Source organism: Pseudomonas sp. DC3200b2 (assembly GCF_049895785.1).
In the GTDB taxonomy this organism is placed as follows: domain Bacteria; phylum Pseudomonadota; class Gammaproteobacteria; order Pseudomonadales; family Pseudomonadaceae; genus Aquipseudomonas; species Aquipseudomonas massiliensis.
On the sequence record NZ_JAFCTA010000011.1, the window covers coordinates 1 to 52,421 of the forward strand.

General features: G+C 57.1%; 55 protein-coding genes and 3 pseudogenes. 50 read left to right on the top strand and 8 right to left on the bottom strand.

The window, feature by feature from the left end:
- Positions 1-213 precede the first annotated feature (213 nt).
- From ACP691_RS20880 to ACP691_RS20915, 8 genes are all read left to right on the top strand, one after another.
- Positions 214-597, top strand: a complete 384-nt coding sequence (locus ACP691_RS20880; protein WP_426154168.1) for a DUF2513 domain-containing protein — start codon at positions 214-216, stop codon at positions 595-597.
- Positions 594-1,556 carry a tyrosine-type recombinase/integrase gene (locus ACP691_RS20885; protein WP_426154166.1) on the top strand — a complete coding sequence of 321 codons (963 nt, stop codon included), beginning with the start codon at positions 594-596 and terminating at the stop codon, positions 1,554-1,556. The genes ACP691_RS20880 and ACP691_RS20885 overlap by 4 nt, the downstream gene beginning before the upstream one ends.
- Positions 1,557-1,736: 180 nt before the next feature.
- The gene (locus ACP691_RS20890) at positions 1,737-2,390 is read left to right on the top strand and encodes an AAA family ATPase (protein WP_426154164.1); all 654 of its coding nucleotides are present in this window, start codon (positions 1,737-1,739) and stop codon (positions 2,388-2,390) included.
- Positions 2,391-2,466: 76 nt separating this feature from the next.
- Positions 2,467-2,718 carry a ribbon-helix-helix protein, CopG family gene (locus ACP691_RS20895; RefSeq protein WP_426154162.1) on the top strand — a complete coding sequence of 84 codons (252 nt, stop codon included), beginning with the start codon at positions 2,467-2,469 and terminating at the stop codon, positions 2,716-2,718.
- Between the two features lie 216 nt (positions 2,719-2,934).
- Positions 2,935-3,402 carry a TrfB-related DNA-binding protein gene (locus ACP691_RS20900; protein ID WP_426154160.1) on the top strand — a complete coding sequence of 156 codons (468 nt, stop codon included), beginning with the start codon at positions 2,935-2,937 and terminating at the stop codon, positions 3,400-3,402.
- A gap of 923 nt (positions 3,403-4,325) precedes the next feature.
- Positions 4,326-4,493 carry a hypothetical protein gene (locus ACP691_RS20905; protein WP_426154158.1) on the top strand — a complete coding sequence of 56 codons (168 nt, stop codon included), beginning with the start codon at positions 4,326-4,328 and terminating at the stop codon, positions 4,491-4,493.
- A 50-nt stretch (positions 4,494-4,543) separates the two neighbouring features.
- Positions 4,544-5,368 carry a DUF932 domain-containing protein gene (locus ACP691_RS20910; RefSeq protein WP_426154156.1) on the top strand — a complete coding sequence of 275 codons (825 nt, stop codon included), beginning with the start codon at positions 4,544-4,546 and terminating at the stop codon, positions 5,366-5,368.
- 80 nt (positions 5,369-5,448) lie between these two features.
- A complete protein-coding gene (locus ACP691_RS20915; RefSeq protein WP_426154154.1) occupies positions 5,449-5,649 on the top strand; it encodes a hypothetical protein in 201 nt (66 codons plus the stop codon).
- A gap of 66 nt (positions 5,650-5,715) precedes the next feature.
- On the opposite strand, the gene ACP691_RS20920 is transcribed toward ACP691_RS20915, so the two are convergent.
- Positions 5,716-6,012 (bottom strand): mobilization protein, encoded by a 297-nt coding sequence (locus ACP691_RS20920; RefSeq protein ID WP_426154152.1) that lies wholly within the window; start codon positions 6,010-6,012, stop codon positions 5,716-5,718.
- A gap of 413 nt (positions 6,013-6,425) precedes the next feature.
- On the opposite strand from ACP691_RS20920, the gene mobA reads away from it, so the two are divergent.
- The 3 genes from mobA to ACP691_RS20935 are packed head-to-tail and all read left to right on the top strand — an operon-like array spanning position 6,426 to position 8,961.
- Entirely contained in the window at positions 6,426-6,755 is a 330-nt protein-coding gene (mobA, locus tag ACP691_RS20925; RefSeq protein ID WP_426154150.1) for a plasmid mobilization protein MobA, read from the top strand.
- Between the two features lie 10 nt (positions 6,756-6,765).
- Entirely contained in the window at positions 6,766-8,715 is a 1,950-nt protein-coding gene (traI, locus tag ACP691_RS20930; RefSeq protein ID WP_426154148.1) for a TraI/MobA(P) family conjugative relaxase, read from the top strand.
- Between the two features lie 60 nt (positions 8,716-8,775).
- On the top strand, positions 8,776-8,961 hold the full coding sequence (locus ACP691_RS20935) for a hypothetical protein (RefSeq protein WP_426154146.1): 186 nt from the start codon (positions 8,776-8,778) through the stop codon (positions 8,959-8,961).
- On the opposite strand, the gene ACP691_RS20940 is transcribed toward ACP691_RS20935, so the two are convergent.
- Positions 8,958-9,320: a helix-turn-helix domain-containing protein gene (locus ACP691_RS20940; RefSeq protein ID WP_426154144.1), complete on the bottom strand. Its 363-nt coding sequence runs from the start codon at positions 9,318-9,320 to the stop codon at positions 8,958-8,960. The genes ACP691_RS20935 and ACP691_RS20940 overlap by 4 nt on opposite strands.
- A 245-nt stretch (positions 9,321-9,565) precedes the next feature.
- Here ACP691_RS20940 and ACP691_RS20945 point away from each other — a divergent pair, with 245 nt between their 5' ends.
- From ACP691_RS20945 to ACP691_RS21095, 31 genes and pseudogenes are all read left to right on the top strand, one after another.
- Entirely contained in the window at positions 9,566-10,081 is a 516-nt protein-coding gene (locus tag ACP691_RS20945; protein ID WP_426154142.1) for a transcription termination/antitermination NusG family protein, read from the top strand.
- A gap of 85 nt (positions 10,082-10,166) precedes the next feature.
- Positions 10,167-10,376: a hypothetical protein gene (locus ACP691_RS20950; protein ID WP_426154140.1), complete on the top strand. Its 210-nt coding sequence runs from the start codon at positions 10,167-10,169 to the stop codon at positions 10,374-10,376.
- 274 nt (positions 10,377-10,650) lie between these two features.
- A complete protein-coding gene (locus tag ACP691_RS20955) occupies positions 10,651-11,142 on the top strand; it encodes a lytic transglycosylase domain-containing protein (protein ID WP_426154138.1) in 492 nt (163 codons plus the stop codon).
- A gap of 37 nt (positions 11,143-11,179) precedes the next feature.
- Entirely contained in the window at positions 11,180-11,653 is a 474-nt protein-coding gene (locus ACP691_RS20960; RefSeq protein WP_426154136.1) for a DotD/TraH family lipoprotein, read from the top strand.
- Complete coding sequence (locus ACP691_RS20965) at positions 11,650-12,450, top strand: type IV secretion system DotC family protein (RefSeq protein WP_426154135.1); 801 nt, start codon at positions 11,650-11,652, stop codon at positions 12,448-12,450. Before ACP691_RS20960 ends, ACP691_RS20965 begins: the two co-directional genes overlap by 4 nt.
- A complete protein-coding gene (traJ, locus tag ACP691_RS20970; protein ID WP_426154133.1) occupies positions 12,447-13,628 on the top strand; it encodes a plasmid transfer ATPase TraJ in 1,182 nt (393 codons plus the stop codon). The genes ACP691_RS20965 and traJ overlap by 4 nt, the downstream gene beginning before the upstream one ends.
- Positions 13,621-13,902 carry an IcmT/TraK family protein gene (gene icmT / locus ACP691_RS20975; protein WP_426154131.1) on the top strand — a complete coding sequence of 94 codons (282 nt, stop codon included), beginning with the start codon at positions 13,621-13,623 and terminating at the stop codon, positions 13,900-13,902. The genes traJ and icmT overlap by 8 nt, the downstream gene beginning before the upstream one ends.
- A gap of 45 nt (positions 13,903-13,947) precedes the next feature.
- Positions 13,948-17,397, top strand: coding sequence for an LPD7 domain-containing protein (locus tag ACP691_RS20980; RefSeq protein WP_426154129.1), 3,450 nt, complete (start codon positions 13,948-13,950; stop codon positions 17,395-17,397).
- 25 nt (positions 17,398-17,422) lie between these two features.
- Complete coding sequence (locus tag ACP691_RS20985; RefSeq protein WP_426154127.1) at positions 17,423-17,773, top strand: conjugal transfer protein; 351 nt, start codon at positions 17,423-17,425, stop codon at positions 17,771-17,773.
- Between the two features lie 6 nt (positions 17,774-17,779).
- Positions 17,780-18,505: a DotI/IcmL/TraM family protein gene (locus ACP691_RS20990; protein ID WP_426154125.1), complete on the top strand. Its 726-nt coding sequence runs from the start codon at positions 17,780-17,782 to the stop codon at positions 18,503-18,505.
- Positions 18,506-18,710: 205 nt separating this feature from the next.
- On the top strand, positions 18,711-19,622 hold the full coding sequence (locus ACP691_RS20995; protein WP_426154123.1) for a DotH/IcmK family type IV secretion protein: 912 nt from the start codon (positions 18,711-18,713) through the stop codon (positions 19,620-19,622).
- Between the two features lie 5 nt (positions 19,623-19,627).
- Positions 19,628-20,992, top strand: a complete 1,365-nt coding sequence (traO, locus tag ACP691_RS21000; protein ID WP_426154121.1) for a conjugal transfer protein TraO — start codon at positions 19,628-19,630, stop codon at positions 20,990-20,992.
- Positions 20,989-21,702: a conjugal transfer protein TraP gene (traP, locus tag ACP691_RS21005; RefSeq protein WP_426154119.1), complete on the top strand. Its 714-nt coding sequence runs from the start codon at positions 20,989-20,991 to the stop codon at positions 21,700-21,702. The genes traO and traP overlap by 4 nt, the downstream gene beginning before the upstream one ends.
- Positions 21,703-21,710: 8 nt before the next feature.
- Complete coding sequence (traQ, locus tag ACP691_RS21010; RefSeq protein ID WP_426154117.1) at positions 21,711-22,250, top strand: conjugal transfer protein TraQ; 540 nt, start codon at positions 21,711-21,713, stop codon at positions 22,248-22,250.
- Between the two features lie 74 nt (positions 22,251-22,324).
- Complete coding sequence (locus ACP691_RS21015; protein WP_426154115.1) at positions 22,325-22,714, top strand: DUF6750 family protein; 390 nt, start codon at positions 22,325-22,327, stop codon at positions 22,712-22,714.
- 349 nt (positions 22,715-23,063) lie between these two features.
- Positions 23,064-23,429 (top strand): hypothetical protein, encoded by a 366-nt coding sequence (locus ACP691_RS21020; RefSeq protein WP_426154113.1) that lies wholly within the window; start codon positions 23,064-23,066, stop codon positions 23,427-23,429.
- On the top strand, positions 23,404-26,457 hold the full coding sequence (locus ACP691_RS21025; RefSeq protein WP_426154111.1) for an ATP-binding protein: 3,054 nt from the start codon (positions 23,404-23,406) through the stop codon (positions 26,455-26,457). Before ACP691_RS21020 ends, ACP691_RS21025 begins: the two co-directional genes overlap by 26 nt.
- Positions 26,458-26,467: 10 nt before the next feature.
- Entirely contained in the window at positions 26,468-27,682 is a 1,215-nt protein-coding gene (gene traW / locus ACP691_RS21030) for a conjugal transfer protein TraW (RefSeq protein ID WP_426154109.1), read from the top strand.
- A complete protein-coding gene (gene traX / locus ACP691_RS21035) occupies positions 27,672-28,250 on the top strand; it encodes a conjugal transfer protein TraX (protein WP_426154107.1) in 579 nt (192 codons plus the stop codon). The genes traW and traX overlap by 11 nt, the downstream gene beginning before the upstream one ends.
- A gap of 129 nt (positions 28,251-28,379) precedes the next feature.
- Positions 28,380-30,524 carry a DotA/TraY family protein gene (locus ACP691_RS21040; protein WP_426154105.1) on the top strand — a complete coding sequence of 715 codons (2,145 nt, stop codon included), beginning with the start codon at positions 28,380-28,382 and terminating at the stop codon, positions 30,522-30,524.
- On the top strand, positions 30,511-31,167 hold the full coding sequence (gene excA, locus ACP691_RS21045; protein WP_426154103.1) for a plasmid IncI1-type surface exclusion protein ExcA: 657 nt from the start codon (positions 30,511-30,513) through the stop codon (positions 31,165-31,167). Before ACP691_RS21040 ends, excA begins: the two co-directional genes overlap by 14 nt.
- 146 nt (positions 31,168-31,313) lie before the next feature.
- The gene (locus ACP691_RS21050) at positions 31,314-32,477 is read left to right on the top strand and encodes a conjugal transfer protein (RefSeq protein WP_426154101.1); all 1,164 of its coding nucleotides are present in this window, start codon (positions 31,314-31,316) and stop codon (positions 32,475-32,477) included.
- 107 nt (positions 32,478-32,584) lie between these two features.
- Entirely contained in the window at positions 32,585-33,661 is a 1,077-nt protein-coding gene (locus ACP691_RS21055) for a thioredoxin fold domain-containing protein (protein WP_426199769.1), read from the top strand.
- Positions 33,648-35,966 (top strand): F-type conjugative transfer protein TrbC, encoded by a 2,319-nt coding sequence (gene trbC / locus ACP691_RS21060; protein WP_426154097.1) that lies wholly within the window; start codon positions 33,648-33,650, stop codon positions 35,964-35,966. Before ACP691_RS21055 ends, trbC begins: the two co-directional genes overlap by 14 nt.
- 71 nt (positions 35,967-36,037) lie before the next feature.
- Positions 36,038-36,199: a hypothetical protein gene (locus ACP691_RS21065; protein ID WP_426154095.1), complete on the top strand. Its 162-nt coding sequence runs from the start codon at positions 36,038-36,040 to the stop codon at positions 36,197-36,199.
- A 137-nt stretch (positions 36,200-36,336) separates the two neighbouring features.
- Positions 36,337-36,484, top strand: a pseudogene (locus tag ACP691_RS21070) (GntR family transcriptional regulator); the annotation flags it as partial.
- Between the two features lie 301 nt (positions 36,485-36,785).
- Positions 36,786-36,977, top strand: coding sequence for a hypothetical protein (locus tag ACP691_RS21075; protein ID WP_426154093.1), 192 nt, complete (start codon positions 36,786-36,788; stop codon positions 36,975-36,977).
- Between the two features lie 298 nt (positions 36,978-37,275).
- Complete coding sequence (locus tag ACP691_RS21080) at positions 37,276-38,106, top strand: hypothetical protein (protein ID WP_426154091.1); 831 nt, start codon at positions 37,276-37,278, stop codon at positions 38,104-38,106.
- A gap of 699 nt (positions 38,107-38,805) precedes the next feature.
- A complete protein-coding gene (locus ACP691_RS21085) occupies positions 38,806-39,054 on the top strand; it encodes a DUF1654 domain-containing protein (protein WP_426154089.1) in 249 nt (82 codons plus the stop codon).
- A 2-nt stretch (positions 39,055-39,056) separates the two neighbouring features.
- On the top strand, positions 39,057-39,488 hold the full coding sequence (locus ACP691_RS21090; RefSeq protein ID WP_426154087.1) for a LexA family protein: 432 nt from the start codon (positions 39,057-39,059) through the stop codon (positions 39,486-39,488).
- A pseudogene (locus ACP691_RS21095) lies at positions 39,475-40,371 on the top strand (Y-family DNA polymerase); the annotation flags it as partial. The gene ACP691_RS21090 and the pseudogene ACP691_RS21095, both read left to right, overlap by 14 nt.
- Before the next feature lie 84 nt (positions 40,372-40,455).
- Here the strand turns inward: ACP691_RS21095 and ACP691_RS21100 are convergent.
- From ACP691_RS21100 to ACP691_RS21115, 4 genes are read right to left on the bottom strand one after another with little or no spacing between them, the layout of a single operon-like run.
- A complete protein-coding gene (locus ACP691_RS21100) occupies positions 40,456-41,418 on the bottom strand; it encodes an SdiA-regulated domain-containing protein (RefSeq protein ID WP_021264366.1) in 963 nt (320 codons plus the stop codon).
- A gap of 45 nt (positions 41,419-41,463) precedes the next feature.
- Positions 41,464-41,823: a TraR/DksA family transcriptional regulator gene (locus ACP691_RS21105; RefSeq protein ID WP_021264365.1), complete on the bottom strand. Its 360-nt coding sequence runs from the start codon at positions 41,821-41,823 to the stop codon at positions 41,464-41,466.
- Complete coding sequence (locus ACP691_RS21110; RefSeq protein ID WP_042909925.1) at positions 41,823-42,674, bottom strand: universal stress protein; 852 nt, start codon at positions 42,672-42,674, stop codon at positions 41,823-41,825. The genes ACP691_RS21105 and ACP691_RS21110 overlap by 1 nt, the downstream gene beginning before the upstream one ends.
- A gap of 14 nt (positions 42,675-42,688) precedes the next feature.
- On the bottom strand, positions 42,689-44,176 hold the full coding sequence (locus tag ACP691_RS21115; protein WP_021264363.1) for a SulP family inorganic anion transporter: 1,488 nt from the start codon (positions 44,174-44,176) through the stop codon (positions 42,689-42,691).
- A 508-nt stretch (positions 44,177-44,684) separates the two neighbouring features.
- Between ACP691_RS21115 and ACP691_RS21120 the strand changes: the two genes are divergently transcribed.
- The 4 genes and pseudogenes from ACP691_RS21120 (at position 44,685) to ACP691_RS21135 (ending at position 49,943) form a co-directional block, all read left to right on the top strand.
- Positions 44,685-45,245 carry a recombinase family protein gene (locus ACP691_RS21120; protein ID WP_034115140.1) on the top strand — a complete coding sequence of 187 codons (561 nt, stop codon included), beginning with the start codon at positions 44,685-44,687 and terminating at the stop codon, positions 45,243-45,245.
- Positions 45,246-45,248: 3 nt separating this feature from the next.
- A complete protein-coding gene (locus ACP691_RS21125; protein ID WP_426199771.1) occupies positions 45,249-48,215 on the top strand; it encodes a Tn3 family transposase in 2,967 nt (988 codons plus the stop codon).
- A 33-nt stretch (positions 48,216-48,248) separates the two neighbouring features.
- A pseudogene (locus ACP691_RS21130) lies at positions 48,249-48,635 on the top strand (DUF4113 domain-containing protein); the annotation flags it as partial.
- 180 nt (positions 48,636-48,815) lie between these two features.
- Positions 48,816-49,943, top strand: coding sequence for an HNH endonuclease signature motif containing protein (locus ACP691_RS21135; protein WP_426154182.1), 1,128 nt, complete (start codon positions 48,816-48,818; stop codon positions 49,941-49,943).
- A 76-nt stretch (positions 49,944-50,019) separates the two neighbouring features.
- Here ACP691_RS21135 and ACP691_RS21140 read toward each other — a convergent pair whose 3' ends face one another.
- Complete coding sequence (locus ACP691_RS21140) at positions 50,020-50,322, bottom strand: addiction module antidote protein (protein WP_426154180.1); 303 nt, start codon at positions 50,320-50,322, stop codon at positions 50,020-50,022.
- Positions 50,323-50,324: 2 nt separating this feature from the next.
- A complete protein-coding gene (locus tag ACP691_RS21145) occupies positions 50,325-50,618 on the bottom strand; it encodes a type II toxin-antitoxin system RelE/ParE family toxin (RefSeq protein ID WP_426154178.1) in 294 nt (97 codons plus the stop codon).
- A 134-nt stretch (positions 50,619-50,752) separates the two neighbouring features.
- Between ACP691_RS21145 and ACP691_RS21150 the strand changes: the two genes are divergently transcribed.
- The 4 genes from ACP691_RS21150 to ACP691_RS21165 are packed head-to-tail and all read left to right on the top strand — an operon-like array spanning position 50,753 to position 52,328.
- Complete coding sequence (locus ACP691_RS21150; protein ID WP_426154176.1) at positions 50,753-51,124, top strand: hypothetical protein; 372 nt, start codon at positions 50,753-50,755, stop codon at positions 51,122-51,124.
- Between the two features lie 24 nt (positions 51,125-51,148).
- Positions 51,149-51,484 (top strand): hypothetical protein, encoded by a 336-nt coding sequence (locus ACP691_RS21155; RefSeq protein ID WP_426154174.1) that lies wholly within the window; start codon positions 51,149-51,151, stop codon positions 51,482-51,484.
- A gap of 32 nt (positions 51,485-51,516) precedes the next feature.
- Positions 51,517-51,945 (top strand): hypothetical protein, encoded by a 429-nt coding sequence (locus ACP691_RS21160; RefSeq protein WP_426154172.1) that lies wholly within the window; start codon positions 51,517-51,519, stop codon positions 51,943-51,945.
- Between the two features lie 26 nt (positions 51,946-51,971).
- Complete coding sequence (locus tag ACP691_RS21165; RefSeq protein WP_426154170.1) at positions 51,972-52,328, top strand: hypothetical protein; 357 nt, start codon at positions 51,972-51,974, stop codon at positions 52,326-52,328.
- Positions 52,329-52,421: the final 93 nt, after the last annotated feature.

The window sequence follows — 52,421 nt, forward strand, 5'->3', positions numbered from 1 at the left end:
TTTGTGTGAGTGGGCGGGGTTCGTGCCGGGCACGCTGCCGGCCCCACGCCCGTGTCATCGCTACCTCCCTCCCCCGCTCCCCCGAAAAACTCAGGAATCTTCTCTCCTGTCAATCGCTTTTTCCCTTAGCGGCTATCTTTTTCCTGCGCTCGCTCCAGGGTTGCACCTATGTATGATAATGTCCTTTATCATACATAGGCCGGAGTATGCTTGATGAAGCTAGACAAGGACCTGGTGCGTGAGATTCTCTTGACCCTTGAATCAAGCATGCATCCCGCGCACGGCACGCTTGATCTTTCCTTTGAGGGTAGGACAGCTGAGGTCATTTCCTACCATGTCCTACTGCTCACGGAAGCAGGCTTTCTTTGCAGCCAGTCCCAACAGTTCCTGGAAGACAAATCTAAGATTTGGAAACCAATGCGATTGACCTACAAAGGCCATGAGTTTTTGGAAACCATCCGCGACGGTGAGGTCTGGGGGCTGACGAAGAAGGGCGTAGAAAAAGCTGGGGGTGCTAGCCTTAGCCTGATGATGGAATTGGGCAAGGTCTACGGTAAGCAGGTGATCAAGGACCGTCTTGGGATTGAGCTGCCATGAACGGTTTGATGCTTCCTGCTTCGGCTCTGGCAAACATTCCAATGCTTGTCGGCCAGGCTGGCGAACGTGCAGGTATGCGCTTCCTGGAGTTCTTCACGGCCAACATCCGCAATCCCAACACACGACGCGCTTATGCCCGTGCTACGGATGAGTTTCTAACCTGGTGCGCTACGGTCGGCGTGCCTAGCTTGGCCGCTGTCACCTCCCTGCACGTTTCAACCTGGATCGAGCTACAGCTAGAGCGGTTGTCGGTCCCCTCTGTGAAGCAGCGCCTGGCCGCCCTACGCCATTTGTTCGACTGGTTAGTAGTGGGCCAGGTCGTCCCGTTGAATCCAGCCGCCTCAGTCCGCGGCCCTAGTCACACCAGCCGCACGGGTAAGACACCGGTGCTTGATCCGAGCGAGGCGCGCCAGCTGCTAGACAGCATTGATATCAGCACCCCTGCCGGCCTTCGTGATCGAGCATTGATTGGGCTGATGGTGTTTTCGTTTGCGCGGATCGGTGCAGCGCTAGCTATGAAGGTGGAGGACGTGTACACGCAGAATCGCCGGCTATGGGTTCGACTGCGTGAGAAAGGCGGCAAGCAGCACACCATGCCCTGCCACCACTCATTGGAAGAATACTTACACGCCTACCTGGTGGGGACTGGCATCGACCTGGACAGCAAAGGTCCGCTGTTCAGGACGCTAGCCAGGGGTACCAAGAAGCTGAGTAGAACCCCCCTCCCCCAACCCAGCGCTTACCTCATGGTTCGTCGCCGTGCCGTTGCAGCTGGCATTGATACCAAAATTGGCAACCATACCTTTCGAGCCACTGGCATCACCGCGTATCTCAAAAACGGTGGAACGCTGGAAAGCGCCGCCGCGATGGCCAACCACGCTTCCACCCGCACCACGCAGCTCTACGACCGCCGCATTGATGAAATCAGCTTGAGCGAGGTTGAGCGTATCAGGGTGTGAAATCAGTAGGCATTCCATGTGCACATGGAACCTTTCATGTCGTCAGCATTGTGCAAACCACACGAATCTCGCTGAACGCACGGGGCATGAAAAGGATATCCCTTTCATATGATATTAATTGACAAGGGATACGAAAGGGATATCCTATTGGCATCTTAACGAGATGCCTTGGGAGCTTGAATGTCCATTATCGTGATTGGTAACACCAAAGGTGGCGTTGGAAAATCAACGAATACAGTCCAGGTTGCTGTTGGCCGCGCCCTTCAAGGTAAGGACGTGCTTTTGGTGAACAGTGATAGACAGTCTTCATCATCCAAAGCGATAGACAGGCGTGACGAGGCCGGTCTTAAGCCAAGCGTGACTCTGGTCGCCTACCCTGAAGGTGAACAACTGCGCAACCAGGTACTCCGTCAGCTGGATAAGTACGACGACATCATCATTGATGCAGGCGGTCGTGATAGCTCAGCCTTTCGTCACGCGATGATGATCGCTGACGTGATGCTAGTGCCTATCGCTCCAGGTAATTTTGAGCTTGATGCCTTGGAAGATGAATTGGTCCCTTTGATAGCCGAGATTCAGGCATTACGCGGTGACAACCCCCTTCCCATTTATGCCTACCTCAACATGGCTGAACCCAAGAAATTCTCAAGCGATAACGTCGATACCCGTAAGTCGATAGCGAATTACCCCCAGTTGCAGCTGATCGATCTGAACATCGTCAGGCGAAAATCTATTGCCGCAGCCTCGACCATGGGGCTAGCAGTCAGTGAGATGAAACCGCGAGATCCCAAGGCCGTAAAGGAGATCAACGCACTGCTTTCCGCCCTTTTCTAGATGAGACGAAAAGGATATGGTTTTCATATCCCTTCGGTATGTTTAGCATACGTTTATAGTATTTTAAGGATGTGTAATGGCTATCATAAAAAGAGCCCCAAAATCAGCTACTGCTGACCCTGAATCCTCCCAAGTGGCTGCTAAAGCTGCTGCTACGGCGCCTGATAGCAAGGCTAAAAAGAACGTGCGGGGGAAGCGTGAAATGTTTCAGGTAGGTTTCGAGCCTGAGCTTCTGGCTGAATTTGACGCTGCACGGAAACAACTGGGCCTGTCTAGGCCGGCTCTGATCAAGATTGCGGTAAGACGCTTGCTGGACGCAGGCGTTTGAGCCTGATCGAGGCAACTCTGGCCAGGGGCTTAGCAAGGTCCAGGCATAAAAAAACCGAAAGCCCAGCCAGGCCTTCGGTTCGATGCTTACCGTAATGAGAGATACGAGAAAGCATGGCCATGGTACAGAAAGAGAAGGGGAACAGCCAGATACAAATTAGTAGTGACAACAGGTGACAGAAATAAACGCAATCGTTAAACCCATGGAACCGACTTCATGACCACTCAGTTACTGGATGACAGACTAAAAGCCTTGGCTGCCGAAATCCAGGATACCTATTCACCTGGTGAAATCTCACAGCTCATCAGGCTGATCGAGCCTGCACCAAGCACTGCTTTGATGAGCAATGAAGCATTCGAGCAGGTGATGAACGTGCTGGCCGGACAAAACACGCGCCGCGCATTCTCTGACAAATCGATAGCGGCAGCTCGATTGGTGTTCGTGAAAGGAGCTAGCGTAGCTGAAGCTGCTGCTGATACGGATCTAGCTCGCCAGGTGGTGCACCGACTGATAACACGTATTCGCCGCCGTATGGAGGAACTACCTGCGGACTGGGTGAAAGTGACTGAATGGTACCCAGGGACCGTAGCTGAACAGCTACGCGCCTTGGCCACCTCGCTGAGGTCCGCGCAAGCGACTGGCGAGCTTGAGGCGCAGAGTTTCACTATCACTTTGCAGCGTTGAGGACAGGCCGTCAGCGCCAGATCACTTGACGGACGTTCCCCTTCACTTCGCTACGGGTCGGGCTTTCATGCTGCGCATCGAGCCTGGCCATGAAGCCTGCCAGTCTCGCCCCTACGGGTTTCAATCCTCACGCACAAGCCTAGCAACCTGCGCCGATAGTTATCTGCTGGCTCCTACAACTTACCGTAGGCTTTGCAAAGTGCATTTGTCCTGCGTTTTACGGTAGCTGATCCAGGGCCTGGTTCAAGGATGTGGCTTCGCCCGCAATACGCTCCCGTTCGGACTCGCTTCGCTCCCTTAGCTGCGGCCTCGTATTGCGCCCTTGAACCAGGCCCTGCCTGATCGACCAATGCGCAACGGCCAAAAGCACCCAGCAAAGTCGACAATGAAGTGAAGACTTAAGAAGCAAAAAGCCACACAAGAGCAACAGCGGAAAAAGCGCGTCGAAAGCGGTAGGGGGGCGGTGTGCTGCGAACTATTGAGGCTTAGCCAGAAGCTGCATAAAGACGAGGCAAGGGTAGCCTTTTTGAGGCTGGCTTTTCGTCATAACTTGGTCCATGAAAGAACTAGCTACGAACTTCTGGAAAATGGTTATGAAGGCTCAGGCGAACGCCAGTTCGATAGTTGTTTCGAGATGGGCGATTCCCAGGATGTTAGAGGCGAATTGATCGAGATAGCGGAAGGGGAGGGCTTCATAGAACACGTGCGGTTATGGTGTGGCGAGGAATCATTTAACCGATGGTCAACTTACGCGAACCGGCAAACCTCACTGTTCTGAAGGTAAAAATAACGGATTATTAGTGGTGACAAGTGGTGACAAATAACGGATGGTGAAGTATAATAAATCCATCGAAGCCACTCGGGTTCGATGCCCTGAAACAAGCGGCAGCCACCGCTCAGGGCTACCAAAGGAGAGATACGAAATGAAACATCAAGCCACTAAAGCCCCCCGTTCCATAGCCCTTGGGCAAGTTGACTACGCGTTGCTGGATCTTGTGCCTGCATACCAGCGCAAAGGCGTAACGGTTGAAGAAATCGGCCAGACCATCAAGGTACGCCGCCCACAAGCCGCCGTAGCCCTCGCGGGTTAATCAACAGCATAGGAGCCCGGTCCGCTGGGTTCCTTCCCAAGGAGAATCACATGCGCCTTTCCAGCAATTTCCGTAACCCTTGCATGATCCGCAGCGACGAAGCTTTGACCAATGAAGCGATTGCCAGCGTGGCACCTTCCATCTTTGCTGAAGAAGCACACGACAGCCGCTCAGAGCGCTATCTGTACATCCCTACGGTCCAGGTGTTGGATGGGCTTCGGGCTCAAGGTTTCGAGGCTTTCATGGCCTGTCAGACACGCGTACGCCATGAAGGTAAGCGCGAGCATACCAAGCACATGCTGCGCTTGCGTCATGCAAGCCAAATCGCCACGGAAGAAGCGAACGAAATCATCTTGCTGAACAGCCACGATGGAAGCAGCAGCTATCAAATGATCGGCGGCAAGTTCCGTTTCGTGTGCGCTAATGGTTTGGTGCTGGGTGACGTGGCCAGCGACCAAAAGGTGCGGCACAGCGGCGGCGCCAGCGTTATTGATAATGTAATTGAAGGCGCGTTCGAGGTGCTTAATCAGTTTGAACAGATTGACGAGCATCTAGATGGCATGAAAGGTCGCCGGCTCAAGCCACTAGAGCAAGAAGCGTTCGCCATGGCCGCGCTTGCCTACCGGTATGATCCGGTAGAAGGACCAGCGCCGGTAACGCCAAGCCAGCTGCTCATGCCGCGTCGTCGTGAGGACAGAAACGACGATCTATGGACTACATTCAACCGCATCCAGGAGAACACAATTCAAGGCGGGCTGGTAGGCAGGAACAAGCAAGGTCGTCGTACCAAAACGAGAGCGGTTACAGGCATTGACCAGGACCTAAAATTGAACCGCGCTTTATGGGTATTGGCTCAGGCGATGCAAGCTGCCTAACCCTTTTTTTTTCCAATCAGCAGTCCGGGTGAATGTGCCCGGATTGCCCGCGGTCGAAGACACGTGAAGGAGCGCTATCCATGAAAGGTTACACCGTCATATGGACCACTTATGTTGAGACAACCGACGACCATGTTGCCGCAGCACGGGAAGTAGCGGAAAGCTATTTTCAACCTAGAATCTCAGCAGGTGAGCCTGACACCGCTTGCGTTTTCATCGTCACCGATAGCGGCGGCAAATCGCAGCAGGTCGACTTGGCGGAACATCAAATTTTGATCTAGCCTGCGCAATCCAATACGAAAAAAAGTGCCCCTATAGAAGGGGCATTTTTTTTAGTCTGGCTAACCTCACCCCGCCGTGGTGTCGCCGTTATCTGAATCCGATTTCTTACGGCCAGGCCCGCGCTTTCGGGTAGTGATCACCTCAGCTATGGCCTTCGTCGTGACCTGTATGCCCACCTGAGCCAGCGCTGATTTTATCTCAGCGTTTGAGTAGCCTTTAGTGCTGGAGAGCAGAATTATTTGGTCCTTTAGCTCTGCCAAGGCTTCGGCCTGGCCGAGCTTTTGACGGCTCAAATCTGGCAGTGATTCCAGTGCGGCACGTGCCTTTTCAATGTCTTCTTGTGTGTACGTTTTCTTAGCCATGATGGGTTTCTACCTGATGCGTTGGCGTGAATTGAAATGATGGCGAGGCCTCATTGCGGTTTAGCGTATCAGGAAAATCTAAGCCCTTCACGGCCCGCCCTAGCAATGATCAGCACGATGCCCTAATTCGCCTACAGGGTAGGGCATGCGCTTCCTCTGTCGGAGCTGTCGGCCTGGGTGTACTGAGCTAGAGCCTCCGCACCTACCCGACGCCCGCTGTTCGCTTCGTCGGTGAAACGGATCCACCTCTGGCCTTTGGCGTGTAATGCGGTGTAACATCTCTGTATCTGAAATTCGATGTTATGTTTAGGACCGGAAATGTTTTGTACGGACGGCCTGCAAGCAGTCCATCCGTACAAAACCCGAATCAGGGCTGCGCCCCGATACCCCGTTGATCTTCCAAGGTTGTTGTTATGTCAAAGAGCAAAGCGCGCCAGGCAACGGTAAGGATCGAAATCCGATGCACTCAAGCCGATGCAGACCTAATCCGTGACAAGGCCCTGGCTGCCGGCATTACTACGTCCGACCTTCTGCGACGCGCTGCGCTGAATCGCAAAATCATGACCCGTACTGACACCCGCTTGATGACTGAGCTTCTGCGTCTTGGTGGTCTGCAAAAGCACCTCTACACGCAAATGCAGAGCGGTATGACTACCGAGCTGAGCAAGCAATTTTCAGATGTGCTTGTCGAAATCAAGAAAGCTGTTGTAGGCCTAGACCTTCATCAAGTTCCTGTAGGGTGATCGCGCACCTATGAATGTGATCGTTCCTGAGAAGCGCAAAGACAAAGGCACCAGCTTTCTCAAGCTGGTGAGCTACGTCACTGATCGCGCAGGCAAGCCTTCGCCTGATGACCTCGTAACAAGCGTTCCTCAGCCAAATCGCTCTGAGTCCAGCAGAGCCAGCTTCGAACGTCTGGTTGATTACATAGAGCGTACGGGTGAAAGCGATGCTCCTGTGAAGGTTTCTGAGCAGTTCGCAGACGGTCGTCAACGTGTGATGGCTGGAGAGGTCGCGTGCGAAACTAACGTGTTCTCTCTTGAAACCGCAGCCGCCGAGATGAACATGGTGGCCTCACAAAACCGCCGCATCAAGGACCCGGTTTATCACTTTATTATATCCTGGCGTGAGGAAGATCACCCGACCGATGAGCAGGTTTTCGGGTCCGCTCTTTATGCAATGAAGTCCATAGGTTTGGAAGGTCATCAGTACGTTACCGCGATCCACCGTGACACAGACAATGTGCATGCCCACATCGCTGTGAACCGTGTTCATCCGCTGACCTATGTTGCTGCCAACATGTGGAATGACGTTGATACCTTGCAAAAAAGCATGCGTGTCTTGGAACGTCATTATGGCTTCGTCCAGGACAATGGACCCTGGCAAATGGACGCTGATAATCAGCTCTATCGCGCCGGTGTGCATTATCCGAGTGCGCCTAGAGGCGCAGGCGCTCGAAAGGCTTTTTCGAACCAGGAAAGTCTTTATCACTACGCTGTCGAGCATGTGCGTGAAAAGCTCAATGATCGGCTCAAGTCTCCCGGCTTTGCCTGGCAGGATTTGCATCTGCTGCTGCACTCCAACGGCCTTGGGCTTCGTGAGAAGGGCAGCGGCCTTGTGATCTATAATTTCCTGCGCCCTGATGATCCACCCGTGAAAGCTTCGTCCGTACATCCTTCGCTTACCAAGACACGACTCGAACCGATTTGTGGTGTTTACTCAGGACCACCCGCATTCAAGTCTGATGATCCCCTACAAGGTGAGTACGGCATATTCAGAACCTACCAGCCGTCTTTTGAAGTCAGAGACAAGGGCGCCCGTGAAGAACGCCGTCAGGAACGTGCCGATGCTCGCGCTTCCTTGAAGCAGCGCTATCAGGACTACCGCAGTGCATGGGAAAAACCGGACCTCAACACAAAAGCGCGCTACAAACAGGTTGCCGTCCGCTATCAGGCTATGAAGGCAGACGTTAAGCGAACGCATGATGATCCCTTGCTACGAAAACTCATGTATCGCGTAGCTGAGTTCGAGCGAATGAAGGATATGGCCGCATTGCGTATTGAGCTTCGCCAGGAGCGCGAAAAGCTTGCGCTTGAAGGCAAGCTGCGCCCGCTTCAATACCGCGCCTGGGTGGAGCAGGAGGCCCTGAATGGTGACCTAGCCGCTATCAGTCAGCTGCGTGGCTTCGCCTATCGAGAGAAGCGGAAAGGGAAGACGTTGGAAGGGGGTATGGACAGGGTGATTCTGTTTGCTAAAGCTGATGATTCACCGGTCTACAACCCAGCCACCCACACCCCTCGTTTGTATCGTAACGGTACCGTTGAGTACGTCAGGGATGGTGTGCCTGGTGTGGTAGATCGCGGTGGACTCGTCCAGGTCAAACCTGGGTTCGAGGACTACGATGAGTCTGCGAATTTCAAGCTCGCTGCCAGTCTTGCTGCGACCAAAAGCGGGGAGGCGATGAAAGTCATTGGCGATGAGGGTTTCGTTGACCAGGTGCTTGATGCCGGCTCAGCGCTCAATCAAAGGGCAGGTAAGTATGTGTTCCTTGTGACTGATAAGGACCAACTCATGCGCTATGACCAGATTGAGAACTCTCGGCCTTCTGTTGCCACAGAACATCATAATAAAAACGAACCCATTAGCGATTCTGCCAACTCTAACGAACCCAATTTGCCGAGTTCGGCTTATAAACCGTATTAGGCTAAACATTATGGATATTGTTTTGAAAGATGAGCATTTGCTCATGGTAAGGAGAAAGCTATGAACATCAAACATGAAGAACTTAAATTTGAGCTAAAAGAGCTGATCACGCTTGTAAAGCTTAATGAAAAGTATGCGTCAATCGTAGCTGATGGCGTATTTCCTATTGACCAGCAGGCCATAGAATTTCATTCGCAGCGGCAAATCAGGATTGATGAGCTTTCTCGGAAATACGGTATAGCTTAAGGCTTGCTATTTTTAGTGGTATTTTCTTCCACAATATAGCTTCTAATGTTCACCAGGATCTTTTCAAGAGATTCTGGTGAGTCCACTTTCATTACCAGGTCCGCTACCTCCTGGCGCAGCGCTATCAGACGTGTTCGCAGCACGTCCTGCCCTCCTGGTAGAAGTTCGCCCGGTGCCACATCGAACACCGTAGCGATTCTGATCAATTGCTCAATGCCGGGCAGATACACGCCCCTCTCATAACAACCTATCAGCTGTGCCTCACAGCCAATTTTTTCGCCCAAATCAGCTTGGCTCATGGACAACCCTTTACGCAGAGCCCTGATCTTAGCTCCCACCACGCTGCGGAGTGTGTCCACCGTATCTCCAAAAAATTGAATATTTTCATACGCTTGTTCGGCGAGAAAGCATGTTTACTGTGTAAAACATAGAAAACATTTGACTCGTTTTGTGATCCGATTTACCTTGGGTACCTAGAAGCCCATTCCGATTTGCATCCTCTGCCATCGAGTCTGGGTTGAGCTGCTTGTTTTGATAGCTCGCACTAGCCCCTGCGCCCAGCGGTTCGGGAATTCGAAAGAGCGCCTGATTGATAGGTACGAACATGCCAAGCTGGTACGTGCTGACGCACAATTCCGCTGTTCTCAAATCTCTTACTGTCCTGATCCAGCGCCTGGGCGTTGAGGTCTTCAGCCCAAGCCGCACCACGTCCCGAAAGCGTAAGGACCGCCCTTCGTGCATTGAGACTCAGACTGCTTTGTTTCCCGGCTATCTGCTGCTGCGCTTCGACCCCGAGGTCATTCACACCACGGACGTTACCGCCCTCAGCGGTGCCCACGGATTCGTCCAGTTCGGCGGGCGGACGTATGTGTTGCAGGACTCCATCGTGGACGCGTTGAAGGCAGCGCCTTTGCTTCGTTCAGATCGTGCGCTTGATTGCATTGAGTACCGCAACCTGCCCTCAGACCTTGAGAAAACGATTCGTTTTATCGTGGACATGAAATCGGATGCTGCGCGTAAGGCTGCTTTCCTGGCGCTAATGGCTGAAGGTGCTGCCGTCGAGCGCCTGATTAGCCGTCGTCCTGACGCCCTCTGCTATTCCCGATTGCACATCGTCTAGGCGCTATTCGCTCTATTTGTTCAACCCCACCGCCAGGCATGACCTGGCGGTGTTTTTTGCGTTTCCACCTTTCATAGGAGCCCTCATGTCACTGGATGATGATGCGATCCCTAAAACAATTAGCGTCCACGTTCATGCTGAGCGGGTTGCAGCGTTGAATAGAGCTGCCATCCGAATCAGCTTTGAGACGGGTAGATCCATAGCACTCAAGCCTTCGCAGCTTGCCCAGTACGTGCTTGATAACTATCTGGATGAGGCTGTCGAGCGGTTGCTAGCGGAGTCGAAGAAAACCTAGCCCTCTAGGAGGCTGTCATGCGTACCACACTGCTTTCTACCTTCGTGCTGCTAGGGCTTTGCGGATGCAGCCATTCAGTTCCAATGGCCCCGCAGGAACCTGCTGGACCCTGGGTTGATGCTCGGATCGAGCAAAGCGCTGTGTCCATCAGCTTGGCGCAAACCCGGCTGCACCAGACCAGCGCGGTGCTGCCATTCACACCGGTGTCCACGCCAGTGCCACCCGCTGCCGCCAAACCTTCCGCTGGGCGCTTGCCTAACGCAGGAGGTTGACCATGCGCCGCCTATGCGTGGTTCTGGCGCTGCTCATGCCGGTACCGGCATCGGCGTTCTGCTTTAAAGAAGCTGGCCAGCGTTATCAGGTCGATCCCGTCTTACTCGAAGCGATCAGCATTCAGGAAAGCAGGCTCAGGCCCCACGCCGTAAACGTAAACCGGGACGCAGCCGGCAATGTGCTGAGTACCGATTACGGCCTGATGCAGATCAATAGCCGGCACCTTGGCCGCCTAATGAGCATGGGGCTCATCAAGCAACCTGAAGACCTGCTCAATAAACCCTGTTTCAACGTTCAGGTGGGTGCGTGGGTGCTTGCTCAGCATCTGCGCGTGTGCGGCAACACTTGGCGCTGCCTTGGCTCCTACAACGCTGGATTTCACCCATCGGAGCGCCAAGAGCAACGGCGGCTGGGTTACGCGCAAGAGGTCCGCAACATCTACAACGGCCTTAAAGCACTGGGTGCTGCACAGGCCCACCTCGCTATCCGCTAATCACTGCTCCCGGTCCCGGGTGTCAGGAGACAATCGAATGAAATACTCCCTTTGGGCTGCCCAGGCGGCGGCCTTGCTGCTGTCCGGTTGCCAGAGCTTTTGTCACAAACCGCCGACCACGCCTGCGCCTGTAGCCACGCCCAAGCCAGTATTGAACCGCGTAGCGCTGCAACAAGAAACGCTTTGGATGGAAGGGGCGGTCAATACCCGTTCGGTCTTACCCGCCGATCCCATCCGTGCCCAAGGCGACCTGGTGGCCGTGAACTGGAGCGGTGATGCCGTCGAGCTACTGTCTCACCTGGCCCGGCAACGCGGCCAAACATTCGCCTGGACCGGCGTGCGCTTGCCACTGCCCGTCAACCTGAATGTCAGCCGGATCACGTATGCAAACCTGTTGCGCCTGATCGAAATGCAGACCGCATGGCGAGCCACGCTGACGCAGCTTCCTGGCCAACTCACCTTGGCCTTCGCTCAGGCCGAACCCGCCAAAAAGGCAGGGAGGCGTCAGTGAAAAAATCCATCTTGGCGCTTGCTCTGCTTCAAGGTTTGCAGGGTTGCGCTCATACGCCACCCGCTGCGGCACCCGATACGCCGGCCAGTTTGGACAGCTACCTGGTGCCCGCGGACCCACCTTCTACAGAGGTGTCAGAAGCGCGCCGTCAGCTGCTGGAGGAATCGGGCCGCAACACAGGCTTTCGTGGGGGTAAAGCTGAACGGGCCTGGGAGCTACGCCAGGCCTTGGACGGGCAAGTTACACGGCTTGATAGCCTTTACGACTTTCGAACCCTGATCAGCCGCGAGGGGTGGCTACCGCCTGTGATCGATGAGGCAGTGGACGTCGCTCACATCACGCCTCGGCAGATCCGCACGGCCAGTCATGTCTACGAAATCATCGTGCCGGAGCGGTTTGTGAGCAATCCCCCTTCCTGGCGGACCTGGTTGATGGCTGGACTGTCGTCAGGCAGTGGTGACGCAGGGATATCCTTAAGACCTGAAAACAGTATGCAAAAGATACTCTGGCAAGCAGCTGTACGCCGAGGCTGGGGGGAAGGACGGCAGAGCGCCGACCAGACGTTGGAAGCCAACTTCAACCGTCTGACCCGTGACTATCGAGGCATGCTGCTGTACTCCCAGCTGCTACGGCAGGGCTTCATCACGCCGCCGGTCGTCACTGACCAACAACAGACCGTCACCGGGGACCGGCAGAAGCTGACCACGGGTGACCGGGTGCGCAATCTGAAAGAGAACGCCGGGTTTGTCCCTGACAAAACACAGTGGCAGCCGGTCATTCGCAAGGTGCAGCCATGACAGAACCCACAGAGTTTGCACCGTATCCGTTCGAATCAGGGGTACATGCTGAATCGCTCCGGTATTTCTTCGTGTGGTGTGCGCGGCAGAGCGTCAGCGACATTCATATCCAGGGCGGCAACCACCTGGTGGTGGGCCATCAAGGGCGGCTGCGCAAGGCCAGCGCGTTTGTCTTGCCCGATGACACCTGGTCGAAACTGATTGATGAGGTGTTCAACCCTGAAATTCGGGCCATGGTAGGCGGTGGCCGCCCAGTAGACCGAGCCTTTCAGCTTGATGGAGACGTGAACGAGCGCTATGGCCTGGAGCGCGGCGAGCGTCTGCGGTTTCGGTGCAACTTTGTACAAGCCACTGCTGGACGGCTGGATACCACCATTGCCCTGACGATGCGGATCATCCCTTGGGAAATTCCGCCGCTAGAGACATTGGGCCTGGAGCCCGAACTGTTCGAGGTGCTGTTGCCTTCCAGGGGCCTCGGATTGCTCGGCGGCATTACCGGATCAGGAAAAAGCACCACGGCGGCGGCGATCTATGCGTACTGCCAGATGACAGATCCGCACCGCAAGGTGACCACGATTGAAGACCCCATTGAGTTCGTCCTGGCTAATCCAGACGATATCTTGCGGCCCACACAGCTACAGATTGGCCGGGATGTTTCGAGCTACGCCGAAGGCATCCGGGCCGACCTGCGCCGGGCACCTTCGGTCATCGGCGTTGGTGAAATGCGGGATATGGAAACCATCCAGGCCGGCATCCTGGCCGGCCAGGTCGGGCACTTCAACCTCAGCACCTTGCACATCCATTCGCCAGGTGAAGCCATCCCGCGCTGCCTGAACGCTGTGCCTGCTGAAATGCGTGAGGCCACCGCCCATGACCTATGGGGCGTCCTGCAGTACGTCGTCGTGCAAAAGCTGCTGCGTACCACGGACGGTAAGCGGCAGGCGATCAGGGAATACATCATCTTCGACGATGCGTTGCGCGATGAGCTTGCGCACATGCCCTACACCGAGTGGGCTCGGCATATCGACGGGATTATTCGTCGGCAGAAACGGCGCTTTGCCGATCAGGCCTGGCGGCTTTATCAAGAGGGCCGCATCGAGCGCAGCGAACTGATGGTGGCCATGACGCCTTCCCAGCTACGGGAACTGGAGCAAGCTGGAGAAACAGCCCATGTCTGAAACGCCACTGCAACCGGGCTACTGGCGCAATGCGTCACGGCTTCTCAATGTGTACGGCATACCGGCCCCGCTGTTTCTGCTGTACCTGTTCTGGTTCCGCTTCCCATCGTTCATGACGATCTACGTCATTACCGGCGTCATAGCAGGCTTTCGGCTGATGTCGGCTTTCGGCTGGACGTTGAAAGTCCTGGTGGTGCGTCTGGGCTACCTGGTGCGCGGTAAACGCCTATCTGGGCGGCCTTGGTGGTATCGGCGCTTCACCGAAGGGGAGTAGCGGTGCCCAGGTAGATGAATCGCTCATTCATAGAGGTGATATCGAATGAATGTACCTAAGCACGCCCCCCGCGTCTCCGAACATCCTGTGTGGCTGGCCGTGCCCCATGAAGCCCGAGAGGCTGTGCGGGAGGCTGCGGGGCGGCTGGAAGATGGCCGGTCGGCCATCGAGTGGGATAAAGAGGCCAGTTTGTGGTTTGCCCGTCCAGGTTGTGACCTGAACCGCGTCAGCGACTGGCTACCCGATGCCACCCGCCGTGCCGGTGGTGGTGATCCTGAATCCCAATTCCTGGATGCTTTGACCCAAGCCGGCCTGGTTATACCTGGAATGCCAATCATGGATGGCCAGCGTCACCGAGTGGCAACCGTTGAGGACAAGAACGGCAAGCAAAGCGGGGTATATCGAGGCTTTCTGGATCGTCGTCCTGGTGGCTGGTTTATCAACTATCACCGTGCCGTTTCCGACAAGGCCGTTACAAACTGGGCTGCAACGGGTGGCGAGTCAGATCCCACCACGCGGTTGCACATTCGCGCAGGCGCACGGCAAGCCCAAGACGACGCTATCCGGTCGCGGGCAGCGACCCATGCTGAAAAGACGCTTGCGGCTAAAAGCCTCTATGACCGATTACCCGCTGCTGATCCTGCGCACCCGTACCTGGTGCGAAAGGGCATAACCCCGACGCCTGAACTTCGTGAAACGAGAAACGGCGCCCTGGTGGTGCCGTTTTTCAATACGGCAGGCGAGTTCAGGACGCTGCAATACATCCCGCCAGAGGGTGAAAAATTCCTGTTTAAGGATGCCCCCAAGCAGGGCAATTACCTGGTGGTCGGCGGCGCGCTAGAGCCCGGTCAACCAGTGCTCTATGCCGAAGGCTATGCCACGGCCCGTAGCTTGAACATGGCAACCGGCAACCCCGTCGTCATGACGATTGACGCCGGCAACATGCTGGCCGTCGCCAAGGTGCTGCATGAGCGCTTTCCCGATAGCCCGCATGTGTTCATGGCGGACTTCGACCATGCCAAGGACGACAACAAAGGGCTGTTGATGGCCACGGCAGCGGCTGAATTGGTGGGCGGCCAGGTGCATTACCCGACGTTTACCGACGCCGAAAAGGCCCAGGGCTTTACCGATTACAACGACCTTCACCAGGCGCGGGGTTTGGAGGCGCTGCGAGGCCAATTCCCACCCGAACTGATTAGAAATGAGGTGTCACCCATGCCGGACAATCACTCTCCCGAGGCCCCGAAGGCACCAGATCCTGATACGTCAGCGGGCCTGAACCGGCCAGCTGAGCCTGTGGCCAACGAGCAGCAAGCCAACCTTGCCTTGGAACCCATGGTGCCAGGGCCTGTTACCCAGCCGATGACTACTGAGACTGGCCCAGCGGTTCCTGTGCCTGATAACGCACCGCCGCCTCTGGCCAGTGTCGAGACTGCATCGGCAGCGCAGCCGGCCAGTGGTCGTGTACCAAACCTAGATATCGCTGAGCCAGTGGCGACACCGGTACCGGCAGCACAGCCGGCAAGCAGTGGGACCGAGGCAAGCCTGGCCATCGCTGACCCGGTACAGACACCAACTGCACCCACTGTCCCAACGGCCTCGGCTGTTGCTGATAAGGGGGCGGCGGACGAGACACCCGCTGCACCGCTGCCAATGAAGGATCAGGCAGCTACTGCCAAAGAGGAAGTGGGCACGCCTGCTACCGAAGCGCCTGAGCCGATAGCTGTCCCCAAAAAGACCACTGAAGCCCCTTTGGCCGAGGCTGAGCCCGATGCAATCGTGGTTGGGCCACCTCGGCCAAGCGGTGCTGAGGTCGAGCCCCAGGCCAGTAACATCGACAAAGACGCGTTATTGGGCCGGTTGTCCTATGAGCGACAGGGTGATAGTGCGGTTCTCTACAAGCTTGATGGCGAAGCCGCTTTTGTGGACCGGGGCTCACGCCTGGAGATGGCCAACGGTGCCAGCCAAAACGAAGAAATGGTGGTCGCGGCGCTGTTGACCGCTGCCCAGTATTACCGGGGGCGCATTGAGCTAACGGGCAGTGATGAGTTCAAGGAAAAGGCCATTGGCCTGATCGCGCAACACCAGATCAATGTGGAGATGAAAAACCCGGCTCAGCAAGCCATGTTGACGGATGCCCGTAAGGCGCTGAACACCGCACCTGAAGAACGCAACGCTGTCACGGGCGACCTTACACCGGCGCAACGGGTGCCAGAGCCTTCACAGGTGCCCACGCAGCAAATGCATTCACCACAGCCTGTTCAAAGCGCGTCGCAAGTACCGAACCAGCCGGCCCAGGTCAGAGCAAACTATCAGCCGTTGGAGGTGCCAGATATCGCTCAACCGGCACGGCAACCAGCGGTTGCCCCGGCGACTACAGCGGGCCAGCAAAGCGCGCCGGTGAATCCCGCTAACCAGGTTCACTACTCGCAGGCACCGCAGCCAATACCAGCGCCTGACACCGCCCAGCAAGCGCCGACCAGCCCCAAGATATCACCGGCCATCCACCAGCCTTTCCAAGCGGCCAAGGAGGGGGTTACCGGCAAGGTTCTAGACAGTGGCCAAGCCCCCTTCCGGTTCGAGCAAGAGAACGCGGAAAGCACCTTCATCAAGTTGCGGACCAAAGCCGGTATCGAGACATTTTGGGGCAAGGAACTGGCGGGGTTGCTGCGCGAAACCCGTGTACAGCCCGGAAGCATGGTGACGTTGCAATGGTTGGGTAAGGAGCAGGTCACCGTTAAGGCGCCTGTGAAAAATGAGCAGGGCGTGACAGTAAGCTTTGTAGACAAGGAGGCGCACCGCAACCAGTGGTCGCTCAAGGTGGGCGGCAATCCAGCCGTGCGGACGGGCCAGGACGAAGGCGTTCAACTCCACGCCTATGACGCAGGCCGTTTTGCCCTTGTTCAAAACGCACTGATAGCCCAACTGGGCGTCGAGGTGCCTACTTTGAATTCACCCAAGGACGGCTTGTACTGGCTTACGCCAAATGGCCAGGGAAGCGCTAAAGCCGGTAATGAGCTGTCGGCGCCCCGGCCTGCCATAGACCCCAACAATACGGCGGGCAAACCTGTCATCAGTAGCTGGACGCAGGATGGCAACCTGGATATGTACCTGGTCCGCGGTGATGGCCCCTACCTGCAAGGCATAGCGCGTCAGGACAACCAGTACCAGCATGTGTTGGTCAGCTTACCGGGACGTAACGACGCGCCGCCGATGGTCTTCAACGCCATTACACCGGAAGGCCTGGCACCGATTGGTACGGGCAACGCGATCAATCGTTCGGGTGGCCAGCCGGTGTCGCGGGAAAACATCGCGTTCAAGCTCGAAGGTGACAGCGCAGTGCGTATCGGCAAGCTTGATGCCCCTGCCGAAGTCCCTCCCGCGTTACATGCCCGGTTGGGCTTTGATGAGCGTTGGAAAGAAGACAACGCCCTCCCAAAGTCCGCACCCACACCGGCTCCATCGGCACAACCGAGCGAACCCCGCCCGGTGTAAAGCACAAACAGCGAAGGAACTCATCATGAAGAAAAGCATGTGCAGTGCACTGCTGGCGGTTGTGTGCTGCCTGCCGGTTGTGGGAACCGCTGCAATTTGCCGTTCGGGCCAGGCGGCCAGTGTGGGTAGCCAAGCGGGATATGAGCAGGCCAAGCAGGCATCGGACGTGTGGGCGGAGCGTGAACGCAGCGTTTCTGACGAGCTAGAGGACTGCTTGGCCCGGATCCGCACCACAAATATCAGCCTTCCATCGTTCCCGAGCCTGCAGGGCATCATGGATCAGATAGCTGACCAAATCTGCCAGGCAGTAGTGGACAAGGTGAACAGCCACATTCCCAGCAGCTTCGACCCCTGGCAGCAGTATCAGAACTATTGAGGTGGGATGATGCAAAGCTCAAATGAGCAAATGAGTATGGTGGATGAAGGGATTGGGCAAGTGGTGGCGCCTTCGGACGCCGCTGCCCAGGCGCAATTGGAAGCATCGTTCGAACATGCGGTAGCGCTACAAAACGAACGGGCATTGGGGGCGGCCTTTGCTCATCGGTGTCTCACTGTTGTCCTTTGGATGGCGCCGGCCCTGGTGCTGTCAATCGGTGCGAATGGCTACCTGGGCTGGAAGGTGGCCCATCCAGACGTGAAGTACTTCGCGGCCGAGGATGGCAGGGTCGTCAAACTCATTCCCACGGACAAGCCAAGCCACAGCCAATCCGACGTATCAGCCTTTGGTGCTGACACCATTCGCAACAGCTTCACCCTGGACTTTGTGCACTACCGCGACCAGATGACCAGGGCCGGCACCTACTACGACGAACAGGGCTATGCAGGCTATTACAAGGCGCTCGTATCTTCGAACGTGCTGAGGGCCATCAAGGACCAACGCATGAACCTATCGGTTGATGTAGGGCCAGGCGTGATCCGCAGCAAAGGCCTGCTGGGCGACACCTACGCATGGGAATTCCAATACCCGGTCACGTTGAAGCTTGATGGTCAGCAATCAAGTAGCCCGCCCCAGCGCTTCATCGTTACTCAACGCATTCAACAAGCTGACGTGCGCTTGAAACACACCGGTTTGGAAGTCACCCAGGTGATTACCAGCAACGCTAACTAGTCCATCCCAGCGCTTCCATCGGCTCCGCTAGACAGGAATCCCCATGAAAACTTCGATTGCGCTTGCCTTATGGCTAGCGGCAGGCGGCTACGCCTGGGCGGATGAAACCGCCAGCCCGCAAACAGCACCGGCACCTTCTACAGCACCTGCACCTGCACCGGCAGCTAATCCCAATGCCCCTTCGGGTTGGTCCAAAGGTGTAGACATGAATCCTTCAACCCAGCAAGCGGGCGCATCGGGTACACAGATGCCAAGCACTGGCGCAGGCACGGCAAGATCGGCCCAAGCGACCCAAGCCGCGCCATCGGGCAATGATCCACTCCCACCGCCGTCTTCAGAATTGTTCCAGCAAGCCCAGGACAGTATTTCCCCCCTGACGGCTAGGGAGATTCGACTACTGAAGGGACAGGCTCAGGATATCGAAAAGGCCGTGGTGGCCCCCCAAGTCACCATCGTGCCGAGGATCAGCGCGCAGACGATCAACCTGGCGCCCGGTGCCAGCCTGCCCCTGGTACGCACGGCGGTGAACTACCCCAGCTCGTTGACCTTTATCGACAGCACCGGGGCACCTTGGAAAATCGGTGCGGCGCCGGTCAGCGGCAACCCTGATATCACGGCCTATTACATCCCCAATAGCCCGCTCATGACGCTGTATGCCACCAAGCCCTTTGCCAACGGCAACGTGACCGTCTACCTGGAAGGGCTCGCCGTGCCGATCGTACTCAACGTTACCAGCGGTGAGACGGACAGCCAGGCCAACACCTGGACCGTGGACAGCCGCCTGGACATGCGTGTGCCCAGGCGTGGGCCAGCGGCTCAGCCAGGTGCCGCGCCCGAGGTGCGTATCGGTTTGCATGACCGCGTGCTGCAGGGCTTTCTGGACGGCGTTCCGCCCCAGGAAGCCAAGCAACTCAAGACCACGGGCAACGTACCGGACACCACCGTGTGGCAGCTAGGCGATGACCTCTATATCCGCACGCGGGCTGAAATACGTGACGAATTTGAGGCCACCTTATCGTCGGCAGATGGCACGCACTTATGGAAATTACCTGTGACGCCTTACGTGTCGTTCTCGGTAATGGGCCAAACAGCCGCCCTTAACGTTGCCCTGGAGTAACCATCATGGCGAACGAAAACGATGCCAAGCGTGACCTGAAGATGACCGCCTTGCTGGTTGGCGGGGTGCTGGTCGTGCTGATAGGAGGCGGTTACATCCTCTGGAACTGGATGGCCACGCCGCCTCCGGCGCCTTCGAAAGTGAACCTCTATCGTGTCTCAGGCGCTGCGCAAAACGAGGCGTCCGAAAGCCAGGAATACCGCGACCTGTTGAGGCTTTCCAATGAGCAGGGCGCGCACGCGGCGAAGCAGGAGAACGGCAGCTTTATCGCCAGTATCCCGATGGAACAGAACACCGTCATGCAGCCTGAACCAGCCTTCCAGCCGGTCCAGCAGACACCGCCTACCCCTCGGCCCAGTCACACGCGACAGGCGACAGCCTCCGAGGGAAATCAAAAGAAAGACCCGCGACAGGACGCGTTAAAGGCGTTGATGGGGCGGATCAATTCTCAGACAGCCGAGGCCAAGACCAGCACGGGCCTCACGCTTGGCAAGGTCATGGGCGATGCTGGTGGCCTGGACCGCGCGGGCGGCTCGGCGGCGGGTTCGGTTGGCGGTTACGACCATTGGAGTGAAACGCTGCCCGGTGGAGCCAAGCAGCAGAGCGCCTCGGGTGGCGGTGACAGTTACTCGGCAGTCGAAATCGTGCCGCCGTACTGGCGCGGGGCTGGCGAAATCTCCATGGGCGTTGATTCTGACAACAACACCACGCCGGTGCTGGGCAAGCTGTCAGGTGCCTATGCCGGTGCGGTACTGAAAGCGCCTGAAGGCGCCAGGTTGGCGGGTGAAGGCGTAGTGATTCACTTCACTGAAATGGCGTTCAAGGGCATCAACTACAAAATCGACGCCTATGCCCTGCACGAGCAAACCCTGATGGCCAACGTCGCCACTGACGTGAACCACCGCTACATGGAGCGCATCGTGCTGCCTGCGATCCTGGCCGGCATCGGCAACATTGGCGAAATGTACTCCCAGGCCAATACCGAGGTGCTGACCAATGGCTTCTCCACGCAAACCGTGCGCCCTGGCATGCCCGATGGCGCAGCTGTCGCCGGCTCCATCGCCGGTGGGGCCGCAGAGCAAGCGGCACAGGTGCTAACACAGGATGCGGCGCGTACGCCGGCTACACAGGTCACCGTCACAGCCGGCCAGGTCGTGTCCATCCAGTTCATGCGGGGCGTGTACGCCGGTGATGCCGTCGCACCAAAACGCACGGGTGATTCCGTCCAGTCCGCTGCGCCGGCTCAGGCGCTCAGGTCTGACACTGAACAACCCCAGGCCCCCGTGCAGCCGGTTACCCCGAATCAATGGCGTGCGCAGGCGCAATCGCGCATCGAGGCGCAGCGTAAGTTGCAGGAGAGCCAACCATGAGTGAGTTCAATCCCACCGCGGAATCGAAGATAAGCGCGCCCCCAAGGCCCCCTAAGCGGACGGTAACCCCCAGTATCTGGCAGCGCCCATTGGTGCTGGGGCTGTCACTGCCTTGGCTGGTCGGCGCGGTGCTGATCCTTGGGCTGGCGGCGTGGTACTTGTTTGCCCCGCAGCAAACCTCCCAGGTGAATCGGCTGGCGTTTAAAGAGGACTTCGAGCAACAGCCACTGGCGGCACCAGGAACAAACGCGGCGCCTGTGACGCCTAGGCCTGGCGCAGCGGATATAACCCAGTTCAAGAACGAAGCCGCGTCCATGATCGGCGGGGTACGCACCTATGCCGAGGTCAACCGTAAAGCCATTGAGCGGTTGTCCGAAACGGTCAAGGCGCAGGGCGCGGCGGTGCAGACGTTGCAGCAGCAATTGGCCGAGGCTCAGGCCCAAAACAGCCTGTTCTCGGCTCGCATTTCCTTCCTGGAAGGGCGACCTGGTGCGCTGGCCACCGCGCAACCTGTCGCTCAGCCGGCCGCCAAAAAGCGCTCGCCGCTGACTGGCATGCACGTACAAGCCGTGCAAAACGGCATGGCTTGGGTGTACTGGCAGAACCAGACCTGGGCGGTTAAAGAAGGCGATCCCTTGGGACCGATAACGATCACCAGAATCGATGCCTCAGCCCGTCAGGTGCAAACCAGCGCGGGTACGCTCAAGTGAGGTAGGCCATGGGCGGTACCGACGCGATTCAAATGCTGGTCAACCTATCTCACAGCGTTTTGGGATCTTTCGTAAACCTGGCCTTCACACTGGGTAGCTTCTTCGCTGTAACAGGCGCCGTGGGCTACCTGATCGCACATGCCAGTGCGGCACGCCGAGCGCCTGGGCAGCCGGAAGGCAGCCTTAAGGTGATCGCAGTCCTGTTGATTTGCGGCGGGCTGGCAGGCCTTGACCAGATGATTGCAGCCGCTTCACGTCAGCTTGGCTGGCAAGGGGCGAGCTTTGACGCCATCAGCTATGTGGACGTGGGTGTGTTCGGCGTGGGGGCAGATGCTGCCAATGCCGTACTGAGCCTGGTACGGATGCTGGGCGTCTTTTTCGCACTGCAAGGCATGATGGCCTGGAAGCGCTCGCTCAAGGATGGCCACACCGGCCTGACAGCTAGCCAGGACGTTTCAAGCGGCACCCTCAAGTTTTCGTTAGGCGTTTTATGTGTGTGCAGCCCGTACCTACTGGCTGCCCTGCAAAACTCTCTCAGCGCGCACTAAGCGGGCAGGGAATTCAACGCGCTTAGGCGCACCTTCACTTGTTACACCTCACTGATAAAACCTAGGAGTTGGCTATGTCCAAAGACGTATTGCTGTGCGCGGCTGTTCGCCTGTCTGTATTCAAAGACGGTCTGCGTCGGCGTGTGATGAAAGGGCTGATGTTGGCGGCGGCTGCTAACCCGGTCCTGGCGTTTGCCGCTGGAGACGACCTTGCTGCAATGGGTGACTCGATAGCCGAGGGCGCGAGCGCGACACAGAAAAACTGGCTGACGGTGGCCCAGTTCCTAGGCGTGATTGCTGTCGTTGGCGGTTTTGTCGCGGCAAAAACCAAGAAAGATAACCCGCAGGTCAAGGTCTGGCACATTGCGATTTCCATCTTTGTCGGCGCGTGCCTGATCGTCGTTCCCGAACTCATCAAGCGCACCCAGGCGCAGGCCGGTCTTACCCCTGTAGATGTAGGCTAAAAACCCCTTCCTGCGATGGCCGCGGTCATCGCAGGGTTTCCCCGCAAGACCTACCCAAACCCACCCTTTATCGAATTTCTGACATGCACCAGAAGGCGAAGCTATGGACGTTGATTTATCGCAGGCCCCCTTAACGCTGGACGTTAGCGGCCACCCTGAAACACCAATCCCCGAAGCCGTCAGGGGTGAAAAATGCGCCTGCTGTGGGATTTGGACCGCCAAGCTCTGGCAGGGCGCCCGGTCAGGCTTTACCGCAGAGCATGCCGTTTGCACCCTGTGTTACCTCGCAGGACACCTGGACAGCCCCACAGCGGCACATGGCCTGCTGGCCTTTTTGCCCGGCCTGGCCATGACCGACGTGCATCACCTACAACGGCGCGCCCTCATCGCGGTGTTGGGCGGCACACGGACCCAGCGTCGTGAAGGGCAACGGGTGATGCTTTGGCTTGCCCGCCATAGCCGCGAAGTCGAGCAAGCCTGGGGCACCGCCCGCGCCGGCGAATTCGCCCTAGCGCTGCAACGGTTGTCCCCTCAAAAACGTTCAACCCTTCAAGCCCGGCTGACGGGCTGTGTCTTGATCTTGCCAGCGGACAGGTTTGAAGACCTGACGCTGTTGCTGCCCAGCGGCAAAACCGCCGCCGCCGTACTGACTTCCCGTAGCTGGGACACCTACACCCGGAGTGATTTTTATGCCGAGCCTCACCCGTTGGGTTGAAAACCTGATCACTGAAACCTCCCGGTTCGCCGTGTCCCAGGACTTGCCTGACTATTGTGACCTGAACACGGTGCTGCGCCTGACTGACGACGACCGGGTACGCCATCCGAGCTTGAAAGCCCCGTATGTGCTGGTCAACGACGATGGCGATTACTGTTCGGTGTACGCGGTCGCCGGCAGCTTTTGCGACACCGACGAAGGCGCGCCGCTTGAAGCAAACTATTCCTGGAGTGGCCGCCTGGAGCGCATGACCCACGCGCTCACCGCCAGCTACCGCCGACATGGTCACAAAATCAGCCTGGTGTTCGACGATGACCCGGATCGAGGCCGCGAGGAAGTTGAACGCCTGCTGGCTCCGCAATACGCCTCCGTGAAGCGTACCGGCATCGACCTGACGCCCATCCTCGATGAGAACGTGGAGAAGCTGTCTCCGTGGGTATCGCGTGAGCGCTGCTACCTGGTGTGCTACACCGGGCGTAAGGCAATCTCGGCCCATGAATTGGCCGATGAAAACAAGCGTCTGAAGGAGCTGGTTAGCCAAAGCCCGGTGGCCCGGTTCGGGCAAAACCCGGTGCTGGCCGAAATGGCAGGCCAGAAGATCCGCCATGACGCCTTCATGAGCGCGGTAGAAGGCGCTTTTGGGGATGACGGTCAAGGCGTGATGCTGGAACTGCTTGATGCCCACGCCGTAGGCCATGCGCTGCGCTCCCAAGTGGACCGGGCAGGCACCCATGAGACGTGGCACCCCCTGTTGCCGGATGACCCCATTACCCCCCACGGTGTGCGTCAGGGAGACGATCACACCCCGTTTCTGGCCCCGCAGCTTAAGTTTCAATTGATGAACCAAAGCATGGAGCCCGAGGGCAACAAGCTGTGTATCAATGGGATGTGGCACGGCAGCTTGTCGGTTGTGCTGGGGCCTCAGACGCCGCAGACGTTTGCCAAGCTCAAGGCGTTGGTACCCCGTGGCGTGCCGTGGCGCGTGCGCATGGACATTATGCCGGGAGGCATGAAGTCCCTTGGGGCCAAGAAGGCTACCCTGGACTTTATGGCATTTTTGCCAGGACTTCGGCCCATATGGCGCTCCATCGAAACCCTGACGCAGATCGAGCAGGAAGAACCGGTGTGCGTCATGACGATCATGGCTTCGACCTGGGGAGACTCCAAAGCCACGGTTACGCGCAACCTCACCTTGCTGACGCAAGCGTTTCAGGCCTGGGGCGTGTGCGAAGTGACGCAGACCTTTGGCAACCCCGTCCGCGCCTGGGCTTCAACGCTGGTCGCGTCCAGCAAGGGCAGCGGGCCAAACCTGCTGTACCCGCCGCTTTCCCAGGCGTTCAACCTGTTGCCGCTGACCCGGCCAGCCTCGGCCTGGGCCGAAGACGGCAACGCGCTGTTTCCCACGCTGGACGGCAAGCTCTATCCCGTAGGGTTGGCCACGAGCAAGCAGAACAAGTTGACCAGTATCGTGACGGGCTCGCCGGGCCTGGGTAAGTCGGTGCTGCTGAACAAACTGGGCAACATCATGGTATCCAGCGCGCAGCAACGATTGCCCTTTATGGCAGGCGTGGACAAGGGGTTCTCCATGCAGGGGCAGGTAGCTTTGCTGCGCGACAGCCTACCGCCTGAGCGTCGAGACGAAGTGCTGGGCATCGTGCTACAGAACAGTGTCGAGCATTGCCGCAACCTGTTCGATATCCAGCTGGGGGCCAAATACCCCATTGCGCCGGAGCTTAACTGGATTATCAGCATGCTCACGGCGCTGTGCATCAACCCTTCAACGGGTGAGCCGCCCAATGAACGCGATACCCGGCAGATCCTGAAGCGCGCCGTCAACATTGCCTACAGGGTCAACGCTGAAGGCAGCCCCAGGGCCTGGACACGCGGTGTTGTCCCCAAGGTTGATGCCGCCCTGGATAGAAGCGGGGTGATCAATCGCCACCCTGAGCCGTGGTGGGAAACGGCGACCTGGTATGAAGTACGCGACATGCTGTTTGAGGCAGGGTGCGTCCAGGAGGCACAGCTGGCCCAATTCGAGGCCATGCCTGAACTCAACGACATGACCAAGGTGTTGAATGGCGATGAAATCCAGGCAGCCTTTGGTCGTGTACGGCGCGATGGCAGCGATGAATTGCTGCTGGAGTACCTGAACCGCTGCATGACCAGTGCCTGTGGCGACTACCTGATGTTTGCCGGGCGTACGCGGTTTTTGATCAGCCCTAACACACGGGTGATCGCCATCGACCTCAACAACGTCATGGGCGACAACACCAACGCCGGCCATTTGCAGACCGGGCTTATGTACCTGTTCGCAGGCCAGGTTGGGGGTGGCGACTTTGTACTGCCGCAATACAAGGACGAGTTGCTGAACACGGTGGCGGAGCAGTATCGCCCCATGCACCTGGAGCGCCTGGAGCAGCTGGACCAGGAGGTCAAAAGCAAGATTTATGACGAGCTGCACAACGCCCGCAACGTGCCCTTTATCTTCCCCATGCTGGAAACCCAGGACCGTGAGCAGCGCAAGTTCGGCGTGCGCACCGTATTGAGTTCGCAGTACGTGAGCGACTTCCCCGCCGCCATTCTGAATTCGGCTAACTCCCTGTTCATGATGGAAGTCGATCCCAGGGACGAAAAAAACCTGATCGAGTCCTTCAAGGTGCCCAAGGTGACCTTGAAGCGGTTCCAGCGGTTAGGTTCAGGCCCAGCCCAGGATGGCAGCGGTGTGCCCTTTGTCGGTGTTTTCAGAATCAAGGGCGGTAGCACCCTGGCGCGCATATTGAAAAACGCCATGGGGCCGCTGGAGTTGTGGGCCTTGAACTCATCACCCGGTGACAGTGCGCTGCGCCGCTTGCTGTACGACGCGGTAGGCGGCGCTACGGCCCGTTCCATTCTGGCCGAAGCCTTCCCCCAGGGGTCGGCAGCAAAGGTCATAGAACTGCGCCGTAAACAGGCAGGGGACGCGGACGACAGCAACGTCATTCAGACCTTGGCCAACGAGTTGATTGCTCGGCGCGGCTACAACATTTGAGGAACAGCCTGTGAAACGACGTTATGCCTTAACGGTGCTGGCCGTGAGTCTATTGCAGGCTCACCAAGCCTTTGCCTCTGTTGTACCCGTGGCGGTTACAGCCAGTGCGCCTATCACCCTGCAAGTGACGCCGGCCCTGGCTGGAATCCAAGCCACCTTGGCCGAAATCCTCACCACCGATATGCAGATCGGCACGGCCATTGTGCAGGCCAGTGACAAGCAGGTGGCTGTTATCTCCGAGGCCGCGCGGGCCCAGCGCGAAACCGATATTTTCGGGCGTCAGACAGATCGACTGGAACGCGCTCGAGCGCAATACACGGTCGCGGACAGCATCTGCAGCGAGTCGGCATCGGGCGTGGCTGCCACCGTTGGAAAGGTCAGCCGGGCACAGGCAGCGGTGCTGGCGGGTGGCTCAGGCGTCAAAAGTACGGTGGTTCAGAGGACTATCGCGTCAGAGCCGGTGGGGTCGCGCCAGGCCGGCTACCGCAGTGCGGCGATGCATGCAGGCTACTGCACCGCGAGCGAGTCTGCCCAATATGGCGGCACCGACCTGTGCCCGCAGGTATCAGCGTTGCCAGGCGGCGACACCGAAATGCGCTCACTCACTGACGGCGCCGGCGCCGTGGGCAAAACGCCTGACCTGACCTTTAACCAGGACCAGGTGGATGCTGGCATGGCGTACATGAAGAATTCGGCCCGGCACGACGCCGGCAGGGCACCCGGCAAGGGCGATATCCAGTCGGCCAGCGGACGTGAGTACCAGGGCCTGATGACTCAGTACAAGGCGATTCAAAGCGCGGCGACACAGCCCCAGTTGGACATGATCGCGGCCAGCCAGCCCAACCCGGCCACCCAGGAAGCCTTGAAGGAAGCGCTACAGAGTTCATCTGCGGCTGAATACTTCGCCTCGACAGGCAGCCAGCAGGCGCAAAGCACCGGCGTGATGAGTGAGCGTGAATTCGAAGCGTTCGAGGTGGGCCGGCGCTATGCCAATACGGCCTATGAAACCGACCTGCAAGCCATGACCGGGGAGAACCTGACGCGGGAGTTGATCCGCGTGCAAAGCCTGGGCAACTGGTTGCAGCTGGGCCTTAAAAACGACCAACGCCAGGCCAACATCATCGCTGGCCAGCAACTGGCCCTGGCAGCCTACGCCAAATACGTGCCCGAGCTTCAAGAGCTTGGGGCGAAAATGAGTTCGGGAGTAACGGCCAATGACAACTGATCGAGCGCAAGATGAACCAGGTACTTCAGAGGCCGGTAAAACGGCCCGCACGCCATTAAGGCATGCAGGCAGTATCGGCCTATCCATTCTCAACCCATTTTCGGACCTGGCAGTGCTTTACCGCCGAGGGGTTAAGCCCAGTGCAGGCCGGCTTCAGCAGGCGTGGGCTCTACTCCACCAGGAGAAAACGCCGGCTGAGTCGTTGGACTGGAGCCGTGCCGTAGCGCTGTCCGGCAAGACGCCGGAGCAGCTGCACACCAACTTCAGGCGTATCCAGGTCGGCTGGTGGTTCCTGATGATGAGCGCGGGCGGCCTGTCAATTATGCTGCTTGCCATGGTCTTGATTGCCCAAGGGCTTCCCGGCAGCACCCTATTGCGTGCGGTGATGGCAACCGTGCTACTGGCGGGCTTGAGCGGGGTAGGGTTCGTCAAAGCCTTGATTGCTACCTACCGCCTATGGCAGCTGCAAACCCGGCGCGTCAGCGAGAGCGAAGGGGGCACGTTCAGGGACTTCCTGGCTCAGAACGAGTGGGTACGACAAGTCCTGACTCTTAGGGCGAGGACGTGATTCACAACCATAGATAAGGGGGATTACAACCTTCTTGCTTTGGGTCGGCTTGCGTTTTGGCGTGCGGCTTTTCTTCTGTTTCATCAGTACGGCCCCTCACTGGTCCGGAATATCACACGGTAAAACTCTATGAAACTTACCAATAGACTCTGGTGGGTGGGACTGTTGCTGTTCGTCTCCCTGCCGGCACTGGCCGACAGTGTGGACTATCAGACTATCAGCGCTGCGGCCCAAAAAACCAACGACCTTTCACGTCAGGCGCTGGTGATGATCTTCGGACAGGTCGTCGTCGATCCCTTCGCATCTTCAGAACCCACGTTGATTGGGTCGCTGTTCGCGATCATCAATGGTTTTTTGGGCGTGCTGGCCATGTTCTGGTTCCTGACCATCACGGTGAAAACCATCGTAAAGGCTGGGCATCAGGGACAGGTGTTCAACGGCGGTCGTTCAGCCTTGTACCCGATCATGACCTTTGCAGGCTTTATCACGATCGTGCCCACTCAGTCAGGCTGGTCATTGGCCCAGCTCACGATGTTGTGGGCCACCTCGGTGATGGGAATCGGCAGCGCAAACCTGCTGACCGACAAAGCCGTGGACATGATGGGCGACGGCTATTCGATGGTGACGCAGCCCACGGCCCCAGTCACGCGCAGCGCTGCTCGGGGTATCTTCGAAATGAACCTGTGCAAGTACGTGATCAACAGCGAGTTGACCGCGCTTTATGAGTACGGCGAAGCCAACACGCCGTTGATGACGACCAAGGGCGGGGATGGCCAATACGAAACAGGTAATGGAAGCGCCGTCTGCGGAGCCGTTAAAACGCCCAACACGGGCCGTACAGGCACTTGGAATCTTTTATTCGACAGCGACGTGGATACCCAAGGCATTGTCGTAGCGCAGCAGAAAGCGCTTGATACCATGCAAAGCACGCTGGACCAGGCGGCACAGGCATTTGTCAGCACCTACCTGAGCAAGCGCGACCAGGACACAGGCAGCTTCCAGAACATCGAAACGCAGATTCAGAATGCAGCGGCAGCGTATGAAAATACGGTGAACCTTGCCATTAACAAGATCGACTTCAAGGACTCACTACAAAGCCAGCTATCAACCCAGATCAAAAGCAGCGGTTGGGTCGCCTTGGGCAGCTGGTACCACACCTTCGCGACGGCCAACAGCAAAACCAACGACGTGGCCAGCGTAACACCGGTGGTGACCGGTATGAGCAATATGGGCGAGCCTGGCGTTGGTGAACTCTATAATGAGGTTTTTGCAGCCTACAAAGCGCAGGTGCAGAACAGCAACTACACGCCCCCACTGGGGACACAGATTGCCAAAGATGATGGAGCGGCTGCTACGGCGGTAGACCCAAACTCTGTGTTCGTTAGTTTTTTCAACAAACCCATGCAGATGGTTACCAGTTTGCTTGCAACATCGAGGATCGGAACAGAAGCCGACTCTTCTAACCAAATAAACCCACTCATAAAAATGCAGCAGGTAGGCGATGTCACATTGGATGCCACCGCCACGCTAACGACCGTCTATGCAGTGGCCGTAGGTGCAGCCTCAGCATCCAGCAATTCAATATTAGGAAAGCTTGGAGGGATCTTTGCCATTAATGGCGGTGCTGTGGCAAAAGATGTACTGAATTCCCTTGCGCCTATCTTCTTTTTCTTGATGTTTGCGCTGATGGCCATCGGGTTTTCATTAGCCGTTTTCCTGCCAGCGGTACCCTTCTTGTTCTGGATGATAGGCGTATTCAATTGGCTGGTTAGCGTATTGGTAGGGTGCGCCGCGGGCCCTATGTGGGCTGCAACGCACTTAGGCGCAGAAGAAGACAAGGGCAGTCGTAGTGCCTATGGATATATCTTCCTGATTGACATGATGCTTCGACCACCGCTGATGGTATTAGGATTCTTCTTTGCATCTGTGACAGTCGTGGCTGGTGGGACAATTCTGAACATTCTGTTCGCTTCAGCGCTTGCCAATGCCAATGCTGATTCAATCGTAGGGATTTTCAAGATGATTGGCTGGCTGATGATATATGCCCGGATTGCGACCTTTGGCGTTACGCGTTTATTTGGTCTTCAGGCGTCTCTGGCTGATTATGTGATTTCGTTCCTGGGCGGCCGTGAAGGTGCTAACCTTATGGGCGGTATGGTAGACAATATGAAAGGCATGTTTGGTGCAGCTGGGACCGGGGCGCAGCGCGCTCCAGGAATCAAAATGCAGACTAACAAGCCGAGTGATGGAGGTAGTGGTGATGGCATTCGGTAAGCCAATTCAGCGTCTGAAAACGGCGGGAGAGGCATGGTTTGGGATCGTGCGTACCCTATACATGTTGTTTGCTTTCCCTTTTTTAGTCTTCATCGGGGTAGTAATGCTGGCTTCGGTGACGCACAGAACCGATTTTAGGGCACCAGGTGACTCCTTGGGCACTGCCATTATTTGGGCCGCAATACTCCTATCGGTAGGGGTGTTCTTCTACGGCAGACGCAGCCGCATACGGACCCTAAAAAGTGTCACAGCTGCCATGCGCGATCCGGCTTATTTTTCCCCTGATGAAGGGTATGAAATCTACCAGCAAGGGGCCGGCAAGTACCTCGGTATTGATACCAGGAACGGTACTGTTTTATATGTACATAGGATTCGGAAGGGACAGGTAGACGTGGTTGCCTTGACCATGAATGACTGGACAAAATGCGAAGTCGAGGGCACAAATGTCTTCCGTCTCTACACGAAATTTGTAGAACTACCGCGCCTTGAAATCTTCAGCCCCTGGGCCGAGCGCTGGTATGACACCATCGGCGTGATGCGGCAAAAGCAGTACACCAATACCCAGGCATTCAAGCAGCATGTGCACCAACGCCTTGAAGCACTGGAACGTGACCTGAACGTGCAGATCCCACGCCTGGCATGACGTTGTAGATCCTGCCCCGCTTCATCCCGACGCGCTTTTCTTTCTTTCCCCTACACCACACCGCCCCATCCGGGCGGTGTGCCTATTTGTGGGTAACCAAAATGCAAAATCGACCACCCCAAGGGGGAATGGAAGGCGAACAAGGCATGATGCTGTTGGTGCTGGGTGGCACTTTCATCTTGTGCTGGTTGTTCTTCGATTCTTTCGTGTACTGGAGTACCTGGCTGCTCTACTGGCTTTGGAAAATGGCGGACTTCCCGCTGATCCATCAGTGGGCCGGGAGCAAGATCAACCTGCTGGCCGACGTGGCCAACCACGCCAAACAGGTTGGCTGGCAGGAATGGCTAGACGTGATGAATGCAACCAGCGGCATTCTGCTGGTGTTCCTCCTACCGCTGGTGATCCTCAGCGGTCTAGCCCTCGCCGGGCACCCGATACTGCCGTTTCGTAGCAAACGCCTGGTGAACATTCGCAGCTTGCCAGCCCTGGTAAGCAAGTTCGCACCCTCGGTTATCCCGGTCGTAGCCGCGTCGGGGCCGGATGGTTTGATGAATGACACGTCGGCCAGCAACGCATGGGCACTCAAGCCTGAGACATTCGCCATGAACCACAACCTGGTGAAGCACAAGGTGCTGGATAGGGACGCGGCACGCCGGGTGTTTGAAGCGCAAATTGGGCGGCCTCATAACGGTTTCCTGGACTGGTCCCCCTACGAGCAAGCCTTGTTGGGGGTGTTCGGCCTACAGGTCTTTTTGGATGACCGCAAAGCCGCCACCCAGCTGCTCGATGACTTGAACAGGTCTTGCCTGGTAACGGGCTTGCGCAAGCGCAGAAACGAATCCATGGCCCCGCTCTACCGGCTGGCCGATCAGGCGTTCGAGCGTGTGACGCAGGCACCGGGCGTCGATGAGTGGCTGCAAAGCCACGGCTCAGTGCGCAGCGCGTTGGTGGGCTTGTACGGGCGCGATCTTCGGTTGCCCCCAGCGCGGTTCAGATGGCTCAAAGGCGTTGATCGTACCTTGTGGTATGCCCTGCACAGCGCAGACACCGCCAAGGTGTTTGTAGAGGGTGCAGGCGTACAGGCCCAGGCGCGGGCAGAAGTTTATGCCCACAAACTAGGGTTGCCGCGTCCGGGGTTGATGGTGACCCAGGCAATCGAAGGCCTTCAGACCGAATTGGAGAGCGTGGGCCTGGTCTTCGCCCGCGAAGTCGAAGTGGCCACGCCTCGTAAGGTTTCGGATATCCCGGTAATGACCGCGGTGTATGCCCCCCAAGTCGCCCAAGACGACGATACGCCGGCACCGGCATAACCACGCCTGCTTTGCAGCGTAACGCCTTTACAACGCTTTCAACCGTGCGGCTTCGCCACCAGCAGTGTTCACGCTGCCCATTCCTAATTTTGTTCAGAGGGATTCCCATGACCTCCGCGTATTCGCTTGCCCCTTTTTCAGCGTTCATCAAAGGCCATCACCTGGTGGTTAGCCGAGTCCTGGAGCAGCGCCACTACACGTATTGCAGCCTCGATCATCGTCAGCACCTGTCCTTCTACCTGGTCGATGGCCAAGTGGCCTGCCAGAGCGCTACCGCCCCGGCGTTCATGCTCCACACTGCCAATGCAGTAGAGGCGAATGACCTTCTTAACCAATTGACCGCAGCGCAGATGCGTCATAGCCAGCGCAAGACCTGGTTGAAAGCAGGCTGCCTGGGCGTGGCCGCGCTGACGCTGGCCGTGTATTGGGCAATCCAGGGCACGCTATTGCCTGACCTGGATCAAGGCGTGCCAATGCCCGCCAATGTTGAAAGTGCCACTCCAAAAGCGGCCATAGCGGCCCCCACGCCTACCCCAGTTCTTGCCCCTGCAGAACAACCGTCTGAACCAGCACAGCAGCCTACGACCCTGCCGGCCACGGACGGTTGGGCATTGCCAGAGAACGTCCGTGAAACGCTCCCAGCCAAGCTGCACAAAGCCGCTGAGCGAAATCTGTTTACCGTCAACTACTCCACGGGCCGTGCCCGCACGCTGTACGTGTTTGCAGATCCGCATTGCCCCAACTGCACACGGCTGGACCCTGCACTGAATGCCTTGTCTGACGCCTTCAACGTGGTGGTCTTCCCGGTTTCAGTGATCGGCAAGGAAAAATCGGTGGCCGATATCACCCCGGTGCTATGCCTGCCCCCGGATCAGCGGAAGGCCGCCTGGAACGCGCTGTTCGACCCGACCCGCGACGGGTTGAACCTGGGCCGAGAGGCCCAAGCAGGGCAGACAGAAGCGGCGTCGAAGGGCGTGGGTGCCAACTGCGACATGGCGCAGAAAGCCTTGGGTGTAAACGAGGTGGCCTACCAGGCGTACCGCATTCCAGGTACCCCGTGGGTGATCGCAGACGATGGCCGTTACGTTCCTCAAGCCTTGCTGAAGGACTCGGCCCAGCTCCAAACCTTCCTGGACAAGAAAAAGCCCGTCGATGGGCCGGGGGTACCAGATGCGGCCAAATGACTTTGCTGTTGATCGCGCACGCCTTAATCGCCGGGTGCATCACTCGGCGCTAGGGGATTGGTTCACTGGACCTGGCACCCTTGCCCTGGGCCTGGCCGGGTCCGTGATAGGGGGCTTTGTCTACCCCGTCAGCTTGTGGGTTACCTTGCCGGTGCTGTCGGTGTGGGCGCCCAGTATGCTGTTTGCGTCCTGGCAGATGCCCATGCGCATGCCAACAGACATGGCGCTTCCTGACCCCTCGACCAAACGCCAGGTGCCCGGCAAGCTGCTGGGCTTCCTGCCAATCACGGTCATGCGCACGGCCATGAGCAAGGCAGCCGGCATTCTGTACATGGGGTATTTGCGCGGCCGCGATGCAGGCCGCGAGCTATGGCTGTCCATGGACGATATGACGCGCCATATCCTGATGTTCGGTACCACCGGCGCCGGTAAAACCGAGGCCTTGTTGGGGTATGTGCTGGGCCAGCTCAGCTATGGAAAGGGGCTGATCTATTCAGACGGCAAGGCGCAAAACGACGTGGCCGCCGCGATTGTGTCCCTGGCCAGGCGCTATGGTCGTGAGGATGACGTTCGCGTCATGAACTTCATCACCGGAGGCCGTTCCAGGGCACAGGAACTGATTGATGACGTTAAAAACAGGGGGCAGACCAACACGATAAATGCGTTTGGCATCGCGCAGGAAACCTACATCATCAACCTGATGGACTCGATGTTGCCGCCCGCTGGCAATGATTCCTCCTGGCAAGATAAAGCCAAGGCCATGATCCAGGCCCTGGTGTTTTCCCTGGTGTACAAGTGCCGCCGCGAAGGCACGGTCATGTCCCAGCGCACGATCCAGGCGCATTTACCGTTGCGCCGTATTGCCAAGCTTTACATCCAGTCGGTTGAAGAACAGTGGCACGAGGAGGCCCGTTTACCGTTGGAAAACTACCTTGGGACGCTCGCAGGCTTTGACCTTGCCAAGGTGGATAATCCGTCGGAATGGGCGCCTGAAGCGATCAACCAACATGGTTACCTGATAAACCAGTTCACGCGCATGCTGGCCTTGTTCAACGACACCTATGGCCATGTGTTCGCCCGCGATGCCGGTGACATTGACCTTAAGGACGCCATACACAACGACCGCATTTTGGTGGTCCTGATTCCAGCGCTGGAAATCTCGTCGTCCGAGGCTTCGACGCTGGGCCGCTTGTACGTGTCGCAGGCCGCCATGACGTTGAGCCAGGACCTGGGCGAGAAGCTTGAGGGCAAGCCGGAAGATACGCTGGTCATTCGTAAGTACAAGGACCGTTTCCCGTTCCTATGGATTTGCGACGAGGTAGGGGCCTACTACACCGAAAAGCTGGGCGAGTTAGCCACGCAGGTGCGGTCCTTGGGCATTTGCTTGCTGTTGGCCAGCCAGGAGGCCCAACGGCTCAAATCGGCGGCAGGTGACAAGGTGTGGACGCTGATTGCGAACATGGGTACCCGTATCACCGGCAAAATAATGGACCCCAAGGACACCCTTGAAATCTTGCAGCTGATGGCCGGTACCGAGTACCTGCCGGAGATGAACAACATGGTCCGCCAGGCGGGCATGCTGGGGGGCAGTTGGGAGGACTCCGATACCTTGAGCTTGAAAGAGCAAAAGAAAGTCAGCGTCGAGGAAGTGCAGCAATTGCAGGAAGGCGAAAACATCACTCTGTTCAAGGGTGAAGTGATTCGCGGCAGCTCGTTGTATATCGATGACGTGGACAAACTGTCCAGGGAAGCGATCCAGATCAATCGCTTTGTCGAGGTGGCCCCCCCAGCGCTTGATACGTTGCTGGCCAGCGCGCCGGCGAAGATCCGACGCAGCTACCCGCGTGCAGATCGGGTTCAGCAGATCCTCTACCACTTGGCGATGAAACCTGGCCGCGCTGACCTGGAGAACCTGGTGCTGATCGATCCAGCACTAGCGGCCTTGAACGGACTGAACGAGGAATGGGCGCTTATCTGGCGGCGCCGGCCTGGTGCAGCGGTGCGCAGCACGTTGTTATGGCACACGGCGTTGCAGCGGATGCCCAAACGTGGCCACGGCTACACCGCGCAGTCGTCCACGGCGCAAGCACTGGCCGTCAGCACCCAGCGCTTGAATGACTACAAAGCGCAGCATGCCGATTTTGCCATTGAGCCGAAGGCGCAGGCCAGAACTAAGGCGCCCACCCCCCAGGCAGCACCCGTCATGCTAGGTGCCGGTGATCAACAATCGCCCCGTTTCGATGACGCGTTTTTGCACGGTAGTGACTTGAGCCAGCCGCCGCGCTTCGAGGACGAGTTTCGGTAGCTCGTGCGGCTGCTAGATGGCTATACAAACCGATGCAGCCTGTATCACCCTGAAGTTTCGAAGGAAGACCCATGACCTACGATGAGGCAATGGACGAAGACACCGTTATTAATCGGCAAGCTGCTGAGCGCGAATGTCGCTTGCACGCGTGCAGCGTAGAGGAAATGGTTGCCGCACTGGGCGACCATCCCGAGTATCAATCACAAGATGTTTTGCGCTGGCTCGGTTACTGAACCCGTCCACACGTAAACCCGTTTCGGAGCTTCCCATGGACACGACCCAGCGCCGCCTAAAAGTATCCTCAGACATGCTCAGAGGCCTGGCATCCCATCCTTCCCCCGGTCCTTCCCCAGAGAACCAACACAAAATCATTGTGGCCACACTGCGTACGGCCATCATTGATGGCCGCTTACCGCCTGGATACCGCATTACCCAACAGGTGATTGCAGAGGCATTCGACGTGAGCCGGATGCCTGTTCGAGAAGCGCTCAGGGCCTTGGAAATCCAAGGCTACCTGGTTGCTGATAGGTACACGTCTCACGTAGTGGTTTCGAGAGATGAGGCCTGGGAAGCCGACAATCTCTCAAGCTTCTTAAAAGCTATAGAGCACCAACATGCATCCTTGAGGTGCGCAGAAGCGCAACGGGACTTCAGAAGTCGAATCCTGTACTTTATGGGATCCATAGCGGCGGGTGGTTAGCAGAATGGTTTAAAAGGCCTTCATAGGCGCCACTGCTAGGGCTTGCCTATTTGTTCGTTGACAGAGGCTACGCAGATAGCTAGTCTCTGCGTATTACCGTGACACTTTTGGATTTGAGCATGTCTGAAGCCTTCAAAGCCTTCACCTACCGATGCGATGAAGACCTGAAAATCCGTTTTGATATCGCTCTGAAACAGATGCGTGGCAAGACGGCTTCTGAAGAAATTCGCATGGCAATAGAGCGCTTTGTAGTGGCGGTCGAATCTGGGCAAAAGCCACAACTGGAGATCGCAGTAGCGCGTAAATCCTAATAGCAGAAACCAAAAAGCCCCGCTTGCAGGCGGGGCTTTTTGGAAAATCATGAACAGGCCGTTTTGATAGGCGGAAAACCTGTTCACCAACGAACGTGAGTCGATTATGGCAATCACTGCGGCTTTGTGCAAGCCACAAAAATGTGATAGCTAGCGACTCACCGCTGAACGGCGGACATATGGAAAAGATTTCCACTCAGGCTATGCCATCCCTTGGCTTAAGCCGGTACAACAAGAAACACCCGACCCTGACGCGCTTCACCCCAGCCTATGGCCCCAGTGCCCCAGGCGGTGAAGCATGAGCCACCTCAAGGCCGTCAAGCTCGCCCCCTCTGATCCCCACTCCGCTTTGCGCAGATCGGCACGGCAACTCCCTGCCCGCCGTGCAATCCCGCGCCATCTCTCTGAACAGCAGCTCAAAAACCCCCTGATCCGCAGCGCCTACGAGCGCCTAAGCCACATGGACAGCTATCGTGGCCGCTACCTGCGCCGTTTGGATAGCGTCCACGGCGACCGCCGTACCCGCCGTGAGAAATTCCTGGCCATCGAGCGCGTAGCCGAACAGCTCCTGGTGCGCCTGGACCTGGCCACCAGCGTGCTGGGTTACATCGACCCCGCCAATGGCCGCTATGTGCTTAACACGCAGTGCGGCATTGCCGAGGACGCGGGTATCTCCGCGCCGGCGCTGTGCCGCCTGCTGAAAACCCTCGACGATGCCGGCTATGTGTATCGCCGGATCGAGCGCATTCGCCTGGACGAAAAGGACGACAACGGTTTGCACCTGGTGCGTACCCGTGTCCTGGTGCGCTTCACCAAACTGTTCTGGAAAGACTTGGGCCTGGCCTACGTCTACGAGCGCGTGCAGAAATCGGCCAAGAAGCGCCGCGATGCCCAGTTGCGTGACATCGAGCAACGCCGCTTGGGCGAGATGGAAAAGCACTCGCTGGAGCTGATGCGCCGTGACAAATCACGTGCACGCTGGGAGGCCAAGGAGGCCCGAGAAGCCAGAGAAGCCCGTGGTCACGCCGCACCGTCTGTGACGCCGAGGCAGGGGGCTTCAAAGCCATCTACTGATCCGCTGAACAGGCTGGAGCAGCTGTTAGCGTCGGTGGCCAACAGGAGCAAGTAACACCCCTTCTATGCCTTAAAACCGTATCCGCTCACGCGGAGGCTTCGTCACGCCTGCGATTTGAGGTCTTTTCCGGCTCCGATCGACACCCCGCCGTTGGGCTTGGAGCCAGGCAAAAACCGGCGAAATCTCACCCCAAAAACCGTTCCCAAGTCACCCCAAAGGGCTGTTTCTGTGGGTAGCTTTGAATAAATGGAATTTTATACCCCCTTCAGTAACCCCGTCCCGGAAAAACAGTGCTTTACGAGGTGAGAACCCCACCTCATAGAGCGTTAATGCCCACGCATTTCGTGCCGACGGCACGGCGTGGAGCGGTGAACTGAAGACCTCACCAGAACCAGTCTAAGCGGCCCAGGGCGGTACCCGCCCTGCCCTGGCCTAACGGCCACCCTTCGGGCGCTAAGACCCGGATACATCGGCCCCAGGCGGCTTTGCCACCTGCCGCCTCAACCGGGCGCGTGTGCGCGCTGGCTCTCATATTCAATAGCGCCTGAACGCCCGAACGGTGCCTTCAGTGAAGGCATGCGTTTTGAGGTTTCGGCCTGGCAGGAATGAAAAGGTGACGTGGCAGTCGCTGAGGGCATAACGGTGCATTTAACGCACCTTTGGGGGTACTTATGCGGATTCGGGGTACGAAAAATCTTGCCGGCTGCGATTTGGGTGTAATACTGTAAATGCATACAGTTCGAGTTACCTTCCATGGCCAAGAAACCCTCAACCCCACCACCACCGAAGCCTTATGACCTTTTAGCGATCCGATTGCAGCGCGCAATCAACAACCCAATCGCTCAGAAGAACAAGGCGGCCTTGCTGGAACGGTTTGAGGGTGATTGTGGGGATGCCTGGCAGCAGATCATGGAGGAGCTGGGCGACACGGATAACGTGACGCTGGCCTATCGCGACGATGGCCACGTCCAGATTTTTTGGACCGTTCTGCAGGACGATTGACCATGAGTATTGTTGTCCTGGGGCCGCTGGAGCCTTCCGTCTATCCCTTGCCGTTTTTCGCCTACCGGGTGCCTGCGGGCTTTCCGTCGCCGGCAGCGGATCACTTGGAAAAACACATCTCTCTGGACGAGCTGTTCGACCTTCGCGCACCGCATATCTACCTGGTGAAGATCGATGGCGACAGCATGATGGGCGCCGGCCTGTTCTCTGGGGACCTGGTGATTGTGGATCGAGGTCGCGAGGCCCGGCATGGCGATATCGTGATTGCCGCGCTTAACGGCGAGCCGGTGTGCAAGCGGCTGCACTGCAAAGGCACCGAGGTCATTCTTCAGTCCGAAAACCCCGCCTACCCCCAGCGGTTCATCCTGGAAAGCGATGAGATGGCCATTTGGGGTGTGGTGCGCTACAGCGTGCGCGATCATGCCTACGCATGAGCCCATCTTTGCCCTGGTGGACTGCAACAGCTTCTATGCGTCGTGTGAACGGGTGTTTCGGCCAGACCTGGCCAAGACCCCCATTGTCGTTCTCTCGAACAACGACGGCTGTGTAATCGCCCGTAGCTACGACGCCAAGCCTTTCGTGAAAATGGGCGCGCCGTACTTCCAGATCAAAGACACATTACGCCGGCACGGCATCGTCGCCTTCAGCAGTAATTACGCGCTTTACGGCCAAATCTCAGAGCGCGTCATGACGATTATCGAAAGCATGGTCGCGGACTCCGAGGTGTACAGCATCGACGAGATTTTCTGTGACCTTACCGGCCAGCCGGGCGACCTGACGGCTCTGGGCCGGTTGATCCGGGAGAAGGTGTTGCGCTGCACCGGCATTCCGGTCGGTATCGGCATCGCCCGAACCAAGACGCTGGCCAAGTTGGCCAACCATACCGCCAAGCGTTTGCAGCAGCAAACCGGAGGCGTGGTGGACATTTGCGACCCGTTCAAGCGTGACTGGGTGCTGCGCAATACTGCCGTGGCCGAGGTGTGGGGGGTAGGCCGGCGCCTGAATGGTCACTTGCAGGCGATGGGCATCCAGTCAGCCATGGACCTGGCCAAAGCCGATCCCGTGACGCTGCGCGCCAAGTTCAGCGTTGTCCTGGAGCGCACGGCCCGCGAGCTGGCCGGCGTGCCGTGCCTGGAGCTGGAAGACCCTGACCCACCGAAACAGGAGATTTGCTGTAGCCGCATGTTCGGCAAGCGGCTGACCGAGCTGGCCCCGATCAAGGAGGCTGTGGCCACGTACACGGCGCGGGCCGCCGAGAAGCTGCGCGCCCAGGGTTCGATGTGCAAGAAAATGCGCATCAGCGTGCGTACGGGCATGTTGGGGAGCCCGCAGAATTCGGAAAAAATCGTACGCTAACAGTTCAAGCGTCCCGGCCACGCCTGACTGTAGCTTGTTGACTGGTCAATCTGTCTCGCGGGTAAAGCGATAGAACAAGTTCGGCTCGCTGACCACGTACAAATACCCTTCATCGTCGATGGTTACGCCTTCGGCTTGGGGTATGCCTTTCAGCAAACCAGCAAACCCCCTCGCCAAGGAGCGGAAACTCACCACCGTGCCCTCATCGGTCATTTCAATCAGCAGTTTCGACTCGTCGCTCAGCAATATCAGATGACCGCTCTGTTGATCGAAGACGACCGAAGACAAGTCAGTGGCAAATACCTTGTCTTTTACTAAGCTGGACAGGTCGCGGACGTGCAGGGAAAAACCTCCTGTCAGACTGGCACGAAGGCCGCTCACCTCAAGCAATTGGCGAGGGTCACGCTCCTTGGTCACAAACAGGCGGTCACCTTCCAGGTCGTAGGCGAGCCCTTCAAGGCCTTTGTTGCCCTCTTTGCCAAGTGCCAAGGTCAGAGCTGGATACTGGTTTCGGCTCAATGAGCGGTCAGAAGAAAGCTTGCCGTTTTCGTCGATGGGGACATCCACGATAACCAGGCTCTGCCGACGCTCCTCGGCAATTACCAATTGACCGTTGCCGGCATAAGACACCGCTTCCACATCGTGGAAGCCATCCAGGCTGTAACGTCGCTCCACGTCACCGTCACGGCTTAGGGCCAGCAGTTCGTTCGGGCCATTGGTAACCGCCCACAGCAGTTTTAGATCAGGGTCGAAGGTCAGGCCCGAAAGGTTATTGTCCACACCGGGAACCGGTCTAGCATCCAGTTCAACCCGATAGCCAGGCAGCCAAACAGAACGTTCCTGCCAATCGTCTGTGTGCCAGTGGGTCTTGATCCAGAAGTACAGACGATCATCAAGGTGATGAGTACGTACTTGGAATACGGTGAGCAACACAAGGCACAGAAGCGCCCACATCCAAACACTTACTTTCCGTGTTCTGCCCAGCCAGTTTTTAGCCATCAAATACATTAGAAGTCTCGTTAAATGGGACTGACGCCACCAGCCGTGATGGTTTCAACCCGACTCGGTGCGGCTGGCACAGGTGACGCAAAACGGCGTGGCCGGATCGAATTCCAAGCGGCCCGAGGCGATCAACTCGCCGCATTGGTTACACCAGCCATACTCACCCTCGTGCCAACGCTTGAGGGCCAGTTGGAGGCGGACGCGTTCATGCTGCGCCCGACTGCGGATGGCATCGTTCATTGCTTGCTGCTGGAGTGCATCCATCCTCGACAAACGCCCTACCTTGCTTTGATCCAGCTCTACCGATTGCGAGCGAGACTCAGCGTCTTCCAGCAATCGATCCAGCTCGGCAGCCCGCTGTTCCAGCAGGGTCTTGAAATGGGCAAGATCGAGGGCGTCCTCCAAGGCCATTAGCGCAGCAGTAACAGCGGACTGGTTGTGGTGCGGAGCATGCTGGTCGTGGTGCTACCGACCAGGAATTGCCGGATACGGGAATGGCCATAGGCCCCCATCACCAGCAGATCGATGCCATGCTCTTTCTGATAGGCGTGCAAGGCAGGTTCTATCTCGCCGCTCCGAGTCTCCGCACGAACAGTGAACCCGGCGTTGATCAGCACTTTCTGCGCCCAGTCCAGCTGCGCGGACGCTTCATCGCTCACGGGCCCAACCATGACCAGGTGGATCGGCAGTCCCTTCAGCAGCGGGCTGGCTGCCAGCATCTCCACACCCTTGCGGGTAGTAGCGCCGCCATCGAATGCCAGCATCGCGCGCTCGGGCTTTTGGAAGTTGGCCGGGGTGACCAGGATTGGTCGGTGCATGATACGAATCACGCTCTCCAGCTGGCTTCCGACATGCTGACTCAGACCGCCGCTAGACTCGCCCTGGCGACCGATGACCAGCAGGCGCGTTTCGCTTTGTAGCTCTTGCAGGCTTTCCAGCAGATCGCCTTGGCGTTGCTTGGACTCCGGTGCGGCCACACCATCCTTCATGGCACGCTCTTTCGCGGCCGCAAGCATGATCCGCCCTTGTTCAAGGGCCAACTTGCCGCGCTGTTCATCCAGGGAAGCAAGCTCATCGAGTAGGTGCTCGCGGCTGCCAAGCCCGATATTGCCACTCAGATTCGCTGCAACCGGGTACTGGCGCTGATCCAGCACATGCAGAAAGGTCAGTGGTGCTTCCAGGCTCAGACTGGCCCAGGCTGCGTAGTCGCAAACGGCTGGGGACGAGGCGGAACCGTCGATACAGGCAATTACGTGGGTCATTGTTGTTCTCCTTCTCAGTGGCCCATGAGTTGATCAATGGCGTCGGGTTTATCGTGAACGCCGAAGCGATCCACGATAGTGGCGCTCGCTTCGTTGAGGCCCAGCACTTCGACTTCGGTGCCTTCGCGGCGGAACTTGATGACCACCTTGTCCAGGGCGGCAACGGCGGTTATATCCCAGAAGTGGGCACGGTTCAGGTCGATGGTTACCTTGTCCAAGGCTTCCTTGAAGTCGAAGGCTGCGACGAACTTGTCGGCCGAGCTGAAGAACACCTGGCCGGTGACCGCGTAGAGGCGGTGTTCGCTGGTTTCGTCCAGCGAAGAGCTGATCGCCATGTAATGGCCAACCTTGTTGGCGAAGAACATCGCGGCCAGCAGCACGCCGGCCAAGACGCCGAAGGCCAGGTTGTGGGTGGCCACCACGACCACCACGGTGACGACCATGACAATGTTGGTCGACAGTGGGTGCTTCTTCAGGTTGCGCAGCGAATCCCAACTGAAGGTGCCGATGGACACCATGATCATCACTGCCACCAGCGCAGCCATCGGGATCTGCTTCAGCCAGTCGCCGAGGAATACCACCATCAGTAGCAGGAATACGCCTGCGGCCAGGGAGGACAGACGAGAACGACCGCCGGATTTAACGTTGATGATCGACTGACCAATCATCGCGCAACCTGCCATACCGCCGATTAGGCCCGAAGCAATGTTGGCCACGCCTTGACCCTTGCACTCGCGGTTCTTGTCACTGGAGGTGTCGGTCAGGTCGTCGACAATGGTCGCGGTCATCATCGATTCCAACAGACCGACCACGGCCAGCGCTGCCGAGTAAGGGAAGATGATGGCCAACGTCTCGAACGTCAGCGGCACGTCAGGCCAGAGGAAGATTGGCAACGTATCTGGCAGTTGACCCATATCACCGACCGTGCGGATATCCAGCCCAACCGACATGGCGACGGCGGTCAGCACGATGATGCACACCAGCGGCGATGGGATGAGCTTGCCGATCTTGGGGACATAGGGGAACAGATAGATGATGCCGAGGCCCGCGGCTGTCATGGCGTAGACGTGCCAGGTGACATTGGTCAGCTCGGGCAGCTGAGCCATGAAGATCAGGATTGCCAGCGCATTGACGAAGCCGGTCACCACCGAGCGCGAGACAAAGCGCATCAGCGAGCCGAGCTTCAGGTAACCGGCGGCGATCTGCAACACACCACACAGCAGCGTGGCAGCCAGCAGGTATTCGAGACCATGATTCTTGACCAGGGTCACCATCAGCAGTGCCATGGCCCCAGTTGCGGCCGAGATCATGCCGGGTCGGCCACCGACAAAGGCGATCACCACGGCGATACAGAAAGAGGCGTACAGGCCGACCTTGGGGTCAACCCCGGCAATGATCGAGAAGGCGATGGCTTCAGGGATGAGGGCCAGGGCGACCACAAGACCGGCGAGGATGTCGCCACGGATGTTGGAAAACCAGGTTTGTTTTAACGAGTGGAGCATCAGAATTCCCAAGGCAATGGATCGCGCAGCACAGCACGGCGCAAGCCATGTGCAGCTGGTCGATACGAGGTCAAATTGTCGGATGTAGGGGGGCTGTGGAGGGTGTTAAAACCGAAGGCACAGCAGAGCGTGACTGCTGGCGGAGCAAGCAGTCACAGATGATGCGGGGGGCGAAGCGCTATGGCGGCGTAGGCAGCCAGATCATGTTTTGCAGGGTAAGCATGAGGTCTTATCGAATGTCTTTGGTAACTCAATGGCCGCGACAGTCTACAGGAAGAGGGCAATTTCTGCGAGTCAACCCCGACTAGGGCGTCCAGCTTGGATGTCAGCCTGAGCTATACCCTAACTGGATGTCAGGCAAGGCCGCACCGCGCCGTCAGAATAGAGTCCGCTTTCACATTCTTTGACACATGCTTGCCAAGGTCATAGATTTCAGCCTGACAAATTCAAGGCTTCGGGCGCAATGGAACCAAAAACCAACGTAAGCCCTACAGCCCATGGAGGCATCTTGCAGGGACAACGCATCGGTTATGTCCGGGTCAGCAGTTACGATCAGAATCCGGAGCGGCAACTTGAGCAAGTCGAGGTCGGCAAGCTGTTCACCGACAAAGCCTCGGGCAAGGACACCCAGCGTCCCCAGCTGGAGGCCATGCTCGGCTTCGTCCGCGAGGGCGACACCGTTGTGGTGCACAGCATGGATCGCCTGGCCCGTAACCTCGATGACTTGCGACGCCTGGTGCAGAAGCTGACCCAGCGCGGCGTGCGTATCGAGTTCCTGAAAGAGGGCCTGGTGTTCACCGGCGATGACTCGCCGATGGCCAACCTGATGCTGTCGGTGATGGGGGCCTTCGCCGAGTTCGAGCGCGCCCTGATCCGTGAGCGGCAACGGGAGGGCATCGCCCTGGCCAAGCAGCGCGGCGCGTACCGGGGCCGCAAGAAGGCCCTGTCCGACGAGCAGGCTGCTACCCTGCGTCAGCGGGCGTCAGTCGGAGAGCCCAAAGCGCAGCTTGCCCGCGAGTTCAACATCAGCCGGGAAACTCTCTACCAGTACCTACGCACGGACGATTGATACATGCCGCGTCGCTTGATCCTCTCGGCTACGGAGCGGGATACCCTGCTCGCGTTGCCGGAAAGCCAGGATGACCTGATCCGCTACTACACCTTCAACGACTCCGACCTGTCGCTGATCCGCCAGCGGCGCGGCGACGCCAACCGCCTGGGCTTCGCGGTGCAGCTCAGCCTGCTGCGATATCCAGGCTATGCGCTGGGCAGCGACAGCGAGTTGCCCGAGCCGGTCATCCAGTGGGTGGCCAAGCAAGTTCAGGTCGACCCAACGAGTTGGGCGAAATACGGCGAACGCGACGTGACTCGCCGCGAGCACGCCCAGGAACTGCGCACCTACCTACAACTGGCCCCGTTCGGCCTGTCCGACTTCCGCGCCCTGGTGCGCGAGCTGACCGAGTTGGCCCAGCAGACCGACAAGGGGTTGCTGCTGGCCGGCCAGGCGCTGGAGAGTCTGTGGCAGAAGCGGCGCATCCTGCCGGCGCTGAGCGTGATTGACCGGGCCTGCTCGGAAGCCATTGCGCGGGCCAATCGCCGGGTCTACCGCGCCCTGGTCGAACCACTCACGGACTCGCATCGGGCCAAGCTGGACGAGCTGTTGAAGCTCAAGGCCGGCAGCAGCATCACCTGGTTGACCTGGTTGCGGCAGGCCCCACTAAAACCGAACTCCCGGCACATGCTCGAACACATCGAGCGGCTGAAGACATTTCAGCTGGTGGATTTGCCCGAAGCTCTGGGCCGGCACATCCACCAGAACCGCCTGCTCAAGCTGGCCCGCGAGGGTGGGCAGATGACGCCCAAAGACCTCGGTAAGTTCGAGCCGCAGCGGCGCTACGCGACCCTGGCCGCCGTGGTGCTGGAGAGTACGGCGACCGTGATTGATGAGCTGGTCGATCTGCACGACCGCATCCTGGTCAAGCTGTTCAGCGGCGCGAAGCACAAGCATCAGCAGCAGTTCCAGAAGCAAGGCAAGGCGATCAACGACAAGGTGCGCCTGTACTCCAAGATCGGCCAGGCCCTGCTGGAGGCCAAGGAAAGCGGCAGCGATCCCTACGCCGCCATCGAGGCGGTGATTCCCTTGGACGAGTTCACCGAGAGCGTCAGCGAGGCCGAGCTGCTGGCCCGGCCGGAGGGCTTCGACCATCTGCACCTGGTTGGCGAGAACTTCGCCACCCTGCGCCGCTATACGCCGGCCTTGTTGGAGGTGCTGGAACTGCGCGCCGCCCCGGCTGCGCAAGGCGTGCTGGCGGCCGTGCAGACCCTGCGCGAGATGAACGCCGACAACCTGCGCAAGGTGCCGGCCGATGCGCCCACCGCCTTCATCAAGCCGCGCTGGAGGCCGCTAGTGATAACCCCGGAAGGCCTCGACCGGCGCTTCTACGAAATCTGCGCCCTGTCAGAGCTGAAGAACGCGCTGCGCTCCGGCGACATCTGGGTCAAGGGCTCGCGGCAGTTCCGCGACTTCGACGACTACCTGCTGCCGGCAGAGAGGTTCGCCGCGCTCAAGCATGCGCAGGCTCTGCCCCTGGCGATCAACCCGAACAGCAACCAGTACCTGGAAGAACGCTTGCAGCTGCTGGACGAGCAGCTGGCCACCGTCACCCGCCTGGCCAAGGACAACGAGCTGCCCGATGCCATCCTCACCGAGTCAGGGCTGAAGATCACCCCACTGGATTCCGCGGTGCCCAATACCGCGCAGGCGCTGATCGACCAGACCAGCCAGTTGCTGCCGCGCATCAAGATCACCGAACTGCTGATGGACGTGGACGACTGGACGGGCTTCAGTCGCCACTTCACCCACCTGAAGGACGGTGCCGAGGCCAAAGACCGGACATTGCTGCTGTCAGCGATCCTGGGCGATGCGATCAACCTCGGGCTGACCAAGATGGCCGAGTCGAGCCCCGGCCTGACCTACGCCAAGCTGTCCTGGCTGCAAGCCTGGCACATCCGAGACGAAACCTACTCGGCGGCCCTAGCCGAGCTGGTCAACCACCAGTACCGTCATACCTTCGCCGCTCACTGGGGCGACGGCACGACCTCTTCTTCCGATGGCCAGCGCTTCCGGGCGGGCGGTCGGGGCGAAAGCACCGGGCACGTCAACCCGAAGTACGGCAGCGAGCCGGGGCGGCTGTTCTACACCCATATCTCCGACCAGTACGCACCGTTCAGCACCCGCGTGGTGAATGTCGGCGTGCGCGATTCCACCTATGTGCTCGACGGCTTGCTGTACCACGAGTCCGACCTACGGATTGAGGAGCACTACACCGACACGGCTGGCTTCACCGATCACGTCTTCGCCTTGATGCACCTGCTGGGCTTCCGCTTCGCACCGCGCATCCGCGACCTCGGCGAAACCAAGCTGTATGTTCCGAATAGCGTCCAGGACTACCCGACATTGCGCCCAATGGTTGGCGGTACCCTGAACATCAAGCATGTCCGCGCCCACTGGGACGACATCCTGCGCCTGGCCAGCTCGATCAAGCAGGGCACCGTCACTGCCTCGCTGATGCTGCGCAAGCTCGGCAGCTACCCGCGCCAGAACGGTCTGGCCGTGGCCTTGCGCGAACTGGGCCGGATTGAGCGCACACTGTTCATCCTCGACTGGCTGCAAAGCGTAGAGCTACGTCGCCGCGTGCATGCCGGACTGAACAAGGGCGAGGCGCGCAACTCCCTGGCCAGGGCGGTGTTCTTCAACCGCCTCGGCGAAATCAGGGATCGGAGCTTCGAGCAGCAGCGCTACCGGGCCAGCGGTCTCAACCTGGTGACGGCCGCCATCGTGCTGTGGAACACGGTGTACTTGGAACGCGCCACCCAGGCGATGGGCGAAGCGGGGAAGTCGGTGGATGGCGAGCTGCTGCAGTACCTGTCGCCGCTGGGGTGGGAGCACATCAACCTGACCGGCGATTATGTCTGGCGGCAGAGCCGCAGGCTGGAGGACGGGAAGTTTCGGCCGCTAAGGCTGCCCGGAAAACCTTAGCGTACGATTTTTTCCGTTTTCTCTATTCGCCCCATGTTCAACCCAGACGAGGCCAAATACGCAAACGGCGTCCTGGTCGAGTTGCCCTACCCTACCCATGACACCTTGCTGATGACCAATGCGGCCACACAGGCCGTAGAGCGCATTTTCAGGGAAGGGTATCGCTACAGTAAGGCCGAGGTGTTGTTGCTAGACCTGCGGCAACCTGGGGAGTACACGGGGGATTTATTTGCACTCACCCAGCCGAAGAAGTGTGAGCAGCTGATGAAAACCTTGGACAGTATTAACGCCCGGTGGGGCCGGGGCACGCTGCGCGCCGCTACGGTGCCGATAGAGCCAGACTGGGGCATGCGCCGTGAGCTAATGAGCCAGAGCTATACAACACGCATAGATGAGCTATGGACGGTCCATGCACGTTAGGCAGTGTTCCATTTTTCGTGAACAGCGTGCGACTATAAGCCTGCGGACATGTTGTGATTCGCTACAAAGCTGAATCATAATATTTATTAAATAAGGCCTGCGTCTTTTAATGCCTGAAATAATACAGTAAATAAAAAATATGTGTTAAACCAGATAAAAATATTCTAAAAGGATAACATAATGTCAAAAGATAAGTCAGACCCCTCAAGAAGACCACCGTCGGCAATAAGACAGGAGGTGCGTCAAAGGTGTGGGTTTGGTTGTGTAATTTGCGGCATGCCTCTATATGAGTACGAACATATGGAGGAATGGGCAAAGGTCAGAAGGCACGTGGCTTCAGAAATTACTCTACTCTGTGATAGTCATCATCGAGAAAAAACAAATAAACTATTGCCGATAGAGAAAGTGCGAGAAGCAGATAAAAATCCTTATAATCTGCAAATTGGGAGATCCAACCCTTTCAAACTCTGGTATTCGGGGACCGTGGCAGAAATAGTGATTGGAGGTAATTCATTTGAAAATGATTTCACCATGTATCCAACATTTTCGGCAATCGTGATAGACGGAATTTCTCTTCTAGATTTTTCCATACAAGATGGGCAGCTTTTGTTGAGTGCGGTCGTTTTTGATGAGTCAGGAAAGTGTGTGCTTGAAATTCACGAAAATAGCCTGGAGTATTCGGTAGCGGCGTGGGATGTTGAATTTACTGGCACAACACTTACCATACGGCAAGGCTTTAGAAAAATACTATTTGAGATAGAACTGTCTCCGCCGAATAAGATACAGGTTACAAGAGGAGTAATTTGCTTAGGGCAAGTTACGGTAGAAGTTAGAAAGGATGCGGTAGTCAATCTATACAATGGCTCTACCATAAGTGGGATGCGTGGAGGTAACAATGGAGTTGGAATAAACTATAATGGGCCAATTGATAGAGCTGTTATCTATGGATTGATTGAAAATGCCGATAAAGATTATTTTAAGGACTTGCTTTTACGTCACCTTTACGAAAGGGATAAGTTAGAAGCAGACCCGCAGACTGAGTTTGCTAAAGATTTTGAAGATGAAGTGGTTGACCTGGATGACAAACAATTCGTAGCTTGTAGATTTAAAAATACAAAGCTAGTTTTTTCAGGAGGTCTTCCTAGAGGGATGTATTACTGTCATTTTGAAGAAGGGGTTTCTATAGATTTCAACGAGGCAGCCGAGAATACAGTAAGTTTTTTAAGAATGCTCTATAATAGTTTTGGAGTTGGCGGCCGAAACGCAGCTACTAATATATTGAATATGATTACAGAAGAAAATAAATAAACTTGGTATGTGAGCATCTGCGCTCAGTCGTTAGGAAACCGATGAGCGCTAGACTCTTCTTAGAGGGAAAAATCAATCAGCATTGCTGTGTCGGAGAGTGTAGGCGAGCAGTCATATCCACACCAAGGGCCTTGGTTACTGCTAGCAGAGTTTTCAACGTAGGATTACCTTGAGGGCTGAATGAACGATAAAGTTGCTCTCGGGACAGGCCAGTTTCACGGGAAAGCTCAGTCATGCCCTTGGCGCGCGCAACGACTCCAAGTGCCTTGGCAATGTATTCAGCATCCCCAGTTTCAAAGGCGTCAGAAAGAAATATTGCAATCGCTTCAGGGCCGTCTAACGCTTCGGCCGGATCATAATCGTAGAGTACTTCGCTCATTTTCAGCTCCAAGTAGCCGCTAATTTTTTTGCCATTTCAATGTCACGGGATTGACTGCTCTTGTCTCCCCCGCATAGCAATATTACTAATTCATCGCCGCGCTGCTGAAAGTAAACCCGATAACCAGGACCATAGTGAATCCTTAATTCGCTTATACCTTGACCTACTGGTGAAACATCACCCATAAGCCCGTGCGCTGCCCTGTAAACTCTAGCAGCGATTGCCGCTTTGGCGCGTTTGTCCTTGAGCTTACGCTCCCATGCCATATACGTTGAAGTTTGTTTAATCGTTTTCATGCATACCATTGTAGTCTATAAACTACAGTTGATCAAGTGCCGTTTAAACAATTTATATTGCTAAGTTTGCCATATAGTTCTATAGTCTGTTAGTGCGCACTTTGTATAGTCAGCTATAAGGTTGGAGTCAAAATATGGTACTTGAAGATTCTCGGCGTGCTCTAAGCTATAAAGCTGCTGTTGAAGCTGGTTTAGAGCTTCAATCTTATGCTTGGGCAGACGTTCCAGAAGGCAAGTGGGATGCGCGCTTAGATTTTAAGGTCTGGTCTAATAACACAGCTGCTGGTCATTTGGTCTGCTACTTTACATCGTTAAATGATGGAAACCGTTATCGCCTCTCAGCGTTCCGCGCTAGTAAACCAGTAGATAGATGTTATACACCAAAAGACGGTATTATTGACTTTTCTTCACAGGGCTTGAATGGACAAAAATTCTCATTAACTGTTGGAAGGACGGCCAAGTCACAAGTTTCTTGGCTTGCCGCTGAGCTAGCTGAAAAAAACTAATAGATCAACAGCAGGAATAACACAATGCGTTTTAAAATTAGGTTTACCGTAGCAGCTTTGCTTTTGGCCCTTAGCTGCTCAGCACAAGCTAATTCATTTACCGGGACGTGGATACACAAAGACGGTAAGACTACTGAGTCTGTGGTAATCCAGCCTGATAAAGACGGATACTCTGCTACAAGCACCACTGAGCCCAAGGCTTTAGACGTGTGGGGTCCATTTTCTATGGATTTAATTCGAGTTTCTGATCAGCTACTCATTGATCGTGAAACCCGCGAAAATCGTTGGGAGCTATTGCCTGACGGTAGCGCAAAAAGCTACATGCGTAACAAGCCAGAGATATTCCAGCGATTGAAATAAGCTGGTGAGAAAATCGTCTTAAGGAGGAACTAATGCTAAAGTCTTTTTTATTTCATACTACACCACTGCTCAAGAAACTGCGCACGATAACCTTCTTTCTCGCTTTTGTTCTGATTGTCTTATACGTAATAAGCATTGAAATAGCGTCCGCATCTGATCCGCAATTCGACTCTCAAAAGTATCTTGATATATATGGTCCTTTTATCATTGGAACAATTGTATTCTCAGTTATATGCGAACTACTTATCATGATGATTAAAAGCGGTCCTGTAAAGATAGAGGCTGCAATTATTGTTGAAGGCATAAAATTAAGCGAAAAGCAGTCGATGGCCGTTCGGATGGCTTTGAAAAATTATTGTGAAGATTTTCAGCTAAAAGGAGACAATCAAGAATATCGGACTTCAGGCGGCTATGATGTAAAGCAGGCTATAGATGTTTTAAAAATGATAAACCACGGCTAACGCCAAATTTGATAAGGGAGATTAAAATGGCTGTCCTGTCCGTCGAGCAACTCAATAGCCTGGATCAGTACATGAATGATCCTACTATCCAGTACCCACAACGAATTCGATATTTCTTCTACACCTGCAAAGAACAGGTATCAGGACAGTACAGGGTAGGAGTCGTAAAACGTCTTGACCAAGTTCTGGCAGCGGCCTTGCTTGTAAAGCAGGAATGGCACGACAGCCTTAAACTGGTGCTTTCACAGGCCGTTGAGCTTAATGCGCTTCACAGCAGTGACTGTGAGACGTTTTTGTCTCACCTGGTGCGTTGCACTCCCACCAAGCATGACAGGCCTCCTGCCCGTCAGTATCGCCGCGTAGGCCAGCCTCGCGCTTATTGATTCAGTGCGTGGTCAGTCCTCGGCACCGAGGACTGACCACGCCCGTGTCATCGCTACCTCCCTCCCCCGCTCCCCCGAAAAACTCAGGAATCT

Bases quoted from the DNA above. Each gene is read 5' to 3' on its own strand.
- ACP691_RS21025 (WP_426154111.1), top strand. From the start codon at position 23,404: ATGCCGAGCCTCACCCGTTGGGTTGAAAACCTGATCACTGAAACCTCC.
- traJ (WP_426154133.1), top strand. From the start codon at position 12,447: ATGACAGAACCCACAGAGTTTGCACCGTATCCGTTCGAATCAGGGGTA.
- ACP691_RS20910 (WP_426154156.1), top strand. From the start codon at position 4,544: ATGCGCCTTTCCAGCAATTTCCGTAACCCTTGCATGATCCGCAGCGAC.
- ACP691_RS21105 (WP_021264365.1), bottom strand. From the start codon at position 41,823: ATGGCCTTGGAGGACGCCCTCGATCTTGCCCATTTCAAGACCCTGCTG.
- ACP691_RS20900 (WP_426154160.1), top strand. From the start codon at position 2,935: ATGACCACTCAGTTACTGGATGACAGACTAAAAGCCTTGGCTGCCGAA.
- ACP691_RS21080 (WP_426154091.1), top strand. From the start codon at position 37,276: ATGAGCCACCTCAAGGCCGTCAAGCTCGCCCCCTCTGATCCCCACTCC.
- ACP691_RS21065 (WP_426154095.1), top strand. From the start codon at position 36,038: ATGACCTACGATGAGGCAATGGACGAAGACACCGTTATTAATCGGCAA.
- traO (WP_426154121.1), top strand. From the start codon at position 19,628: ATGGCGAACGAAAACGATGCCAAGCGTGACCTGAAGATGACCGCCTTG.
- ACP691_RS20885 (WP_426154166.1), top strand. From the start codon at position 594: ATGAACGGTTTGATGCTTCCTGCTTCGGCTCTGGCAAACATTCCAATG.
- ACP691_RS21140 (WP_426154180.1), bottom strand. From the start codon at position 50,322: ATGAGCGAAGTACTCTACGATTATGATCCGGCCGAAGCGTTAGACGGC.
- ACP691_RS20915 (WP_426154154.1), top strand. From the start codon at position 5,449: ATGAAAGGTTACACCGTCATATGGACCACTTATGTTGAGACAACCGAC.
- ACP691_RS21015 (WP_426154115.1), top strand. From the start codon at position 22,325: ATGTCCAAAGACGTATTGCTGTGCGCGGCTGTTCGCCTGTCTGTATTC.
- ACP691_RS21155 (WP_426154174.1), top strand. From the start codon at position 51,149: ATGCGTTTTAAAATTAGGTTTACCGTAGCAGCTTTGCTTTTGGCCCTT.
- ACP691_RS21110 (WP_042909925.1), bottom strand. From the start codon at position 42,674: ATGACCCACGTAATTGCCTGTATCGACGGTTCCGCCTCGTCCCCAGCC.
- ACP691_RS21020 (WP_426154113.1), top strand. From the start codon at position 23,064: ATGACCGACGTGCATCACCTACAACGGCGCGCCCTCATCGCGGTGTTG.
- ACP691_RS21100 (WP_021264366.1), bottom strand. From the start codon at position 41,418: ATGTATTTGATGGCTAAAAACTGGCTGGGCAGAACACGGAAAGTAAGT.
- ACP691_RS21115 (WP_021264363.1), bottom strand. From the start codon at position 44,176: ATGCTCCACTCGTTAAAACAAACCTGGTTTTCCAACATCCGTGGCGAC.
- ACP691_RS21135 (WP_426154182.1), top strand. From the start codon at position 48,816: ATGTCAAAAGATAAGTCAGACCCCTCAAGAAGACCACCGTCGGCAATA.
- excA (WP_426154103.1), top strand. From the start codon at position 30,511: ATGGCATTCGGTAAGCCAATTCAGCGTCTGAAAACGGCGGGAGAGGCA.
- ACP691_RS21075 (WP_426154093.1), top strand. From the start codon at position 36,786: ATGTCTGAAGCCTTCAAAGCCTTCACCTACCGATGCGATGAAGACCTG.
- ACP691_RS21040 (WP_426154105.1), top strand. From the start codon at position 28,380: ATGAAACTTACCAATAGACTCTGGTGGGTGGGACTGTTGCTGTTCGTC.
- traI (WP_426154148.1), top strand. From the start codon at position 6,766: ATGAATGTGATCGTTCCTGAGAAGCGCAAAGACAAAGGCACCAGCTTT.
- ACP691_RS20955 (WP_426154138.1), top strand. From the start codon at position 10,651: ATGCGCCGCCTATGCGTGGTTCTGGCGCTGCTCATGCCGGTACCGGCA.
- ACP691_RS20935 (WP_426154146.1), top strand. From the start codon at position 8,776: ATGAACATCAAACATGAAGAACTTAAATTTGAGCTAAAAGAGCTGATC.
- traP (WP_426154119.1), top strand. From the start codon at position 20,989: ATGAGTGAGTTCAATCCCACCGCGGAATCGAAGATAAGCGCGCCCCCA.
- ACP691_RS21145 (WP_426154178.1), bottom strand. From the start codon at position 50,618: ATGAAAACGATTAAACAAACTTCAACGTATATGGCATGGGAGCGTAAG.
- ACP691_RS20990 (WP_426154125.1), top strand. From the start codon at position 17,780: ATGATGCAAAGCTCAAATGAGCAAATGAGTATGGTGGATGAAGGGATT.
- ACP691_RS20920 (WP_426154152.1), bottom strand. From the start codon at position 6,012: ATGGCTAAGAAAACGTACACACAAGAAGACATTGAAAAGGCACGTGCC.
- ACP691_RS20905 (WP_426154158.1), top strand. From the start codon at position 4,326: ATGAAACATCAAGCCACTAAAGCCCCCCGTTCCATAGCCCTTGGGCAA.
- traX (WP_426154107.1), top strand. From the start codon at position 27,672: ATGACAACTGATCGAGCGCAAGATGAACCAGGTACTTCAGAGGCCGGT.
- ACP691_RS20960 (WP_426154136.1), top strand. From the start codon at position 11,180: ATGAAATACTCCCTTTGGGCTGCCCAGGCGGCGGCCTTGCTGCTGTCC.
- mobA (WP_426154150.1), top strand. From the start codon at position 6,426: ATGTCAAAGAGCAAAGCGCGCCAGGCAACGGTAAGGATCGAAATCCGA.
- ACP691_RS20880 (WP_426154168.1), top strand. From the start codon at position 214: ATGAAGCTAGACAAGGACCTGGTGCGTGAGATTCTCTTGACCCTTGAA.
- ACP691_RS20980 (WP_426154129.1), top strand. From the start codon at position 13,948: ATGAATGTACCTAAGCACGCCCCCCGCGTCTCCGAACATCCTGTGTGG.
- ACP691_RS21150 (WP_426154176.1), top strand. From the start codon at position 50,753: ATGGTACTTGAAGATTCTCGGCGTGCTCTAAGCTATAAAGCTGCTGTT.
- traQ (WP_426154117.1), top strand. From the start codon at position 21,711: ATGGGCGGTACCGACGCGATTCAAATGCTGGTCAACCTATCTCACAGC.
- ACP691_RS21085 (WP_426154089.1), top strand. From the start codon at position 38,806: ATGGCCAAGAAACCCTCAACCCCACCACCACCGAAGCCTTATGACCTT.
- trbC (WP_426154097.1), top strand. From the start codon at position 33,648: ATGCGGCCAAATGACTTTGCTGTTGATCGCGCACGCCTTAATCGCCGG.
- ACP691_RS20895 (WP_426154162.1), top strand. From the start codon at position 2,467: ATGGCTATCATAAAAAGAGCCCCAAAATCAGCTACTGCTGACCCTGAA.
- ACP691_RS20950 (WP_426154140.1), top strand. From the start codon at position 10,167: ATGTCACTGGATGATGATGCGATCCCTAAAACAATTAGCGTCCACGTT.
- ACP691_RS21165 (WP_426154170.1), top strand. From the start codon at position 51,972: ATGGCTGTCCTGTCCGTCGAGCAACTCAATAGCCTGGATCAGTACATG.
- ACP691_RS21160 (WP_426154172.1), top strand. From the start codon at position 51,517: ATGCTAAAGTCTTTTTTATTTCATACTACACCACTGCTCAAGAAACTG.
- ACP691_RS21055 (WP_426199769.1), top strand. From the start codon at position 32,585: ATGACCTCCGCGTATTCGCTTGCCCCTTTTTCAGCGTTCATCAAAGGC.
- ACP691_RS20985 (WP_426154127.1), top strand. From the start codon at position 17,423: ATGAAGAAAAGCATGTGCAGTGCACTGCTGGCGGTTGTGTGCTGCCTG.
- ACP691_RS21125 (WP_426199771.1), top strand. From the start codon at position 45,249: ATGCCGCGTCGCTTGATCCTCTCGGCTACGGAGCGGGATACCCTGCTC.
- ACP691_RS20995 (WP_426154123.1), top strand. From the start codon at position 18,711: ATGAATCCTTCAACCCAGCAAGCGGGCGCATCGGGTACACAGATGCCA.
- ACP691_RS21050 (WP_426154101.1), top strand. From the start codon at position 31,314: ATGATGCTGTTGGTGCTGGGTGGCACTTTCATCTTGTGCTGGTTGTTC.
- ACP691_RS20945 (WP_426154142.1), top strand. From the start codon at position 9,566: ATGCCAAGCTGGTACGTGCTGACGCACAATTCCGCTGTTCTCAAATCT.
- ACP691_RS21090 (WP_426154087.1), top strand. From the start codon at position 39,057: ATGAGTATTGTTGTCCTGGGGCCGCTGGAGCCTTCCGTCTATCCCTTG.
- ACP691_RS20890 (WP_426154164.1), top strand. From the start codon at position 1,737: ATGTCCATTATCGTGATTGGTAACACCAAAGGTGGCGTTGGAAAATCA.
- icmT (WP_426154131.1), top strand. From the start codon at position 13,621: ATGTCTGAAACGCCACTGCAACCGGGCTACTGGCGCAATGCGTCACGG.